The sequence below is a fragment of the Janthinobacterium sp. SUN211 genome (assembly GCF_030587315.1).
GTDB classification, from domain to species: Bacteria; Pseudomonadota; Gammaproteobacteria; order Burkholderiales; family Burkholderiaceae_D; genus Janthinobacterium; species Janthinobacterium kumbetense.
Genome location: NZ_JAPWIC010000009.1, coordinates 170,122 through 227,792 on the forward strand (window position 1 = coordinate 170,122; position 57,671 = coordinate 227,792).

A 57,671-nucleotide genomic window follows, 5' to 3' on the forward strand; every position below is an offset into this window, starting at 1 on the left:
GATCAATCGACGCTCAAGCCGCAAGGCAAGGCGGCGTTGGACCAGTTGCTGGGCCAGTTGAACGGCATGGACCTGGAAGTGATCGTCACGGTAGGCCATACGGATGCCGTCGGTCCGGATGCCTACAACCAGAAACTGTCGCAGCGCCGCGCCGAAGCCGTCAAGGCTTACCTGGTGGCGCAAGGCGTGGAAACGAACCGCGTCTACACGGAAGGCAAGGGAGAAACGCAGCCCGTGGCCGACAACACGAGCGCCGCCGGGCGCGCCAAGAACCGCCGCGTGACGGTGGAAGTGGTGGGCACGCGAAAAGTTTCACGCTAGGTTTCACGCACATGTAAAAAAACCGGCTTGCGCCGGTTTTTTTTCGCCTGCCGCTTTACGCCGGCTTGCGGTGATGCTTGCTCAGATGCCGGTCCAGGCTGTTGGCGAACTGTTGCCGGTCCGACTGGCTGAAGGCGGCCGGACCGCCCGTGTCGACGCCGCCGCTGCGCAATTCTTCCATGAAGGCGCGCATTGTCAGTTGCTGGGCGATATTATCCTTCGTGTAAAACTCGCCACGCGGGTTCAGCGCAAAGCCGCCCTTGGCCAGCACGTCGGCAGCCAGCGGGATATCGCCCGTGATGACCAGGTCGCCCGGATTGAGCAGGCGCACGATTTCCTGGTCCGCCACGTCGGCGCCGGACGGCACTTGCACGGTGCGGATGAAACGCGAAGGCGGCACGCGCAAGCCCTGGTTGGCCACCAGGGTGAGCGGCAACTCCAGGCGGTCGGCGACTCTGTACAAAATTTCCTTGATGACGACGGGACAGGCGTCGGCGTCGATCCAGATCTGCATGCCCGGCGCAGTCTGTTGGCTGCCTTCCGCCATCACAATTCCCACGCTTCGCCGCCGGGACCCATGCGCGGCGCGCTGACGCCGAAGTGCAGGTACGCGGCCGGCGTGGCGACACGGCCACGGGGCGTGCGCTGCAGGAAACCTTGCTGTATCAGGTACGGTTCCAGCACGTCTTCGATGGTATCGGCCGCTTCACCGATGGCTGCCGCCAGGTTGCCGATGCCGACGGGGCCGCCGCCGAACTTGAACAGCACGGCTTCGAGCAGCTTGCGGTCCATCACGTCGAAACCGGCGGAATCGACGTCGAGCATGGCCAGTGCGCGGTCGGCCACCACCTTGGTGATCTCGCCATTGCTTTTGACTTCCGCGAAATCGCGCACGCGGCGCAGCAGGCGGTTGGCGATGCGGGGCGTGCCGCGCGCGCGCTGGGCGATTTCATGCGCGCCTTCCGGATCGATGGGCGCCTTCAGCAAGGCGGCGCTGCGCGTGACGATCTTCGTCAATTCGCCCGTGTTGTAGAACTCCAGGCGGGCAACGATGCCGAAGCGGTCGCGCAGCGGATTGGTCAGCATGCCGGCGCGCGTGGTGGCGCCCACTAATGTAAACGGCTGCAGATCGAGTTTCACGGAACGGGCGGCCGGGCCTTCGCCGATCATGATATCGATTTGATAATCCTCAAGCGCCGGATACAAAATCTCTTCCACGACAGGCGACAGGCGGTGGATTTCATCGATGAACAGGACGTCGTTCGCTTCCAGGTTCGTCAAAATCGCTGCCAGGTCGCCCGGACGCTCCAGCACGGGGCCGGAGGTCTGGCGCAGATTGACGCCCATTTCGCGCGCGATGATGTGCGCCAGGGTCGTCTTGCCCAGGCCAGGCGGGCCGAACAATAAAGTGTGGTCGAGCGCTTCCTTGCGCTGGCGTGCGGCCGTAATAAAAATTTCCAGCTGGTCGCGGATCTTTTCCTGCCCCACATATTCATCGAGTTGCTTCGGGCGCAAGGCCCGTTCGATCGCCTCTTCGTTGTGCGAAATGGGCGCCGCATCGATGATGCGCTGTTCCGTGAAGCTGTCGGTCTGGATGCTCATGCCCTATCAGCCTTTCGACAGCGCTTTCAGCGCCAGTTTGATGCCATCCGACACGCCGCTGCCTGCCGGCACGTTCTTCACGGCCGCCAGCGCTTCCTTGTCCGAATAGCCGAGCGCCACCAGTGCGTTCAAAATGTCCGATTGGGCGTCCGGCGCCGCATGTGCGCCCAGCGGGCCAAGATCCGCACCGATCTTGCCCTTCAATTCCAGCAGCAGCCGTTCCGCCGTCTTCTTGCCGATGCCCGGCACTTTCACGAGGCGGCCGGAATCCTGCAGGGTGATCGCCTGCGCCAGGTCGGCAATCGTCATGCCGGACAGAATCGACAGGGCCATGCGCGCGCCCACGCCCGTGATCTTGATCAACTGACGGAATACGGCACGCTCGGCCGCATTGCCGAAACCAAATAGCAAATGCGCATCTTCGCGGATGGCCTGGTGCGTGAACAGCACGACTTTTTCACCCACGTGGGGCAAGTTGTAAAAAGTGCTCATCGGCACATCGACTTCATAGCCGACGCCCTGGCAATCGACCAGCAATTGTGGCGGATTCTTTTCAAGCAAAATACCGGAGAGACGGCCTATCATCGCGTGTTCCTAATGTTGTGTATATATATGAGGGCCATGCAGCTATCCCACTAAACGGCCGCGCTTCATGCGCAGCCCCTGCAGCTGGGGCGCCAGCGCGCCGATCATGGCCAGCGCATCGATGCTGTTGGCGTGGCAAATGGCCACGCCCAGGGCATCGGCCGCATCCGTGCCCGGCAAGCCCGGCAGTGACAACAAGCGGGAAACCATGTCCTGCACCTGCTCCTTGGCCGCCTTGCCGTGGCCCGTGACGGCCTGCTTCACTTGCAGCGCCGTGTATTCGGCCACCGACAGGTCGGCGTTGACGAGCGCGCAGATAGCCGCGCCACGCGCCTGGCCCAGCAGCAGGGTCGATTGGGGATTGACGTTGACAAACACTTTTTCGATGGCCGCGCAATCGGGCTGATAGGTGCCGACGATTTCGCCCACGCCTTGCAGGATGACCTTCAGGCGCGGCGGCAATTCCCCTTCGGAACCCGTCTTGACGGTACCCGAAGCGATATAGCGCAGCTTGTTGCCGTGTTTTTCAATGACCCCAAAGCCGGTCGTACGCAGGCCAGGATCGATGCCAAGAATAATCATCGCCAGATTCTATAATGAATACGGCAGGCACCGGTGAATAACCGGTGCCTGCCGCTGAGTTACTGCCAGCCGGGGTATTGAATCCCGGCCTGTTCCAGATCAATGACGGAAGTGACGGGTTCCGGTATACAACATGACAACGCCGCGCTCGTCCGCCGCATCGATCACTTCCTGGTCGCGCATGGAGCCGCCCGGGTGGATGACGCAGGTCGCGCCCGCGTCGACGACGACGTCGAGGCCGTCGCGGAACGGGAAGAAGGCGTCCGACGCCACCACGGAGCCGGTCAGGCTCAGGCCGGCGTTTTGCGCCTTGATAGACGCGATGCGGGCCGAGTCGATACGGCTCATCTGGCCTGCGCCCACGCCCAGGGTCATGTTATTGCCGCAGAAGACGATGGCGTTCGACTTGACGAATTTCGCCACTTTCCAGGCGAACATCAGGTCAGCCAGTTGCTGCGGCGTCGGCTGCAGCTTGCTGACCACGCGCAAGTCGCCGATACCGACGTTTTTCGCGTCCGGCGATTGCACCAGCAAGCCGCCACCGACGCGCTTGAAGTCCATGGCGTGCACGCCGCCGCCCAGCGGGATTTCCAGCATGCGCACGTTTTGCTTGCTCGACAGAATCTGTTTCGCTTCGGCGGAGAACGATGGAGCGATCAGCACTTCGACGAACAGCTTGGCGATTTCGCCGGCGGTGGCGCCGTCGAGTTCGGTATTAAACGCGATGATGCCGCCGAATGCCGAGGTCGGGTCCGTCTGCAGGGCGCGCGCATACGCTTCCGCCGCATTCTTGCCCAGCGCTACGCCGCATGGGTTCGCGTGCTTGACGATGACGCAAGCGGCGCTTTGCTCGAAGCCGCCCATGCTCTTCACGCATTCCCAGGCCGCATCCGCATCGGCGATGTTGTTGTACGACAATTCCTTGCCTTGCAGCTGGCGGTAGTTGGCCAGCGCACCCTCGGTGGCGACCAGGTCGCGGTAGAAGGCGGCGCTCTGGTGCGGGTTTTCACCGTAGCGCATGTCTTGCACTTTCTCAAATGCAACGTTGAGGATTTGCGGGTAAGCGCCGCGCTCGGCGTGCACTTTCGTCGGGCCCAGGCTGGTCAGGTAGTTGGTGATGGCGCCATCGTATTGCGCCGTGTGCGCAAAGACTTTCTTCGCCAGCATGAATTTGGTGTCGTAGCTCACGTCGCCGGCCTTGCCGTCGGCCGAGCGCATTTCCGCCAGCACGGCGTCGTAATCGCTCGGGTCGCAGATGACGACCACGTCCTTGTGGTTCTTGGCCGCCGAACGCAGCATGGTCGGGCCGCCGATATCGATGTTTTCGATCGCGTCTTCCAGGGTGCAATCGGCCTTGGCGACCGTGCCCTGGAACGGGTACAGGTTGACCACCACCATGTCGATGGTCGGCATGTCGTGCTCGACCAGTTTCGACATGTGCTCAGGGAAATCGCGGCGCGCCAGGATACCGCCGTGCACTTTCGGGTGCAGGGTCTTCACACGACCATCGAGCATCTCCGGGAAACCCGTGTAATCGGCAACTTCCGTGACGGGAACACCGTTGTCTGCCAGCAATTTTGCGGTACCGCCTGTGGACAGGAGGTTGACGCCGAGGGCGGACAGGGCGCGGGCGAATTCGAGAACGCCGGTCTTGTCGGAAACGGAGAGGAGAGCTTGTTTGATCATGGCTGTGGCTAGGTGGTTAAGTGTTCTTGGCGAATGGCGCCGCTCAGTCGTCTGGCTGAGGCGGCGGCGGATTCAAATCTTGGCGTCACTTGCATGCCGGCATTACAGCAAACCGTGCTCCTGCAATTTCTTGCGCAGGGTATTGCGGTTGATGCCCAGCATCTGCGCGGCGTGCGACTGGTTGCCATCGGCGCGTGTCATCACGACTTCCAGGATGGGCTTTTCCACGGTCAGCACGACCATGTCATAGATATTCGATGCTTGCTGTTCGCCCAGGTCATTGAAGTAATCTTCTAGACTTTTCTGTACGACTTCCTGAATGCTTTCTTTGCTCATTTGTATGCTTCAACCGGCTGAACACCTGGCTATCCGGTGCCGCGTCGCTCATGCGGTCCGCGTGCTGCCCTCTTGCCTCGGTGTTGTAATTAATATTGCATGACGCTCTGTATATAGGCGCTCGCCCTTGTACTGCTGGTCACTGATTTATGCTGCTTGTTGCTATCTGCTCATGCTGCCGTGGCCGCAGGTTCGATCACATCGATCAGGCCACTTTCACTGGATTCGGAGAGGCGGTATTGTAACCGTTCGCCAAATTTCCATTGCGACTCAAAAAATTGATCGACGGCCAGCAACTGCGCTTCCGTCGACTCCAGCAAGTTCATTTGCTGTCGGAACGCTTCGCCGCCTTCCAGATCCTTGACGTACCAGCCGATGTGCTTGCGCGCCGTGCGCACGCCGAGAAATTCCCCATAAAACGCGTAATGGGCGCGCAAATGCTCATCCATCAGGGTGCGGACTTCATCCACGTAAGGCGCCGGCAACAAGGTGCCGGTGCGCAAAAAGTGGTCGATCTCGCGGCAAATCCACGGCCGGCCCTGCGCCGCGCGGCCGATCATGACGGCATCGGCGCCAGTTTGATCCAGCACAAAGCGGGCCTTCTCAGGACTGGTAATGTCGCCGTTGGCCACCACGGGAATGCCCACCGATGCTTTCACGGCGGCAATGGTTTCATATTCGGCATCGCCCTTGTAGCCATCGGCGCGGGTGCGGCCGTGCAGGGTCAGCATCTGGATGCCGGCTTGCTCGGCGATGCGGGCGATTTTCAGGGCATTCTTGTTTTCGCGGTTCCAGCCCGTGCGAAATTTCAGGGTGACTGGCACGTCGACGGCGTTGACGACGGCGTGCAAGATCCTTTCGACCAGGCTTTCGTCTTGCAGCAAGGCCGAACCGCACCAGCTGTTGCACACCTTTTTGACGGGGCAACCCATGTTGATGTCGATGATCTGCGCGCCCCGGTCCACGTTGAACTTGGCGCAGTCGGCCAGGTCTTGCGGATCGGCGCCGGCGATCTGCACGGCCTTCGGCTCCATTTCGCCCGCATGGTCCGTGCGGCGCGAGCTTTTTTCCGTCGCCCACAGGCGCGGATTCGACGCCGCCATCTCCGACACGGCATAACCGGCGCCCAACTGCTTGCACAACTGGCGGAAAGGCCGATCCGTCACGCCCGCCATGGGAGCGACGAAAACGTTGTTGCGCAGAATGTGAGGGCCGATTTGCACTGAAGAACCTGGAATGGACGGAGGAACCTGCTATTTTAACCGATTCCCTGCCTAATTAATAAGCACTATTTTTTTGCTCAGTGCGTCAGAGTGAGGAGGGGCCGCTTAGCCCAGTTCGTCCATCGCGGGCGCGCTCAGATGTTCGATATTTCCCCAGTGCACCAAATGCAGCTTGCCGTCGGCGTAAGAGAAACGGTTGACGCTGGCATTTTTAACCTGGAAGTCGCGCGGACTGTCGAGCGTCATGCCGACCGCCTCGCGGTAGGCGCACTCGAGCACGCCGCCGTGGGCCACGATGGCGATCGTCTGGCCGTCATATTGCCGGGCCCAGCGGGCGATGGCGCCATTTGCGCGCGCATAGAACTGGCGGAAGCTTTCGGCCTGGCGCTCGCCCGACGGCATCACGGCGTCGATCTGGCGCGATTGCCACTGCGCATACTCGTGCGGATAGCGCGCGGCGATGTCCGCATACAGCAAGCCTTCGAAGGCGCCGTAGCAGCGCTCGCGCAGCAAGGGATCCGTTTGCACGGGTAAATCTTTCACGTCGGCCACGGCTTGCGCCGTCTGCTGCGCGCGTTGCAAGTCGCTGGCGATGATGGCGGCCAGCGGTTCGTCCGCCAGCGCCTGCCCCAGCGCCCCCGCTTGCGCCAGGCCCGCCTCGTTCAGGGCGATGTCGATATGGCCTTGCAGGCGGCGGCCCGCATTCCAGGCCGTTTCGCCATGGCGTATCAGTAAAATCGTGGTGCTCATGCGTTATTTCTTCAGGGTAAGTGCCAATTCGGGGTTGAGCGAATAGGCAACGACGAGCTGGGCTTCGTCGAGGATGTGGCCGTACAGGGCGGCGTGGGCTTGCTGCCCCGTAAAACGCTCGGGCAAGGTCAGCTGCGGCACGTCGAGGGCATACAGGCGGAAAATGTAGTGGTGGATGCGCTCGTCATTCCACGGCGGGCACGGGCCATCGTAGCCGTAATAGTCGCCGGCCATGTCCGGGTCGGCGGCAAACCAGCCCGTGTAGTCGTTCAGGCCCTGGCGCAGCCCAATACCGGCAGGCTTGCCGCGCGGCGTGATGCCGCTGGAAAATTCTCCGGCGGCAATAACCCGCATGGCAGGCGGCAAGTCGAGCAAGCTCCAGTGATAAAAGTCGCCGCGCGGCGCCGTCAGCGGCAGGGCCTGGCCTTCAACATTGACCAGGCTGGCGTCTTGCGGCGCATCGGGGTCGATGCAGAACAGGGCCAGCGACTCGGTGCCGTTCGGCACCTCGTCCCAGGCCAGATGGGGATTGCGGTTGCCGGCGAGGCGCACGCGGCTGGCCGGATCGATCTCGGCAAAGGCATGATCGGCCGGCATCAGGCCGCCATCACGAAACGTCTCGCTCCACAATTTCATCGCTTGCTCCTCTTTTAGTTATTGTTTGGCGTTCACTTGCAGCCAGAAGGTCACCGGGCCGTCATTCGTCAGCGACACTTGCATGTCGGCGCCAAACTGTCCCGTTTGCACGGTCGCATGGCGGCTGCGCGCCTGGTCCACGAAATACGTGAACAGGCGCAAGCCGTCCTGCGGCGCGGCCGCCGGCGTAAACGACGGGCGCGTGCCGGACTTGGTGTCGGCCGCCAAGGTGAACTGCGGCACCAGCAGCAAGCCGCCGGCCACGTCCGTCACGCTGCGGTTCATCTTGCCCGCGTCGTCGGCAAACACGCGATAGCCGAGCAACTTGGCCAGCAGGGCGTCCGCTTCCTTTTCCGTATCGCCCCGCTCCGCGCACACCAGCACCATCAGGCCGGCGTCGATGGCGCCGATGGTGGCGCCGGCAACGTCGACCTTTGCCTGCGTGACGCGCTGCAGCAGCGCGATCATGCCGTCAAGGTGACGCGCGCAAAGCTGCGCTTGCCAACTTGCAACACGAACTGACCGGCTTCCACTTGCAAGCCCTTGTCGCTGATGACGGTGCCGTCGATGCGCACGCCGCCCTGGTCGATCTTGCGCATGGCTTCCGACGCCGATGGGCACAGGCCCGCCTGTTTCAGCAGTTGCGAAATGCCCAGCGGCGCGCCGGCCAAGGTCACTTCCGGGATAACGTCGGGGATGCCGCCCTTCGAGCGGTTGACGAAGTCGGCCAGCGCATCTTCCGCCGCCTGCTGCGAGTGGAAGCGGGCGACGATTTCTTGCGCCAGCGCAACCTTGGCATCGCGCGGATTGCGGCCTTCCTCGACTTCGCGCTTCAGCTGCGCCAGTTCGGCGATCGAGCGCCACGACAGCAGCTCGTAGTAGCGCCACATCATGACGTCGGAAATGCTCATCAGCTTGGCGAACATGGTATTGCCCGGTTCCGTGATGCCGATGTAGTTATTCTTCGACTTGGACATTTTTTCCACGCCGTCCAAACCTTCCAGCAGAGGCATGGTCAAAATACACTGCTGCTCCTGTCCGTACTGCTTTTGCAGTTCGCGGCCCACCAGCAGGTTGAACTTCTGGTCCGTGCCGCCCAATTCCAGGTCCGATTTCAGGGCCACCGAGTCGTAGCCCTGCATCAGCGGGTACAGGAATTCGTGTACGGAAATAGGAATGCCGCCCTGGAAGCGCTTGGTGAAGTCGTCGCGCTCGATCATGCGCGCCACCGTGTAGTGGGAAGCGAGCTGGATGATGCCGCGCGCGCCCAGCGGATCGCACCACTCGGAGTTATAGCGGATTTCGGTCTTGCTGGCGTCCAACACTAAAGATGCTTGCGCGAAATACGTCATCGCGTTAATCTCGATCTGTTCCTTGGTCAGGGGCGGACGCGTGACGTTGCGGCCCGACGGGTCGCCGATCATGGATGTGAAGTCGCCGATGAGGAAAATGACTTGATGCCCGAGGTTTTGCAGCTGGCGCATCTTGTTCAGCACGACAGTATGGCCCAGATGCAAGTCGGGTGCGGTCGGGTCCAGGCCCAGTTTGATGCGCAGTGGAACACCGGTTTTCTCGGAGCGTGCTAATTTTTGCGCAAATTCGCTTTCGATCAAGAGTTCGTCGACGCCACGCTTGGTAATCGCGAGGGCTTCTTGTACTCTGTCCGACAGCGGAAGCGCGGTCTGAGCGGCGTTAGCCTTTGTAGGCGATGCGGTGGTGTTGATTTCCATAAAATTTGACTGTAGATCTCAAAATGGTAGTAGGTTTGCGGAGTTTGCTATAATGCTCGATCCCATCAATCTTGCCGTATGAAAACGAACCAAAATAACAATAACAAAGAGCACTAGTTCACGAATCGTTCAAGGGCAAATTTTAACTGATTGCATGAACCCTATACATAAAATCACAGGCTCACGCTTGTACACACAGCTGACGACGACACGCAAGGCACGCATTATCGGTGCCTCCGCAGTGCTGCTCGCCGTGGCCGCCTTCGGCGCGGTCGCTGTGTCGCCCATGGCGCCCGACGCATCCGATCTGCCGGTGACGTCCATCGCCCAAAACCTGGAAATGCCTGATCTCGCCTCGCAAATTTCCGCGATGGAACAGGTAGACCAGAATTTCACCCACGAAGAAAAAGTCCGCGCCGGCGATACCCTCGCCACCCTGCTGACCCGTCTCGGCGTGGATGATCCGGTGGCCGCCAATTTCATCAAAACCGACAAGATCGCGCGCGGCGTGATGTTGCTGAAATCGGGCAAGCGCGTACAAGCGCAAACGTCCGAAAACGGCGACCTCAACTGGATGCGCGCCACCCTCGTCGACGGCACGGACAAATCGGTCAAGAACATCCTGATCACCCGCAAGGGCGACAAGTTCGTGGCCACGGAAGTGGCAGCCCAGCTGGAACGCCGCGTTGAAATGCACGCGCGCAAGATTACCTCCACCCTGTTCGCCGCCACCGACTCCAGCCTGGACGGCACCCGCCTGCCAGACTCGATTTCCGCGCAAATCGTGGAAATGTTCTCCACCAATATCGACTTCCGCTCCGACCTGAAACGCGGCGACTCGTTTAATGTTGTCTACGAAACATTCTGGCAAGATGGCGAATTCGTCCGAGCGGGCCGCATCCTGGCCGGTGAATTCACCAACCGCGGCACGACTTACCAGTCCGTTTGGTTCGAAGACCCCGCCAGCAAGCAAGGCGGCGGTTACTACAGTTTCGACGGCAAGTCCCTCAAAAAAGCCTTCCTGAAATCCCCCCTCGAATTCTCCCGCATCTCGTCCGGCTTCTCCATGCGCGTGCACCCGATTTCCGGCAACTGGAAAGCGCACAAGGGCATCGATTTCGCTGCAGCAACGGGCACGCCTATCCGCGCTTCGGGCGACGGCGTGGTCGATTCCGTTGGCAGCCAAAACGGCTACGGCAATGTTGTTGTTCTGAAACATTGGGCCAACTACACGACCGCCTATGCGCACATGAGCCGCTTCGCTTCGGGCCTGAAAAAAGGTCAAAAAGTGAGCCAGGGCGATGTGATCGGCTACGTCGGCACCACCGGCTGGTCCACGGGCGCCCATTTGCACTATGAATTCCGCGTTGGCGGCGTGGCGCAAGACCCAAGCAAGCTGAATGTGCAAGCCCAGGCACCATTGACGGCCGCCGAGCTGAGCCGCTTCCGCATGGTGTCAGCTGACATGATGCACCGCTTCACCCTGCTGCGTCCGAACGACACGGCCCTGGCGTCGCGTTAAGCAACACTGCCTTCGGGCAATATACAAAGGCACCGCCCATGCAGATGGCCGGTGCCTTTGTTTTTTCCCGCACGCTTTTGTTTTTCCTGCGCGCTTTTGCGTGCGGCACAAATGCGGCACAATGCACCTCACCACTTACGTATTCAAGGAAAACCCCATGCTGTATATCGGTTTAATGTCGGGTACCAGCCTCGATGGCGTCGACGGCGCGCTGGTCGACTTTTCCGACGAGGGCACGCGCAGCCTGGGCGATGCGTACATTCCCTTTCCCGCCAGCCTGCGCGCCGACCTGATGGCCTTGCAAAGTGCCGGCCAGAATGAAATCGAACGCGAAGCGCTGGCGGCCAATCAACTCGTGCGCCACTACGCCGATTGCGTCGCAATGCTTTTAAGCAACGCGGGCATCGTCGCGGATGCCATCGCCGCCATCGGCGCGCATGGCCAGACCATCCGCCACCGCCCCGAGCTGGGTTTTACGCGCCAGTTGAACAATCCGGCCCTGCTGGCCGAATTGACGGGCATCGACGTCATCGCGGACTTGCGCAGCCGCGACGTGGCGGCCGGCGGCCAGGGTGCGCCGCTGGTGCCGGCCTTTCACCAGGCCATCTTCAATCTGCCGGGCCACACGCGCGTGCTGGCCAATATCGGCGGCATCAGCAATATCAGCGTGCTGCATGCGGATGGCACGGTGACGGGCTACGACACGGGTCCCGGCAATGCGCTGATGGATGGCTGGGTCTTACGGCACCTGGGCCAGCCCTACGACGCCAACGGCGCCTGGGCCGCCACGGGCCAGGTCATCCCCGCCCTGCTGGCGGATTTGCTCGATGAGCCCTATTTTGACTTGCCGGCGCCGAAAAGCACGGGCCGCGACCTGTTCCATGCCGACTGGCTCAGCGCCAAGCTGACCGATTACCCCACCGCCCTGCCCGCCGACGTGCAGGCGACGCTGACCCAGCTGACGGCCGCCAGCCTGGCGCGCGCCATCCTACGCGACGGGGCGCAGGCGGAAACCGTGTATGTGTGCGGCGGCGGGGCGCAGAACGCCAGCCTGATGGCGGCGCTGGCCGCCGAATTGCCGGGCATGGCGGTGGAGTCCACGCAAGCATTGGGCGTGGCGCCCAGCCAGGTCGAGGCGCTGGCCTTTGCGTGGCTGGCCTGGCGCTTTACGCAGCGCAAGCCGGGCAACTTGCCGGCCGTAACGGGTGCGCAGGGCTTGCGGGTACTGGGCGCGCTATACCCGCGTTGATACCGCATTGATCAAGAACAAGTGTTTCAGAAACACAAATAGCGGATCGATGATCCGCTATTTTTACGCTGCGCCTGTAAACCGGCGCGCCTGAAAAACGTTCAGGGCAAGGCGCATTGCCGAAGACAGTACAAATAGTACGGCGAGGCAATGCAACGCCGCCATGGGCGTTTTCTCGGGTGTGCTTATACCGAGAAAGACGAACCGCAACCGCAGGTGGACGTCGCGGTAGGGTTTTTAATCACGAACTGCGCGCCTTCCAGGTCATCCTTGTAGTCGATTTCCGCACCGACCAGGTACTGGTAGCTCATGGAATCGATCAACAGCTGGACGCCGTTCTTGACCATGGTGGTGTCATCTTCGTTGACGATTTCGTCGAAGGTGAAGCCGTACTGGAAGCCGGAACAGCCGCCACCCTGCACGAACACGCGCAATTTCAGGTCGGGATTGCCTTCTTCCTCGATCAGCTGCGCGACTTTTTCGGCGGCGCTATCGGTAAAGATGATAGGCGAAGGGATCACATCTTGCATTTCAGCGACTGCATTCATTTCAGACTCCTCAGAAAACATAGCCTCATTATAGACTGTTGGCGCAAGTCACGCTGCGGCCGCCGCTGGCGCGGCTGGCGGGTGTTGTTCCTGCTCACATTTCCGACACGGCCAGGTGCAGCACGGGGTCGGCGCTGTCGTGGCGGCTGAGCTTGCCCTGGACTTGCGCGCCGCTGTGCATTTCCAGCACTTTGTAATAGACCTCTCCTACAATGCGGGCTTTTGGCTGGATTTCAAGCATTTCGGACACATACACGGGGCCGTTGATCTCGCCGCTGACGACCAGACTCGAGCAGCGCACCTCGCCATCGATGCGGCCCGCCTCGCCCAGCACCACATAGGTGGGGTCGCCCGGCTCGCCCGTGACGTTGCCGCGCACATGGCCGTCGATGCGCAAACCGCCGCAAAACAGCAAGTCGCCCTCGATCCGCGTGGAAGCGCCGATCAGGGTATCGATGGGGTTTTTCGCGTTGCGCTCGAACATGAACGTCATCCTGTCGGGGTACGTGGCAGTCCAATTTATCACAGGTCCGGCAAAAAGGCGCCGGACCTGCGCAAACGCCTGTGCCTATATTTAAGGCATCACGGCGATGTGTTGCAAACCGGCCGTTTCTTTCAGGCCAAACATCAAGTTCATGCATTGCACGGCCTGGCCCGCTGCGCCCTTGACCAGGTTGTCCTGCACCACCAGCACGACGACGGTATTGCCGCCTTCGGGACGGTGCAAGGCCAGACGCAGCATGTTCGAGCCGCGCGTGGAGCGGGTTTCCGGGTGCGAGCCGAACGGCATCACGTCGACGAAAGGCTCATCCTTGTATTGCTCTTCGAACAAGGATTGCAATTCCTCATTGCTGACATCCTTGTTCAGCTGCGCGTACAGGGTCGAATGCATGCCGCGGATCATCGGTACCAGGTGCGGCGTGAAGGTCAGCGCCACTTTCTCATCCGTGAAACGCTGCAATTGCGCCGTCGTTTCCGGCAGGTGGCGGTGGCCGGCCACGCCGTAGGCCTTGAAGCTGTCGCTTGCCTCCGAGAACAGGATGCCGATTTCCGCCTTGCGGCCGGCGCCGGACACGCCCGACTTGCAGTCGGCGATCAAGCCGCCCGCGTTGACCAGGCCCGCCTTGAGCAGCGGGTAAAAGCCCAGCTGCATGGTGGTCGGATAGCAACCGGGGTTGGCGATCAGCTTCGCTTGCTTGATGTCTTCGCGGTTCAGTTCCGGCAAGCCGTACACGGCCTGTTCGATCAGTTCAGGCGCCGTGTGGGGAATCTTGTACCATTGCTCGAACTTGGCCTGGTCTTTCAGGCGGAAGTCGGCGGCCAGGTCGATGACTTTCACGCCGGCGGCCAGCAGGGCTGGAGCTTGCGCCATCGCAACACCGTGCGGGGTGGCAAAGAAGACCACGTCGCATTGCTCCAGATTGGCTTTGTCGGGCGAGGAAAACGCCAGTTTCACGTGGCCACGCAGGGAAGGATACATGTCAGCAACGGGCAAGCCATCTTCCTTGCGCGAAGTAATCGCCGTCAACTCGACATCTGGATGGGTAGCGAGCAAACGCAGCAATTCCACGCCCGTGTATCCAGTGCCGCCGACGATGCCAACTTTGATCATGTTCTTTCCTTGTGTATATATTGCATAGAGATGGAGGGGAGACAGTCCCCACGGGATTTCCGCGTATTTTACAGCGCAACGCCGAGTCACGCTGAAATGCAAAAAAGCCGCGAGACCGAAGTCCAGCGGCTTTTCGACCAGCACCCCGGAAGGTGCTGTAGCGTAGAAATTAACGCTTCGAGAATTGCTTTGCGCGACGTGCTTTGCGCAGACCAACTTTTTTACGCTCGACTTCACGTGCATCGCGGGTCACGAAGCCGGCTTTCGCCAGTTCCGGTTTCAACGCTGCATCGTAGTCGATCAGAGCGCGGGTGATGCCGTGACGAACTGCACCAGCCTGGCCCGACTCACCGCCGCCATGGACGTTGACTTTGATGTCGAAACGCTCGACATTGCCGGTCAGTTCCAGTGGTTGACGGATGACCATCAGACCCGTTTCGCGCGAAAAGTATTCGTTTGCTGGTTTGCCGTTAACAACGATCAAGCCTGTGCCAACTTTGATAAAAACCCGAGCCACTGCACTTTTGCGACGGCCGGTTCCATAATTGTAATTACCGATCATGTCAGTTCCTTAGAGAACAAGTGCTTTAGGTTGCTGAGCAGCGTGCGGATGGGAACCTTCCGCGTACACTTTCAGCTTCTTGATCATTGCGTAGCCGAGTGGGCCTTTAGGCAGCATGCCTTTGACCGCTTTCTCAAGCGCGCGACCTGGAAAACGCTGTTGCATTTTCTGGAAGTTGGTTTCGTAGATGCCGCCTGGATAGCCAGAGTGACGGTAGTAAATTTTCTCAGTAGCTTTGGTACCGGTCACACGCAGTTTGCCTGCGTTGATGACGACGATGAAGTCGCCGGTATCGACGTGAGGAGTAAATTCTGGTTTGTGTTTGCCGCGCAGTCGGAGTGCCACTTCGCTGGCAACACGTCCGAGGACTTTGTCCGTCGCGTCAACCACGAACCAATCGCGCTGGACTTCATGTCCTTTAGCGGAAAATGTTTTCATGTTGACTTCCTAATAGATTACACGCTCAAATGGTGGTTCCGCCGATGCTGCTATGCGGACTCTGCCTTATTTACTTTTCCTGAGCGAACGGAAAGCCGACAAGTATAAGCGGCTTTGCCTTGCCGCGTCAAGCCGCAATCGAGGCCGGCTGCGGCCCGGCGGGCGGCACATGGATGGGCATTCCTCTATTACAATACAAAACGCTTACAATTTTCGGAGAGTACGATGGAATGCAAAGTCAGCTGGAATGGCCCGTCGGGCATGAGTTTTCGGGCAGAAACGGGTTCCGGCCACCTGGTGACCATGGATGGCGCACCCGACGGCGGCGGCCACAACCTGGCGCCGCGCCCCATGGAAATGGTCTTGCTGGGCACGGGCGGCTGCACCGCCTATGACGTGGTGCTGATCCTGAAACGGGGCCGCGAAGCCGTCAGTGGCTGCGAAGTGACCCTGAAGGCCGACCGCGCCGACACCGATCCGAAAGTGTTTACCAAGATCCACTTCCACTTCACCGTGCGCGGCAAGGCCCTGAAACCCACCGCCGTCGAACGGGCCGTGGCCTTGTCGCATGATAAATATTGCTCGGCGTCGATCATGCTGGCCAAGACGGCGGAGATTACGCATTCCTTCGAGATCATCGAAGAAAGCGCCTGACCAAACCTACTGCGCGTCGGTATAGGCGGCCTGCGATGCTCACCGTGCTCCAGCACGGTTGCGCTTCTCGACCACCTCTCCCTTCCGCTCGCTACGGTTTTGTCAGGCGTTTCACGGCTCAGGCATGCATAAAAAAGGCGCTCTTCAGAGCGCCTTTGTTTTAAATGTAATACGCGGTTTTTGTCATCACTTTGCCCATGATGCCCATCAACGCCTTCACGGGCGCCGGGGTGTCGATGGCGCCCAGTCGCTGGGCGGCGGCGCCGTGTTCCACTTCATCGATGGCCATCTGTTTCACAATGGCGCGCGACTTGGCGTCCTGCGGCGGCAATTCCTGCAAGTGGCTGGCCAGGTGCGCTTCCACCTGGCGTTCCGTTTCCACCACGAAACCCAGGCTGCGGCCGTCGCCCATGCGCGCGGCGATGGTGCCCAGCGCAAACGAACCCGCATACCACAGGGGATTGAGCAGACTCAGACGCGAGCCCAGCTCCGTCAAGCGCTGCGCCGTCCAGGCCAGATGGTCTTCCTCTTCGCGTCCCGCTTCGTCGAACTGGGCGCGGATGGCCGGGCTGTGCGCATAGCGCGCCTGCGAGTTGTACAAGGCTTGCGCGCACACTTCGCCCACATGATTGACGCGCATCAAGCCGGCGCTGTGGCGCTGTTCGGCCGGGCTCAGTTCCGCATCGGGCGCATGCGCGGCCGGCGTAGGGCGCGAGGCCGAAGCCACGCCCGCCATGACGCGCAGGGCCTTGTCGGCGCCAACAATCAAACGATCCAGGGGGTCAAAGTGGCGGTTCGCGGTCATCGTGGCTATTCATGTAAGGGAAAACATGGATTATAGGACGATCAGGGCCTGCCGTACCCACGCCGCGCGCAGGGTGAACGGGGCTTTATTGACTTGTGCGCGCTTTTTCCCGCTCGATCCAGTCCACCACGGGGCCGACGGCGTCCAGGCCGGACAGGCTTTTCGCCACGCCCAGGTTCAGTGAAATCAGGAAAGAAATGCTGTCGACGGGGATGTCCGGGCAATGTTCGGCAAACGCGGCGCGAAAACGCTCCGCTTGCAGCACGCGCAAGACTTTCTCGCCGCTCATGAATTGCAGCACGCTGGCGATGCTGTGCCCGCCACCGATCGAGTGGTAGATAAAACGGTTGTATTTCGCGTCGATCTGCTTGAAATCGAGGGTTTCCTCCGTCATCAGGCCCGCCAGGTAGTACAGCCCCAGGCTGACGCGGAAGAAACCGATGGCTTCGGCACTGGTCATGCCGGCGCGCGCCACGGCCAGTACCTTGTCCTGCATCGCCTGATCGATCGTTTGCATTGCGCTCTCCCGCGCCGTCCGCCGGCGCCCACCGGGCCAGCTTGCATGAAGATGCTGTTTTTTTCAATAGACCAAACGATATTTCCACCTTGCAAGTTACATTTTTTGCATGCTACTCTCATTCTTCACCGTTAAATGGATGAAGCACATGATTGAGGTCAAGCACCTGGCAAAACGTTTCCGCATGCCGCCCCACAAGGGCAAGGCCGTGCACGTCAGCGATCCGCGCGAACACGAGGGCTGGTTTCACGCCGTGCGCGACGTCAGTTTCAGCTGCGCCCCCGGCGAAGTGCTGGGCCTGCTGGGCCCGAATGGCGCCGGCAAGACCACCACCCTGCGCCTGCTGTCGACGGCCTTGCAGGCGGACGCGGGCAGCGCCCTCGTCAACGGCGTCGACGTGCTGCGCCAGCCGCTGGTGGCGCGCCAAAGCATCGGCTTCCTGTCCGGCTCGACAGGCTTGTATGGCCGCCTGACGGCGCGCGAGAACGTGGAATATTTCGGCCGCCTGCATGGCATGCCGGCCGACAAGCTGAAACGCCGCTGCGACGAACTGTTTTCCCTGCTGCAAATGGAAGAATACGGCGGCAAGCGGGCCGATCAATTGTCGACGGGCATGAAACAGAAGTGCGCGATCGCCCGCACCGTCGTGCACGAGCCGCAGGTGGTGATCCTCGACGAGCCGACGACGGGCCTGGACGTGATGTCGGCCAAGATCCTGCTCGACTTCATCGCCAGCTACAAGGCGCTACGCGTGCCGCTGATCTTTTCCACGCACCACCTGCACGAGGTGGAAAAGCTGTGCGACCGCGTCTGCATCATCAACCGCGGCACCACCGCCTTCAATGGCACGGTCAGCGACCTGCGCCACCTGGGCGGCAGTGCCGATCTGTACGACGCCTTTGTCAGCGTCATCAACCAGGGAGCCTGAGCCATGTGGACCATCTATGTGAAAGAGTTGCTGGAACTCACGCGCGACCGCAAGACGCTGATCTTCACCATCTTGATCCCCATCTTTGCCATGCCGCTGATCTTTGGCGGCTTCGCTTATGTTTCAAGCAATATGTTCAAGAACGCGAAGACGGCGGAAATGCGCTACGCCCTGTTCGGCAAGGACCATTCGCCGGGCTTGAGCGGGCGTTTTGCCCAGCAGCACAACCTGCGCGAAGTGCCGCTGGCCAGCGAGGGCGACATCCGCCGCGCCATCGGCGACGACACCATCAAGTTCGCCGTCGTCATTCCGCCGCATTTTGAAGCATCGCTGCAGCAACAGCAGCAAACGAAGGTAGTGCTGCACTACAACAGCGCCAGCACGGTCGACGTGACCCAGCAGCGGGTGCGCGAGATCGTCGAGGCGTACAACGCCAGCCTGCGCGAAAGCGCGCTGTCGGCCCTGAACCTGAGCCCGGCCCAACTGGCTTTTGCCCTGCACCCCATCGTGCTCGACAAACAGTCGACGGCCAACGAGCGCGAGCAGATGGGCGCCATCGTCGGCGGCATGCTGCCCTATCTGCTGCTGATGGTGTGCCTGACGGCGGCCATGTATCCGGCCATCGACCTGGGCGCCGGCGAAAAGGAGCGTGGCACCCTGGAAACCCTGCTGCTGGCGCCCGTGCCGCGCAGCGCCATCGTGCTGGCCAAGTTCCTCGTGCTGTTTACGGTGGGCATGACGTCGGCCGTGCTGATGGTGGGCAGCATGGGCGCCCTGCTGGCCATCTTCGGCAGTTCGCTGGAAGGCAACATGGCCGTGATGGTGCGCAGCATCGGCTTGCCCGACCTGGCCATGGTGACCCTGATGCTGGTGCCCACGGCCGCCATCTTTGCCTCGCTGCTGCTGTCGATCTCGATCTACGCGAAAAGCTACAAGGAAGCGGCCGGCATGATCACGCCATTGATGCTGTTCGTCATCCTGCCCACGGTAGCGGCCATGCTGCCCGGCGTCGAACTGAACTGGATGTGGGCCATGGTGCCGCTGACCAACGTGTCGCTGGCCATGAAGGAATTGGTCAAGGGCACCATGGATTACCGCATGTTCGGCGTGATCCTCGCCTCGACCACGGTAATCGCAGGCGCCCTGCTGATGCTGTGCCGCTGGTGGTTTAACCGTGAATCGGTGCTATTCCGTAATTGATAGTCACGCGGCGCGCCAGCGGGGCGAAACAGGCCCCCACGGAAGACCCACACGGGCGCGCCGTCCACCCCGCCCAATTGCACTCTGGTCACGCGAAAATGCCGTGTATCGCATGCAACTGCCCAGTACGTCTTAAATTCAATACAATGCCAGCATACAGAAGCCCTGCACCATCGGGCTGCAACGCATGAGTTAGGAGTTGTATGGAATTGCAGATTCGCAAATTGTCGAAGACCTACGCGAATGGCGTGGTGGCGCTGGATAACGTGTCGCTGACGATACCGCCCGGGATGTTTGGCTTGCTGGGCCCGAATGGCGCCGGCAAGTCGACCCTGATGCGCACCCTGGCCACCTTGCAGGAATGCGATTCCGGCTCCGTTTTCTTCGGCGACTACGACGTGCTCGACGACAAGGACGAGATCCGCCGCATGCTCGGCTACCTGCCGCAAGACTTCGGCCTGTACCCGAAAGTGACGGCCTACGAACTGCTCGACCACTTCGCCACCTTGAAAGGCCTGTCGCAGCGGGCGCGCCGGCGCGAGGTCGTCGATGGCCTGTTGCAGCAAACCAACCTGTTCGACGTGCGCCACCAGCGCCTGGGCAGCTTTTCCGGCGGCATGCGCCAGCGCTTCGGCATCGCGCAAGCCCTGCTGGGCGACCCGAAACTGATCATCGTCGACGAGCCGACGGCCGGCCTCGACCCGCAGGAAAGAGTCCGCTTCCATAACTTGCTGTCCGACATCGGCGAAGACAAGACGGTGATCCTGTCGACCCACATCGTGTCCGACGTGGCCGACCTGTGCGCCAACATGGCCATCATCAACAAGGGCCATTTGCTGCTTTGCGGCAAGACCCAGGAACTGATCGACGAAGTCAGCTGCAAGATCTGGGCGCGCTTCGTCGAGAAGAAAGAGCTGGCCAGCTTCCAGCAGCGCCACGCCGTCATTTCCACGCGCTTGCTGTCGGGCCGTACCTTGATCCACGTCTACAGCGACGACGACCCGGGCGACGGCTTCGAGGAAGCCATCGGCGACCTGGAAGACCTGTACTTCGCCACCATTGCCGGGCGCCACCGCGTCGCCCCGCAGTGCGACTGAGGGGCGCGCCATGTTTGCCATCGCCCGCTTTGAAGCGCGACAGCGGCTCAAGCTGCTGTCCACCTGGGTGTATTTCGCCATGTTCCTGGCGCTGGCCATGCTGTGGATGGCCGCCGCCGGCGGCGTCTTCAAGGAAGCGAGCATCAGTTTCGGCGGCAAGTTCCTGATCAACGCGCCCCGCTCGCTGGCGTTTACCTGCAGCCTGCTGGGCTGTTTCGGCGCCGTCGTGGTGGCCGCCATGATGGGCCGTTCGGTGCAGCAGGATTTCGAATACGGCATGCAGCATTTCTTCTTCAGCGCGCCGATCCGGAAATACCAGTACGTGTTCGGCCGCTTCCTCGGCGCCTGGCTGGTGCTGGCTGTCGTGTTTTCCAGCATCGTCATCGGTGCCTGGCTGGGCGCCTGGCTGCCCGGCATCGACCCGGAACGGCTGGGGCCGCAACGGGCGCTGGCCTACCTGATGCCGTATGTGTTTACCCTGCTGCCAAACCTGTTCATCTTTGGCGCCATCTTCTTCGTCATCGCGGCCCTGACGCGGCGCATGCTGCCCGTCTACATCAGCTCGGTGGTCATGCTGATCGGCTACCTGGTGGCCCCGTCCCTGGCGCGCGACCTCGACTACAAGACCCTGGCCGCCCTGATCGACCCCTTCGGCACCACGGCGCTGATACGCCTGACGGAATACTGGCCGAACGCGGAGCGCAACACGCGCCTGGTGACCCTGGAAGGCGTGTATTTGCTGAACCGCGCCATCTGGTCCGGCTTCGCCCTGGTGGCATTGCTGCTCGGCTACTGGCGCTTCCAGTTCCACGCCACGACGGATGCGGGCGCCGGCAAGCGCCGCAGCGAGGGCGACGTCCCGCTGCGCCTGTCGAACGCTTCGCTGTCCACGCAGGAAACACCGGACTTCGCGCAGCGCAACCTGGCCGCCCTGCTCCTCAAGATGAGCTGGCTGAATCTGCGCGAAACCATCAAGAACATCTATTTTGTCGTCATCGTGCTGGCCGGCGTGCTGACCATGTATGGCGGCGCGCTCGACATGGGTTCCATCTATGGCACGAATACGTATCCCGTGACGGAAAGGGTGCTGGACATGGTCAGCGCCTCGTTCGCCCTGTTCATGCTGATCATTACCACTTTCTATGCGGGCGAACTGGTGTGGCGCGAACGCGAGGCGGGCACGCACTTGATGCTCGACGCCCTGCCCGTGCCGAACTGGCTGCCCCTGCTGTCGAAACTGTTTGCGCTGATCGGCCTGCAGGCCTTGCTGAGCCTGGTAATCATGCTGTGCGGCATGTCGATCCAGGTCTTCAAGGGTTATTACCGCCTCGACCCCGGCCTGTACCTGGAATCGCTGTTCCTGTCGCACCTGCCGTCCTACGCGCTGATCGCCGTGCTGGCCATCTTTTTGCAGGTATTGATCAATCACAAGTATTTGGCGTATTTCGCCATGATCCTGTACCACATCGCCAGCATCAGCTTTTCCTCGCTGGGCCTGGGCGACCCGCTGCTGCTGTACGGAAACACGCCGGACTTCGTGTATTCGGCCATGAACGGCGCCGGCCACTATCTGTTGCGCGAACGCTGGTACTTGCTGTACTGGAGCGGCGCGGCCGTCATGCTGACGGTGCTGTCGCTGCTGTTCTGGCCCCGCGGCGCGCAGGACAGCTGGCGCATCCGCCTGCGCCTGGCACGCCACGGCCTGACGCAGGGCGTGCTGGCCAGCTTTGCCGGCGGCGCCCTGATCTTCGTCGGCGCCGGCGCGGTCCTGTTCTACGTCTACCACGTGGCCAACGATTACAAGTCCGAATTCGCCCGCGATGCGGACCGCGCCACAGTCGAGCGCCAGTACCGCAAGTTTGCCGCCACGCCGCAGCCGAGAATCACCGACGTGAAACTCGACGTGGCCATCTACCCGGCGCAGCGCACCCTGGCCGTCACGGGCCGCTATGTGCTGCAAAACAAGACCAGCCTGCCGATCAGCCATATTTTTGTGCAGCAAGATCCGAGCTCCACCATGCGCCTGCGTTTTGACGCACGCGTGCATCCCGGCCTCGATGACGGCAAACTGGGCTTTTACAGCTACCGCCTGGCCGCGCCGCTGGCGCCGGGCGCCACCCTGGGCCTCGATTTCGACGTCCGCTTTGCGCCGCGCGGCATCTTCGGCCTGGGGCAGGACACGCCCGTGGTGGCCAACGGCACCTTCTTCACGAATGCCGTGCTGCCCCACATCGGCTACCAGCCGCAGCAGGAATTGACGGATCCGCGCGACCGCAAGAAACACGGCTTGCCGGCGCGCGAACGGGCCTTGCCGCGCGACGATGCGCGGGGGCTGGCCGACAATTACATCAGCAACGACGCCGACCGCATCAACTTCGACGCCACCGTCAGTACCGTCGACGGCCAGACAGCCATCGCGCCGGGCATGCTGGACAACGACTGGATCGCCAAGGGCCGCCATTACTTCCATTACACGATGGAACAGCCGATCCTGAATTTCTACGCGTTCCAGTCGGCCCGCTACGCCGTCAAGCACGAGCGCTGGCAAGACGTGGCCATCGACGTGTATTACCACCCTGGCCATGAATACAACCTCGATCGCTTCGTGCGCGGCAGCAAGGAAGCGCTCGAGTACTACACGAAGAACTTCGGCCCCTACCAGCACAAGGTCCTGCGCATCGTCGAGTTCCCCCGCTACGCCACGTTTGCGCAATCGTTCCCGAACACGATACCGTACTCGGAAGGGCTGGGCTTCATCGCCAGGGTCGATGACAAGAATCCCAAGGATATCGATTATCCGTTCTACGTGACGGCGCATGAAGTGGCGCACCAGTGGTGGGCGCATCAATTGGTGGGCGGCAATACACGGGGCGCTACCGTGCTCAGCGAAACCCTGGCCGAATATTCAGCCCTGATGGTGATGAAGAAAACCGCGGGGCCGGCCAAGATGCGCCGCTTCCTGCGCTATGACCTGAATCAATACCTGATGGGACGCAGCGAAGAGCGCAAGAAGGAATTGCCGCTGGCCGAGAATGAAAACCAGCCCTACATCCACTACAACAAGGGCAGCCTGGCCATGTACTTGCTGCAAGACATCATCGGCGAAGACAAGGTCAACGGCGTGCTGCGCGAGTTGCTGAAGAGCCATGGCCAGAAAGGCCCGCCGTATGCCAGCGTGACGGCCCTGATCCAGGGCTTGCGCCAGATCACGCCGCCCGAGCAGGCTTACCTGATCGACGACCTGTTCGAGAAAATCGTGCTGTTCGACAACCGCGCCCTGTCGGCCACGGCCACGAAACGCAGCGACGGCAAGTACGCCGTCACCGTGAAAGTGCAGGCGAGCAAGTTGACGGCCGGCGAACAGGGCGAGGAGCACGACGCGCCCCTGCACGACTGGATCGAGATCGGCGTCGACGACGCGAACGGCCATCCGCTGCTGCGCGAACGCCTGCGCATGACGGCGCGCGAAGCGAGCTATACCGTCATCGTGGGCAGCCGTCCCGGCAAGGCGGGCATCGATCCGGACAACAAGCTGATCGACCGCAAGCCCGATGACAATATGGTCACCGTCGATATCGCCGAACCATGACAAAAAATGGCCACCCTGGAAAGGTGGCCATTTTTTTTATTCTCAGGCGCTCCTCAAGCCTCGGCGCAACGCGTCACCAGGCTCAGGCTGATGCCCATTTCCGTCAGGTGCTGCATGTCGGCCAGGGTCAGATCCAGCGGAGAGTCGACCGTGTCGTCGCCATTCAGCTCCAGTTGCAGCTCGGCAACGATACGCGGCATGGTGAAGCTGACGCCGCGCGAGCGGCATTCGGCCAGGTAGCTGCGTATGCGCGAGGGCAACACTTGCGATTTGGATGCCTGCGCGATCAGCACCTCGAAGCCGGAATCGAGATGCACGCGGCCCGCGCCCTTCGCCTCGCCCTTGCGCCATTGCCGTTCGGGATCCGTGGGCAAGACTTCGAGGATGGATTTGAGCGTGGGGTCGTCCCCATGCACCGACAGCTTCGCCATATTCATATTACAAGACTTTCTAGTCAGGACGCTGCCAGGGAGGCGGCGCGATCATCAGACCGACAAGTCTACGCATGGGCGGCAAATATGTCCATACGGCAATATTTGGTATCTCCCTCTAATTTGTGCTGTATCAACAACAGGCGGAACAAGCTTGTTCCGCCTGCAACACACAATTACAGCACCACACCACGCGCCTGCAAGGCGGCCCGCACGCCGGCGCCATACGCGGCATCGGCACGGTCGAAGTGGCCCAGCTGACGCTGCAGGGTTTCCGGCCGCACCTGGCTCAAGGGACCGGCCAGGTTGTCGAACAGGTTTTGCTTCGCCTGCACCGACATCAAGCGGAACAGATTGCCGGCTTGCGTGTAATCATCTTCCACGCCGCGGCCATCGTAGCGCGCCGCGCCGCCGGCCAGGTCCAGCGCCGGCTCGCCGTGGCCCAGCCCTTGCGGCTGCGTGCCTGCCGCCGCCACGTTCGCATAGTTGCGTGCCGCGCCGCCATTGTTGATCGCCATGCCGCCATCGCGCTGCTGGTTGTGGAAGGGGCAGCGGGCCGCATTCACGGGCAAGTGCTGGTGGTTCGTGCCGACCCGGTACAGCTGGGCGTCGTGGTAGGCGAACAATCGGCCTTGCAGCATCTTGTCCGGCGAGTAACCCATGCCGGGCACGGCGTTGGCCGGTGAAAAGGCCGCTTGCTCGACTTCCGCGTGGTAATTGTCCGGGTTACGGTTCAACTCGAAAATACCCACGGGCAGCAGCGGGAAGTCCGCATGCGGCCACACTTTCGTCAAATCGAACGGGTTCCAGCCCGTGCGCTGCTCCCATGCATCGAGTTGCTCCTGCGTCGCCACCTGCAGCTTGACTTCCCACTGGGGAAAATCGCCGCGTTCGATGGCGCCGAACAGGTCGCGCTGGGCGTAGTCGGGGTCGGCACCGGCCAGGCGGCCCGCTTCCGCGGCAGGCAGGTTCTTGATGCCCTGGCGCGTCTTGAAGTGCCATTTCACATACACACGCTGGCCGTCGGCATTGATCAGGCTATACGTGTGGCTACCGAAGCCATCCATGTGGCGGTAGCCGTCCGGCGTGCCCCGGTCCGAGAACAGCATGGTGACCTGGTGCAAGCTTTCCGGCGCATGGCTCCAGAAATCGAACATCATTTCCGCCGATTTCAAGTTGCTTTGCGGATCGCGCTTTTGCGTGTGGACAAAGTCGGGAAACTTGATCGGGTCCTTGATGAAGAACATGGGCGTGTTGTTGCCAACCAAGTCCCAATTGCCCTCTTCCGTATAGAAGCGCACGGCGAAACCGCGCGGGTCACGTTCCGTATCGGCGCTGCCGCGTTCGCCACCGACGGTGGAAAAGCGCGCGAAGGTGGCCGTCTGCTTGCCCACTTCACTGAACAGCTTGGCCTTGGTATGGCGCGAAATGTCGTGCGTGACGGTAAAGGTGCCATAGGCACCCGAACCTTTCGCGTGCACCACGCGCTCGGGGATGCGCTCGCGGTTGAAATGCTGGAGTTTTTCGATCAGGTGAAAGTCTTGCAGCAGCAAGGGGCCACGGGGGCCGGCGCTGAGGGAATTCTGGTTGTCGGCGACGGGGATGCCCGAGGCGGTACTGAATGGCGGCTGTTGGCTCATGGCTGCTTTTCCTTCGTTGTTGACTAATAGAACTAGTGTAACGAGGTCAACAACAAAGGAAAAGCTAATTGATTTTATCGAACCGATAGATATTTACAATGCACAACCTTGCGCATCGCACACGCCGGCCAGTTGCGCCTGCAGCTTCGCCGGCTGGCCCAGGAAGCCGCCGATATCGATCACGGACAGCTTGCCGCTGCCATCGTCGAGCACGAAGGTGGGAAAGCCCTGGCCGCCCACCTGCGCCAGCAAGGCGCGGCTGGCGTCGATATGCCGCTGCGTGGCGGCGCCCGCCTGTTGCGCATACGCGGCCTCGAAGGCGGCGCCGTCCATGCCCAGTTCTTGCGCCAGCGCCACCAGCACGGGCAGGTCGGCGATGCGCAAGCCGTCCACGTAATGGGCCCGTTGCACGCGTTGCAGCATGTCCAGGCCCTTGCCAGCCAGCGATTCGGCCGCCAGTATGGCCGTGATCGGCGGTTCGGAATCCATCATGGCCGTGGTGTCGTTCAGCAAGCCGTTGATATAGGCGTCGCCGAAGGGCTGGCCAGACAATTGCTCGATGCGCCGGTCATGCGGCAGCACATAGCCGCGCCAGGCGGGCGTGATCTGGCGGCGATTGCTGCCCGTCATCATGCCGCCGGCGTGGAAGGCCAGCGTCAGTCCGGGCACAGCGCGTGCCGCCTCGACCAGCGGCGCAGTGCCGTAGCACCAGCCGCACAGGGGATCGAAAATGTAGTGCAATGTGGGCATGGTTGACTCCTTGTTGCCGCTTACCATTTCATTTCGCCTTTGGCCACCTTCGCACTGGTCTCCAATGCGCCATCGAGGCCCAGCTTCGGATAATGCTGTTTCATCGCCTCGATCAGGGCGGCCGAATTGGCGGCCTTGGCCGTTTCCGCTTCGAACGTCACCAGGTAGTCACGCGTAAAACCGATGCTGTCCGGCGTCAGGGGCGAACCGACCTTGAAGTGGCCCGGCACGACGGTGACGGGTTTCAGGGCGGCGATGCCGTCCAGGGTCTTGAGCCAGTCCTGGCGCGATTGCAGGCTTTGCGTATCGGCCGTCCACACGTGCAAGTTGCCAAACAGCACCACGCCGCCGACGACGGCCTTGATCGATGGAATCCACACATAGGTGCGCGCTGGCGTCGGGCCGGCGATGTCCAGCGACTGGCCTTCCAGGCTGATGCGCTTGCCCTTCAGCGCGTCGGGAATGACGATGCCGTGCGGCGCATTGTCTTTCAGGATCGGGCCCCAGTAGGCGACCTTGGCGTCAGCCTTGCGGCGGATTTCCGCGACGGTTTCTGGCGTGGCAACGATTTTCGCCTGCGGGAACGCTGCCTTGATCACGTCGAGGCCAAAGTAAAAATCGGGATCGCTGTGGCTGATGTACACCGTCGTCAGTTTCTTGCCGCTGGCGCGGATCTTTTCCACCAGTTTTTGCGCTTCGGCGCGCGAGAATTGCGCATCGATCAACACGGCGTCATGCTTGCCCGCGACCAGCACGGAAGCGACGGGAAAGATGGCCGCTTCGCCCGGATTGAAGACTTCCAGGGTCAGGGGTGCGCTGGCGGCGGCCGAGGCGGCGCCGGCGGCAAACAGGGTGGAGACAAGAACGCTGCTGATGGATTTGGAGAACATGATGCGCCTTCACAAGATGATTGGGATGACTGCATCTTACGTTGCTCAAAGCGGCAGAAAAACTAGGTAAAGCGCAATAGTTTGTTGCTTATATCGATGCAATTACGCGATGACGAACACGCTACGGCGTATTTTTCCAACGACGGCGCGCGCCAAAGCCACGCCACTGCGGCGGCGTAGTGCCGTCGCAAAATGTGTCACAGCGTCATGAGGGTGTCACATTGGATTGTTATCTTGCTAGCTCTTTCAAACCTAGCCGGATGAACCACATGACACGCAGAAAAATTTCCGTCGCTGGCTGCAGCGTCGCCATCACCCTGATGCTGGCCGCCTGCGGCAGCGACGCAAAAAAAGAAGAGACAGTGGCTGAAGCGCCGCCGAAAAACGTCATCTTCTTCCTTGGCGATGGCATGGGCCTGACCACCATGACGGCCGCGCGCATCTATTCCGTGGGCGAAGAGGGTGCGCTGACCATGGACACCCTGCCGGAAACGGCCTTCGTGAAAACGTACTCGAACGACGCGCAAGTGACGGACAGCGCGCCATCGATGGCCGCCTACATGACCGGCGTCAAGATGAACAATGAAGTCATTTCCATGTCGGCCAACACGGTCGCCATCGATCCGGGCACGGATGCGAACAACAATAAGCTGGTCAACAAATGCGGCACCGGCAACGGCACGCCCGCCACCACCTTGCTGGAACTGGCCAAGGCCAAGGGCTTCGCCGCCGGCGTCGTCAGCACGGCGCGCGTGACGCACGCCACGCCGGCCGCAACCTACTCGCACATCTGCCACCGCGACCTGGAAAACGATATCGCCGCGGCCCTGGTGCCGGGCGGCACGGGCTACAACAGCGCCCTGGGCACCACCGGCCTGGAAGTGGTCCTCGGTGGCGGCGCGCAATTCTTCACGCAGTTCAAGGATGGCGGCAAGCGTTCCGACGGCCGCGACCTGATCGCCGAATTGAAAGCCAAAAGCTACACGGTCGCCAACAACGCCACCGACTTCAAGGCCGTCGATGCGGCCAAGACGGACCGTTTGTTCGGCGTATTCACGTCCAGCCACATGAGCTACGACCTGGACCGCGACGCAGCGAAGGAACCTAGCCTGGCGGAAATGACCACCAAGGCCATGGACGTGCTGGCCAAGAACAAAAAGGGTTACTTCCTGATGGTCGAAGGCGGCCGCATCGACCATGCGCTGCACGAAACGACCGCCAAGAAAGCGCTGCAAGACACCGTCGCATTCGACAACGCCATCAAGGCCGCCATCGAAAAAGCCAAGCTGACCGATCCGACCCTGGCCAATACCCTGATCGTCGTCACGGCCGACCATGACCACACGCTGGTGCTGAACGGCTACGCCAAGCGCACGGGCAAGACGGCTGCCGGCAACCCTGGCGTGCTGGGCGTGGTGAAGAACTACGTGACCGGCGCGGTCGAGAAAGACCTGGATGGCGCACCGTATTCGATCATCGGCTTCGGCAATGGCGAAAACCGCACGCAATCGAGCCGCGCCGCCATGGCCAGCCTCGATGAAACCGTCACCAGCGCCAATAATTACCACCAGGAAGCAGTGATCCGCACCGCGGTCGGCAATGAAACCCACGGCGGCACCGACGTCTTCCTGGGCGCCATCGGCAAGGGTTCGGAAACCTTCCTTGGCACCATCGAAAACACCAAAGTATTCGGCCTGGTCAAGACCGCCGGCGGTCTGTAATCCCCAAGAGACAAGAATTGGACAAGCACATGAAACTTGCATCGACACCCGCCGCACTGAAATCGGCCCTGAAACTCTCCTTGCTGACCACGCTCGTGGCCGCCAGCGTCGCCAGCGCCTACGCTGCCGACGCCAAGAACGTCATCTTCTTCCTCGGCGACGGCATGGGCCCGTCCGTCGTGACGGCAGCGCGCATCTACCAGTACCAGGAAGACGGCAACCTGACGATGGACACGCTGGAGCGCACGGCGCGCATCAAGACGTTCTCGAACGATGCGCAAACGACGGACAGCGCGCCATCGATGGCCGCCTACATGACCGGCGTCAAGATGAACAATGAAGTCATCTCGATGGCGCAGGACACCATCGCCAAGGAACCGAGCCGCGACGTCAACGGCAACCTGGGCGTGGACAACTGCCCGGCCGGCGGCAAGAGCGCGCCGACCATCCTGGAATTGGCGAAAGCCAAGGGCAAGGCCGTGGGCGCCATCACCACCACGGAACTGACGCACGCCACGCCGGCGACGACTTTCTCGCACATCTGCAACCGCAATGCGCAATACGCGATCGCCGCACAAACGGTACCGGGCGGCGCGGGCTACAACGCGGCCCTGGGCGACGGCGTCGACGTGCTGATGGGTGGCGGCCGCAACCACTTTACGCCTTGGTCGGCCAGCAACAAGTATGGCCGCGCCGATGGCCGCAACCTGTTGACGGAATTTGCCGCCAAGGGCTACACCGTGGCCGCCAACAAGGCGGAAATGGCTGCGGCGCAGAGCGGCAAGAAATTCATCGGCCTGTACAGCACCCGCAGCCACCTGGAATATGAACTGGACCGCACCGCCACGCCGCCGCTGGGCGAAGGCGCGACCCAGCCTAGCCTGTCGGAAATGACGCTGAAAGCCATCGACTTGCTGTCGAAAAATGCGAACGGCTACTTCCTGATGGTCGAAGGCGGCCGTATCGACCACGCCTTGCACGGCATCAACGCCAAGCGCGCGCTGACGGACACCATCGCCTTCGACGACGCCATCAAGGTGGCCATCGCCAAGATCAAGGAAACCGATCCGAAGCTGGAAAATACCCTGATCGTCGTCACGGCCGACCATGACCATACCCTGGCCTTCAACGGCTATGGCAAGCGCGGCAACCATATCCTCGACATCAACCGCGGCTACAAGGATAACCAGCCGAGCAAGGATATCGATGGCAATACCTACACCACCCTGGTGTTCGGCAACGGCCCGAACCGCCCTGCTCTGCGCAGCAACGTCGACAGCGCCACGGCCATGAAAGACAACTACCTGCAAGAAACAGGCGTGCGCCTGGCCAGCGAAACCCACGGCGGCGGCGACGTCAAGCTGCTCGCCACGGGCGCCGGCGCGAAGGCCTTCAAGGGCACCCTGGACAACACCAAGGTGTTTGACCTGCTGAAGGCGGCCTTCGGCTTCTGATCCACATCAACACGGTAACCCCACCGGGGCGGATGGCGTATGCCCTCCGCCCCTCTGCACGTAAAGGCAACACCATGAAATCGTCCCTGATCGCCGTCCTCCTCGCCGCCGGCTTTGCCGCCAGCGCGCAAGCCGCTCCTGCCACGCCTGCCGACCTGGACCTGGGCATCACCTATTACAGCCGCGTCCTGACGCCCGAAGGTGTGACGCGCGAAAGCCGCTACGAAGAAAAGATGCTGCGCCGCCCCGGCCACGTGTGGGTCGAGCGCGTGCTGGCGCCGTCGACCGATGCGCATGCGGGCCACAGCCACGGTGAAAACAAGAAAGTGGCATTGAAAACGTCGACCGCGGCCACGCAGCATGAGCACAAGCACTTCAATCCCGTGCTGATACCGCGCCACGTGATGCTGGAAAAGAACACCGTGCGCGTGGAATACATCGATGCGCATGACAAGATCGTCGTCGCCATCCCCAAGGCCGAGTACGAAAACGTCAATTTCGACGGTTCCTGGGAAAACAGTTTTTATCTGCTGGACCCGAAACTGGTGGCCGCCATGCCGCTGTCGAAACAGGCGTCGAACGTGACGGGCGCGCGCTGGCGCGAAGTGGAAAAGAATGGCGTGTTCCAGCGCATCCTGTGGGATGAGCAAAAACAGATTCCCCTGATCATCGAGAGCGGCGACCGCGCGAATACCTTCTATCGCCGGGTCGACGTCAAGCTGCAACCCACCGTCAGCAAGGCGCAGCCGTGGGCCAACTTGCAGAACTACGCGCAGCGCGAGTATTCCGACTACCTGGACTAAGAGCCTATCCCAGTAGGGAGCGTCTTCTGCTGGCAGCACATCAGGAGCGCGGACAAGGCGTGAGGAGGACGCGTGGCGAGCCACGCGACGACGATCAACGCAGTCCCCGCTTCTGAGGCGCGCCAGCGGGGGATGTATTCATCTACTGGGACAGGCTCTTAGCCAGCCTCGGGACGTAAAAAAAGCCAGGGAAATCCCTGGCTTTTGTTTGCCTGACCGGCGGGCGCCGGATTACTCCGCCGCTGCCGCCTTCTTCGCCGGCGCCTTCTTGGCGGCCGGCTTTTTCACGGCCGCAGCTTTCTTGGCCGGTGCTTTTTTGACGGCTGCCGCTTTCTTGACGGCCGTTTTCTTTGCTGGTGCCGCGCCTTCTTCGCCCTCGGCCTCGGCCGCTGCCGCCTTCGTCTTGGCGCCCGGCTTGGCCTTGCGCTCTTCAAACTCGAAGCTCACCTTGCCATCCTTGCCGCGCACGAGGAATGCCTTGAACGGGCGGCGGGTACGCTGCGAAACAAAGCCCGGCAACAAGTCCGTCTTGCCGTCGTTGAGCAGTTTTGCCATTTGTTCCGGCAAGATTTCCTGCTGCAAGATGATACGGCCGCTGCGGAAGTCGCACGTCTTCGGTTTCGCCACGCTGTGTTCGCACACATAGGCCAGGCCCATTTCGTACACGCCGGCGTTGCACTTGGGGCACGGTCCCACGGGCGTCTGGCCCGTGAAATCGACGCCTTCGCCATCTTCGCTCTCGTCGTTCTGGCCGAAATCGAATTCCAGCTTGAAATTCTTGATCTCTTCATCGCGCACGATGCGCAGGATGGCGGCGAACGGACGGCCCATCTTCGAGCGGAAGCCTTGCAGCGGGCCGATGGTGCGGTCCTTCAGCAATTGTTCCACTTCGGCAATTTCGAACTGGCGCGAACCCGGTGTCTTGCTCATCGAGAATTCGCACTTGGTGCAGGCGAAACGACGGTAGTTTTCCTTTACCACGCCGCTGCAATTCGGGCATGGCGTTTCCAGCGTCGCATAGTCGCCGGGAATGGTGTCATTATCGTATTCCTTGGCGCGCTTGACGATGATCTGCGTCATCTGCGCGATTTCGCGCATGAATTCTTCGCGCGAAATCTTGCCTTTTTCCATCTGCGACAGCTTGTATTCCCACTCGCCCGTCAGCTCCGGCGCCGTCAATTCATTGACGCCCAGGCCTTTGAGCAAAGTCATCAGCTGCGATGCCTTGGCCGTCGGAATCAATTCGCGGCCTTCGCGGATCAGATAGCGCTCCGTCAGCAAGCCCTCGATGGTGGCCGCGCGCGTCGCCGGGGTACCGAGACCCTTGCCGGCCATCGCATCGCGCAGCTCGTCGTCGTCGATCAGCTTGCCGGCGCCTTCCATGGCCGACAGCAAGGTCGCCTCCGTGAAGCGCGCAGGCGGCTTCGTCACCAGGCCGTTGGCGTTGACGCTTTCCGTCTGCACTTTCTCGCCCTTGGCCACTGGCACCAGGTTGCCGTTGCCATTGCTTTCCTTGTCGGCGTCCGTCGACGCTTCCTTGCCGTAGATGGCCAGCCAGCCCGGATTGGTCATGACCTTGCCTTCAGTCTTGAACTGATGGCCGGACACTTCCGTGTAGCGCGTGGTGACCTGGAATTCCGCAGGCGGGAAGAACACGGCCATGAAGCGGCGCGTGACGAGGTCGTACAGCTTCTGTTCCGGCTCGGACAGGTTCTTCGGCGCGATCGTCGTCGGGATGATCGCGAAGTGATCCGAGATCTTGGTGTTGTCGAAAATGCGCTTGTTCGGCTTGACCCAGCCCTTGTCGATGATCTGCTTGGCGAACTGGTGGTAGTTGCTGTTGTCCTTGACCGTTTCCAGCGCCTGCAGCACGGTCGGCATGTAGTCTTCCGGCAGGTGGCGCGAATCGGTACGCGGATACGTCAGTACCTTGTGCTTTTCATACAGCGCCTGGGCCAGGCCCAGGGTGTTCTTGGCCGAGAAGCCGAAACGCGAGTTCGCTTCGCGCTGCAGGCTGGTCAGGTCGAACAGGCCCGGCGCCATCGAGGTGGTCGGTTTCGATTCTTCCGTGACATTGCCTTGGCGGCCGCGGCAGGCGGTGGCGATCGAATCGGCAGCTGTCTTGCTCCACAGGCGCTCGGCGCGCTTCTCGGGGTCGTTCTCGTCCTTCTTGAACTTCGTATCGAGCCAGCGGCCTTCATAGATACCGGCCGCGCAAACGAATTCGGCGCGCACTTCCCAGAAGTCGCGCGGCACGAATTTCTTGATCTTGTCTTCGCGTTCGACCACGATGGACAGGGTCGGCGTTTGCACGCGGCCCACGGTAGTCAGATAAAAACCGCCTTCTTTCGAATTAAACGCCGTCATGGCGCGCGTGCCATTGATACCGATCAACCAATCGGCTTCCGAACGGCAGCGGGCCGCATCGGCCAGCGGCAGCATTTCTTCGTCGCTGCGCAGGTGCGAGAAACCGTCGCGGATGGCGCCCGGCGTCATCGACTGCAGCCACAGGCGCTTGACCGGTTGCTTGGCTTTCGCATTTTGCGCGATCAGGCGGAAAATCAGCTCGCCTTCGCGCCCCGCATCGCATGCGTTGATGAGGGTGGTGACGTCTTTGCGTTTGATCAGCTTGTTTAATACTTTGAGGCGCGCTTCCGTCTTGGCGATCGGGTTCAGCGCGAAATACGGTGGAATCATCGGCAAGTGCGCGAAACTCCATTTGCCGCGCTTCACGTCGAATTCTTCCGGCACGGCGATCTCCAGCAAGTGGCCGACCGCCGACGACAGGACGTATTCATCCGATTCAAAGTACTCATCGTGCTTGGTAAAGCCGCCAAGCGTCTTCGCGATATCGTTCGCGACAGAAGGCTTCTCGGCGATGATGAGGGTTTTTGTCATATTTTTTAGTCTCGAAAAATGCTCTAGGATAGTTTCAGCATGCGCATCATACAGTGCATTGCCAGGCGCCGACGCTTTTGTCTGCGCAAGGCCTTGTGACTTGTGGTCTTGTCAAGCGGCCAATGATAAGCGCCTATTGAAGAATTCGGCAAGTTATCTGCAAGCAAGAATGCGCAAGCGCAAACACAACAGGCTGGCGGGCGCGCTGGTGCAGCACATGGTAAAGGGGATGGCGCGGCGGCGGCGCCAGGGTCAGGCCGGCAGCGACAGCGGCCGCCAGCGACGTCTATATATTAGTGCAATAAGCGCGGCGGGAGGTCTTCGTCGTCGACAAACAGATCGTCGAACATCAGGGCGTCCGGTTCCTTGCCCTGGCTCCACAGCAGCATCAGCACGATGACTTTCAGCTTGCCCAGCGAAACGGGCGCCTCGTCGAGCGCCAGCGCCCGTTCGATGACGATTTCGCGCTGCAGCGGCGACAGCACCTTGGCGCTTTCCAGGAACTGGATGAAACCGACGGCGGCCGTGCCCAGCACGTCGCTTTCCTGCTGCACATAGAAGCGCGTGCCCGTGGAGCTGGCCGTCAGGGTTTGTTCGACGCCGGCCATGGCATTCAAGTCCGTCAGCCAGACGAGCGCTTCGGAAATCTCCACGTCGTCGAAACCGACGGCCGACAGTTTGCGCGCCAGGACTGCCGGCTCGGGGCAGGCATCGGGGCGATAGTAAGTCTCGTAGAGGTACACCAGGATATCGAACATGGCTCTACTCTATCAGCTAAGTTCGCTGCGACACAAGGGTGTGCGCCGACAAAGCGCCCCCGTGCGGCAAGGCCACCACACAAGTGACAAGCTGTCATTTACAGCGTTGAAACAGTCCTCCCGGCAAGCGTTCCACCCGGCCCGCCAGCTCCAGCGCCAGCAATTCCCCCATCAGCACGCCCATGGCCAGGCCGCTGCGCGTGGCCAGGGTATCGGCATCGAGGGGATCGTGACCCAGCGCGGCTAGCAGCGGCGCTTCGTCTTCCACCGCTGGCGGCACCTGGGGCACGCCGCCCAACCATTGCAACTCTTGCAGCACGTCATCGGCCGACTCGACCAGCTTGGCGCCCTGCTTGATCAATGCATGACAGCCCTTGGCCAGGGTCGCATGGATGGAACCGGGCAAGGCATACACATCGCGCCCCTGCTCGCCGGCCAGGCGCGCCGTGATCAATGAACCCGATTGCGCGGCCGCCTCGATCACCAGCACGCCGCGCGCCAGGCCGCTGATCAGGCGGTTGCGGCGCGGAAAGTTAGCTGGCATGGCGGGCAAGCCCAGCGCGTACTCGCTGACGATGCAACCCTGTTCGGCAATTCTTTGCGCTAGATCAAGGTTACGTCGCGGATACACCAGATCGGCGCCCGTGCCGATCACGGCGACGGTAGCGCCCGCGCCGCGCAAGCCGCCCTCGTGCGCGTGCGTATCGATGCCCAGCGCCAGCCCGGAAATGATGGTCAGACCCGCCATGCTCAGCGCTTGCGCGAAAGCGGCCGCATTCTGCATGCCTTGCGCGCTGGCATTGCGGCTGCCGATGATGGCCACGCCGGGACGCGACAGCAGTTCCGCCCGCCCCCGTACATATAACAACAGCGGCGGATCGGCGATTTCCAGCAGCAGGGGCGGATACGCGGCATCGGCCAGGGTCAGCACGGCGTTGCCGGGCCGCTGCAGCCACTGCAGGGTGAGTTCCAGCTGGCTGTTGGCCACGGGCTTGGGCGGCTGCACGATGGCGCGCGCCACGCTGGCCGGCACCGCTTCGCGCAAGGACTCGAAGGACGTGGCGAAGATCTCCGGCGGCAAGCCGAAGCGGGCCAGCAAGGCGCGCGCCGCCACCGGCCCCACGCCGGGCAGATGCTGCAGGCGCAGCCAGCCCGCCAATTCCGTGGCCGTGTCTGCCATCGTTGCAAATGCATGCATGACCACCTCGCTGTGTGCTGTGCCCTCCCATGCTAGCGCGATGGCGCGCACGCGATACCGACGCGCGCAAGGATGCGTGCAATGCGTGTGCAAAACGGCCCCCCATCCACAGGAGCATGGGCGTCTGTGATAAAATTTCCCTTTGCAGCAAACGATTAGCGCACTGGCAAACGCATCTGCCGCGCCGTTGTGCCATACGCGCCCAAGCATGGCGTACCCAACAGAAAATAGCCCTGCCATCGTTCGCATGGCCCAGGCATGAATAATCCGGCGCACCGGCGCCCACCTTAACCAGTCGAATCCGTATGTCCATATTAAATATCCTGCGTTACCCCGATCCTCGCCTGCACACGATCGCCAAGCCCGTCACCGAATTTGACGCGCGCCTGCAAACCCTGATCGACGACATGGCCGAAACCATGTACGACGCCCCGGGCGTCGGCCTGGCCGCGTCGCAAGTGGACGAGCATATCCAGATGATGGTGATCGACATCACCGAAGAAAAAAACCAGCTGCAAGTGTTCATCAACCCGGAAATCACCTGGGCCAGCGAGGAAAAGCAGGTCTACGACGAAGGCTGTTTGTCCGTGCCTGGCGTCTACGACGGCGTCGAGCGTCCTGCCCGCATCAAGGTGCGCGCCCTGGACCGCCACGGCAAGCAGTTCGAACTGGAAGCCGATGGCTTGCTGGCCGTCTGCATCCAGCATGAGATGGATCACTTGCTGGGCAAGGTATTCGTCGAATACCTGTCGCCGCTCAAGCGCAACCGCATCAAGACCAAGATGATCAAGGAAATCCGCGGTCTCGAACGCGAAGCGAGCCTGCGCGCACAGAATCGCCGTTTCTAAGCCGCTTTTGCAGTACTGCTGATAGACTGACCGTAACACCCTGCCAGCCTGGCGCCTCCGGCGCGGGCCTGCGCACCTCACGTCAAGGAACCATATGAAAGTGATCTTCGCAGGCACGCCTGAATTTGCCGCCACGGCCCTGAAAGACTTGCACGAAGCGGGATTCGAGATTCCGCTGGTGCTGACCCAGCCCGACCGCCCTGCCGGACGCGGCATGCAATTGCACGCCTCGGCCGTCAAGCAATATGCACTGCAGCACGGCATCGAGGTGCTGCAGCCCTTGTCGCTGCGCATGGACAGCAAGGACCCGCAGCGCGCCGCCGAAGCGAAAGCGGCGCACGAGCGCCTGCTGACCACCGACTACGATGTGATGGTGGTGGCGGCTTACGGCTTGATCTTGCCGCGCAGCACCCTCGACATCAAACCCTGCATCAATATCCACGGTTCCCTGCTGCCGCGCTGGCGCGGCGCCGCGCCCATCCACCGCGCCATCGAAGCCGGCGACGATGAAACGGGCGTGACCATCATGCAGATGGAAGAAGGCCTCGATACGGGCCCCATGCTGGCCATCGAGCGCACGCCCATCGAGGCGGGCGATTCCACCGCCAGCCTGCACGACAAGCTGGCTACCCTGGGCGGCAAGATGATCGTCGAGACCCTGCGCAAGATGCAGCTGCAAGCGCTGGAAGCCGTGCCGCAGCCGGAAGCGGGCGTCACCTATGCGGCAAAAATCGCCAAGGAAGAAGCGGCGCTCGATTTCAGCCTGCCGGCGCTGGAACTGGGCCTGAAAATCCGCGCCTTCAATCCGTTTCCCGGCGCCTGCGGCCAGGTCGATGGCACCACCATCAAGATCTGGGCCGCCGACGTGCTCGAAGCGGACAGCAAGGAAGCGCCGGGCCAGGTGCTGGCAGCCGACGCCCAGCACGGCATCGTCGTGGCCTGCGGCAATGGCTCGCTGCGCCTGACGGAACTGCAAAAACCGGGCGGCAAGCGCCTGCCTGCGGCCGAATTCATCAAGGGCTTCCCCCTCGAAGGCAAGCGCTTCGCCTGACTTCACCGGATTGCACCGCGCCATCATGCCGATGGCCATAAAAAAAGGCTTGCCGCGGCAAGCCTTTTTTGTATCCGCCCCGCTAGCTTAGCGGCGCTGCACCTTCAGCAGGCGTGCGCCCAGGGACGACGACAGGCTGACCTCGAAACGGCCGCCGGCCGGCACGGCGCTCACGTCGACATTGGCTTTGCCACCCGTCAAGTCACTGGCGACCACCGTCTTGCGGCCATCGGCAGCCACGTGCATGACGGCGGCATACGGTTCCGCCTCGGCATTCCAGACCAGCGCCAGCTGGCCGCCGCTTTGCGCCGCATCAAACGTGGCATCGTTGGCGGCAGCCTTGCTGCGGCGCGCCGGGCGTTCCAGCTTGGCCAAAGCCTTGCCATTTGCCAACACTTGCACATCGCTGATTTCGCCCGGATTGGCGAAGCTGACGCGGAAGTGGCTCATGGCGTTGCCGCCATGATCGGCCACGGAGACGCCATCGAAGGGCAAGTCGATAGTCTGTCCAGACGCCGTCAACACGCGCAAGGTATAAGCATGGCCGCTGCCGCTGGCAGCGGCGCCGATGCGCGCCGACGAGGCAACGGCCGGGCGCAGGGCCACGCCGCCAGGCGTGATGCGGCCGGAAATGGTCAGGTAGCCGTTCTGGGCCACGGCCATGCTGGCGGCCAGCACATTGCTGCCCGTAATCTGCGTGCTGCGTTTTTCCAGGAATTGCTGCACCCGCGCATAGCTGTAGTCGGAGAACCAGGCGCCGCTGCAATAGCTCATCACGTCCTTCATCGGCGTGTTGCCATAGACTGCCTTGCTCAGCTGGCCGATGCTGCCTGCATAGTTGCTGTTGTACAGCGGTTGCGGGCCCAGATTGCCATTCGCATATGGGTAGTCGACAGCAGCGCCAGCCGGACCGCCGCACGCAACGTGCTGCAGCGAGTGGTTGTGGCCCAGCTCATGCACGAGCGTAGTGAGCCATAGAGGCCATTGATTGCCGAAGGGGTCGACCGATGCAACGCTCTTGAACTGGGCATCGAGGCCGATGGCCGACGTGAAGTCGTTGCCGCTGCTGCGCTCGTTGATGTAGGCCAGGCCGGCTGCGTTGGTGACGGACATCTTCGGCACGAAACCATAATAGTAGGCGCCGCTGTCTTCCATCGCGCGCCGGTTTTCCAGCTTGCCCAGGGCATCGCTCCACCAGCTGTCGGCCGTGCTGCTGCCTGGCAGGCTCAGCGCGGCGCGCGTCGTGATGCTGATATTTTCCGTCGCATACGGATACACGCGCAGCAGCGCGGCGCGGATCACCTCGGCGTCAGGCAGTTGCGCCACGCCATCATCGGTGCTCAAGGGTACGAGCACCAGACGGATCTTGGCCAGGCTGGCCACCACGGGCGCCGCTTCCTGGCTCACTTGCACGCCGTCATTGCCGACGGCCGTTACGCGCACGCGCACGCCGGGCAAGATCCAGCCTGCAGGCAGGACGGCACTGAAATTACCGTTGAAACTGTCATCGGTCTTCGTCGTCGGCAAGAGCGCCGGTCCCGTCATCGCGATGCTGCCCAGGTTGCTGCCATTGGCGGCGGTCGCATTCAAGGTGACCGCCGGGCTGGCCTGACCCGCCTGCGCGGCCAGCACGGACACGCGCACGGCGGCCGGCTTGCCGCGCGTCAAGCGCAAGGCCGTATTGCTGGCATTCAAATTCAGTACTTGCGCGAAATCAATGCTGCCCAGGGTAAAGGCCGACACCGTACCCGCATTCACGGCGATGCGCGACGCAGCCGCCAGCATCACGTTGCCCGTGGCCGCGGCCGGCGCGGACAGCAGCAGCTGGCTGGCAGTGGCGCTGACGATGACGGCCGGCGTATTGCCCACCGACGCCGAAGTGACCTGGTCGAGATTGCTGCCCTGCACCGTCACGGACAAGCCCCCGCTGTTGACGGCCGAGGTGATCGACGTCACCGTCACGCTGGCCAGCACCGTGTACGTGTCGCCGCTGAGCACATCGTTGTAGGGACCGCGCACCGTCAGCGCGCCTGTCGCCGCGCCCGCAGGCACCAGCACCGTCACGCTGCCTGCCGTCTGGCTTTGCGGCGTTGCCGCCGCACCATTGCCAAACTGCACCGCCGTCACGGCGCCCATGCCGCCGCCCGTGATCGTCACGCTGGAACCGACGCCGCCCGTCGCCGGTGCGACGCTGCCCACGCTCAAGGGCAGGTACACATTGACGTTATAGCTGGTGGCCGCCGTGCCGCTGGCGCTGACGAGGCTCAAGGCGCCCGATACGGGCACGCCCGGCATGGTCAGGGTGATGCTGGTGTCGCTGGCGGCGCTGGTGGCAACGGTCACGCCGCCCACCTGGAAAGCCGTCACGCGGCTCAGATTCGTGCCCGTAAGCACCAGACTGCCACCGACGGCGACATTCGCCGCCGAAACGGCCGTCACGGCAGGCAGCAGCACGGGCGTACCCGACGTGGTCGCCACCACCGTGTCGCCGCCCCCACCGCCGCCACCGCCGCAGGCGGACAGGCCCAGCATGACAAACAATGCGACAAGCAGATGGTTTTTCATGGCTGGCAACCATGTTGATGCAGCGCGATGCCGGGGAGGACACGAGATAAATGTGACATATTGGTGACTTTTGGTGAGAATTTAATTTCGAAGAACCAATATTATGGTTTAGTTCGATTCCCAAAGACAACTATTAATGCTTTTGATTCAATTGGTTTTGATAATAATTAAAATATCTGCTTGGCAAACTTTACTCTGAGCATTATTCCCCTCACTCTGTGTTGGCTAAAATCAAAATTACTTTCCTTTGCAGCTATTGCCATTCAACTCATTAAAAATATGCTGATGCGGCGCAAATAATGTGGAAATTTTTCCACAGCCTAGACGCCATATTGTTCTGCCAACTTTGCTGGAAGAATTAACGTTTTGAGTAAGATTTTCAGGAATGTAATTTTCAGAAGCAGGCGTGGCGACAGGCGATGTGTTGCAAGAAGGCCTGCCGTGGGGCGAACGGCCGCTTTTGCTTAAAACCAAAGCAGCCTGATGCCGTATAATTTTAGACCCGGTGAAATCAGGCGATTGCCACCTTCTGCCTGCCCTACCCGGCCGGCAACTCTCCGTCAGCTGATCCTGCTGACCCGCATCCGCCTCGTAACGTCTTGTCGCCGCGCCGCCGCCCGTTTGCCTATTGAAAGCATGAAATGAACGATACCGTGATCCCCGCCATGTCCCCGACCGAAGCCACCTTGCGCGCCATTCTGGCGCAGCGGATCATGATTCTCGACGGCGCCATGGGCACGATCATCCAGCAATACAAGCTCGACGAAGAAGCGTACCGCGGCGGCCCCGCCGGCCGCTTCATCGATTTCGCCGCGCCGGCCGACAGTGGCGCGCGCGAACTGTTCGTCAAGGGCAATAATGAGTTGCTGACCCTGACGCAGCCGCACATCATCCAGGAAATCCACGAGCGCTACCTGGCGGCCGGCGCCGACCTGATCGAAACGAATACCTTCGGCGCCACGACCATCGCGCAAGACGATTACCACATGGCCCACCTGGCCTATGAAATGAACGTGCAGGCCGCCAGGCTGGCGCGCGCCGCCTGCGATAAATATTCCACGCCGGACAAGCCGCGCTTCGTCGCCGGCGCCCTGGGGCCCACGCCGAAGACGGCGTCGATCTCGCCGGACGTGAACGACCCGGCCGCGCGCAACGTCACCTTCGACCAACTGGTGGCCGCCTACCTGCAGCAGACGCAGGGTCTGGTGGAAGGCGGCGCCGACGTATTGCTGGTGGAAACCATCTTCGATACCTTGAACTGCAAGGCGGCCCTGTTCGCCATCGACCTGTTCTACGAGCAAAACCCGGATGTCGTGCGCCTGCCGCTGATGATTTCCGGCACCGTCACGGACGCGTCGGGACGCATCTTGTCGGGCCAGACCGTGCCCGCCTTCTGGAATTCCGTGCGCCACGCGAAACCGCTGACCATCGGCCTGAACTGCGCGCTGGGCGCTGCCCTGATGCGCCCGTACGCGGAAGAGCTGGCCAAGATCGCCGACACCTTCGTGTGCATCTACCCGAACGCGGGCTTGCCCAACCCCATGAGCGACACGGGTTTCGACGAGTTGCCAGCCGACACGTCCGCCCTGCTGCGCGAATTTGCCGATGCGGGCTTCCTGAACATGGCGGGTGGCTGCTGCGGCACCACGCCCGAGCACATCGCCGCCATTGGCGAGTTGCTGTCGAAAAACACCCCGCGCACCGTGCCGGTCCCATCGCATGACCTGCGCCTGGCGGGCCTGGAACCGTTCGTCGTCAATGACGAGTCACTGTTCGTCAACGTGGGCGAGCGCACCAACGTCACGGGCTCGAAGGCGTTCGCGCGCATGATTCTCAACGAGCAATATGACGAGGCGCTATCCGTGGCCCGCCAGCAAGTGGAAAACGGCGCGCAAGTGATCGACATCAACATGGATGAAGCGATGCTCGATTCGCTGGCGGCCATGACGCGTTTCCTGAACCTGATCGCCTCGGAACCCGATATTTCGCGCGTGCCCATCATGGTCGACTCGTCGAAATGGTCAGTCATCGAAGCGGGCCTGAAATGCGTGCAGGGCAAGGCCATCGTCAACTCGATTTCCATGAAGGAAGGCGAAGAGGAATTCCTGCGCCAGGCCAAGCTGTGCCGCCGCTACGGCGCGGCCGTCATCGTCATGGCCTTCGATGAGAAGGGCCAGGCCGACACCTTCGAGCGCAAGATCGAGATTTGCGCGCGCGCATACCATTTATTGATCGATGCGCTGGACTTCCCGCCGGAAGACATCATTTTCGATCCGAACATCTTTGCCGTCGCCACCGGCATCGAAGAGCACAATAATTACGCCGTCGACTTCATCAACGCCACGCGCTGGATCAAGGAAAACCTGCCGTACGCGAAGATCTCGGGCGGCGTGTCGAACGTGTCCTTCAGTTTCCGCGGCAACGATCCAGCCCGCGAAGCCATCCATACCGTATTCCTGTACCACGCCATCAAGGCCGGCATGACCATGGGCATCGTCAACGCCGGCATGGTGGGCGTGTACGACAACCTGGACCCGGAATTGCGCGAGCGCGTGGAAGACGTGGTGCTGAACCGCCGCGAAGACTCGACCGAGCGCATGATCGAATTTGCCGGCACCCTGAAGGCGGGCGGCAAGGCCGAGGCGCAAACCCTGGCCTGGCGCGAAGGCACGGTGCAGGAACGCCTGTCGCATGCGCTGGTGCACGGCATCACGCAATTCATCGTGGAAGACACGGAAGAAGCGCGCCAGGAACTGCTGCACAATGGCGGACGCCCCATCCACGTGATCGAGGGCCCGCTGATGGCCGGCATGGACGTGGTCGGCGACCTGTTTGGCCAGGGCAAGATGTTCCTGCCGCAAGTGGTGAAATCGGCGCGCGTGATGAAACAGGCCGTGGCCCATCTGATTCCATTTATCGAGGAAGAAAAGCTGCTGGAAGAAAAGCGCACGGGCATCGTCGCCAAGCCGAAGGGCAAGATCATCATGGCGACCGTGAAAGGCGACGTGCATGACATCGGCAAGAACATCGTCACCGTCGTTCTGCAATGCAATAACTTCGAAGTGGTGAACATGGGCGTGATGGTGCCGTGCTCGGAAATCCTCGCCCGCGCCAAGGTGGAAAACGCCGACATCATCGGCCTGTCGGGCCTGATCACGCCATCGCTGGAAGAAATGGCCTATGTCGCCAAGGAAATGCAGCGCGACGAGCACTTCCGCATGCTGAAGATTCCCCTCTTGATCGGCGGCGCCACCACCAGCCGCGCCCACACGGCCGTGAAAATCGCCCACAACTACGAAGGCCCCGTGATCTACGTGCCGGACGCCTCGCGTTCCGTGTCCGTGGCGCAATCCTTGCTGACGCCGGAACAGCGCGACAAGTACGTGGAAGACATCGAACTCGACTACGCGCGCATCCGCGAGCAGCACGCCAACAAGAAGGCGCTGCCGATTTTGCCGCTGGCGCAGGCGCGCGCCAACAAGATGGTCGTGCCCTTCGACGGCGCCTGCACGCCCGTGAAACCGAAGTTCATCGGCCGCCGCGTGTTTAAAAACGTCGACCTGGCCACCCTGGCCAACTACATCGACTGGGGCCCGTTCTTCCAGACCTGGGACCTGGCCGGCCCCTTCCCCGCCATCCTGACGGATGAAGTGGTGGGCGACGCGGCCACCAAGGTCTACGCGGAAGGCCAGGCCTTGCTGAAAAAACTCATCGACGGACGCTGGCTGACGGCCAACGGCGTCGTGTCCTTGCTGCCGGCCAACAGCGTCAATGACGACGATATCGAGGTGTACACCGACGATACGCGCAATAGCGTGGCGTTCACGTATTACGGCATGCGCCAGCAGGGCGTGAAACCCGTGGTCGACGGCGTGCAGCGTCCGAACCAGTGCCTGGCCGACTTCATCGCGCCGAAGGCATCGGGCGTGAAGGATTACATCGGCATGTTCGCCGTGACGTCCGGCCTCGGCATCGAGAAATACGAAAAACGCTTCGAGGATGCGCACGACGATTACTCGTCCATCATGCTCAAATCCCTGGCCGACCGCCTGGCCGAAGCGTTCGCCGAATACCTGCACGAGCGCGTGCGCAAGGATTTGTGGGGCTACGTGCCGGACGAACACTTGAGCAACGACGACATGATCGCCGAAAAATATGTCGGCATCCGCCCCGCGCCAGGCTACCCGGCCTGCCCCGAACATACCGTCAAGAAAGAGATGTTCGAGGTCATGCAGGCCGAGGAAATCGGCATGCAGCTGACGGAATCGTATGCCATGTTCCCCGGCGCGGCCGTGTCCGGCTTCTATTTTGCCCACCCGGAGTCGAAATACTTCGTCGTCGGCAAGATCGGCATGGACCAGGTGGAAGACATGGCCAAGCGCCGTGGCGTCAGCATCGAGGACGTGGAACGCTGGCTGGCGCCGAACCTGTCGTAATGCCATAATATAAGCACAAGGCGCGCGGAACTTATCGCGCGCCGAAGCGCACTAACGCAGTATGCCGGCCGGCATGCTGCATGCCCGCTCCGGCCCGTTCCCAACCGGCAAGGAGGATATATGGCAACCAATTTCAAACTGAAACGCTGGCAGGATCAGGTGATCCTGTTGCTGGGCCTGTGGCTCGTCGTCTCGCCCTGGGCGTTTTCCTATCCCGAAGGCTCGCCGCAGATGATCAACGCCTTTGTCTCGGGCCTCGTGATCGCCATCCTGGCCGCCTTCGACCTGTACAAGACGTATTTCTGGGCCGTCGTCGTCAACCTGCTGGTGGGCGTCTGGGTCGCCGCCTCGCCGTGGATACTGCGGCTGGCCGAACAGCGCGTCGTCCTGTGGAACGAGCTCGTCGTCGGTATCGCCGTCGTCGTCCTGGCCCTGTGGGAACTGCGCACCGACCCCGAACTGCACAAGCACTGGCCCGGCGCCGCGGCGTAGTGCAGCTACCGGCGTAAAAAAACCCCGCCGGGCACTGCCGGGCGGGGTTCTTGATATGGCTAGCTATGCCAATTACAGGGCGTATCTGACAACGTTATCGCTCCATTCGTAGGCGGCCATTTCCAGCTCCACCAGGTCGTCCGGCGACATGGCCAGGTCGCGCAAGGTTGGCACGATCTCGCCTTCCATGTCTTCGATGCGCTCGATGCACTCGGCCAGGCGCAGCAGGTCGCCGTAGAAGCCTTCGCGCGACAGCAGCGCTTCGGCCACTTCGTCGATCACTTCGATCTGGCCGAGGATTTCCGACATCGGCACGCCGAACAGGGTATCCATCAGCGACATGATGCCGACCGTAAAGGCGATATCGGCCGAATGGGCGTGGTTCGGGCGCAGTTTGTGTGCGAGCAATTCCAGCAGGCGGCCGCGCGTGGTGGCCAGCATCAGCAGCGGCGTCATGCTATGGCCGCGCTTGCTTGGTTCCGCATACAGCATGATCTGCAGCCAGCGCTGCAATTGGCGGCGGCCCAGCACGGTCACGGCCTGGCTCAGCGAATCGATGCGCTGGCGCGCGCCCACGGCCGGTGTATTCACCAGGCGCAGCAGGTTCAGGGCCAGCGACACGTCGCGCTTGATGGCGCGCTCGATGTCCATATTGTCGGCGTCCGACGTCACCAGGGTCATCAGTTCCATGACGGCCAGTTGCGACGGCGACAGTTTCTTGCCCGTCATGATGGCGGGCTTGGCAAAGTAATAACCCTGGAAGTAATCGAAGCCCAGGTCCAGGCCCGACTTGAATTCTTCGCGCGTCTCGACCTTTTCCGCCACCAGTTTCTTGTTTTCCTGCTTGAAACGGGGCGCCAGGGCTGCCAGCACTTTCGGGTCGACCGTACTCATGTCCATCTTGACGTATTGCACCAGCGGCAGCAGTTCCTGCACTTGCGCCGTGTCGGACACGACGTTTTCCAGCGCGAAAGTGAAGCCGTGGCCCACCAGCTCGCTGATACGCGCGCGCACTTCCGGCGTGACGGGCATCGATTCGACGATTTCCAGCACCACTTTTTCACGCGGCAGGAACACGAAGATGTCGCTCATGATCACGTCGGCATCGACGTTGACGAAACCGAGCGCGTCGCCGATGACCTTTTCCATGCCCAGCTGGGAAGCGTGGGCGATGACGGAGGCCGTGGCGGACAGATCGCTGGTAATGTTGGCGGGACCGACCGGAGCGTTGCGGAATAGCAACTCATAGCCAAACAGGGCTTGATTGCGGTCAAGGATAGGTTGTCGCCCCAGATAGAACTCGCGCACGCGCAAGGGTTTCGGGGTGATGTCGTTGCTGGAAATATCGATCATTAACTCTTCATCAATCACGTCGAGTGACACCGGCCGCGCCGCGCCCGCATCAAGGTTCACTATTGACAATACTTTAGCTGAATTCCGCCCGCGCTGTGGGTATTTTGGCAGCAATCCAGTTTATTGTCGTCAACAAATTAGGCGACTGGCGTGTCTTGCACCATCCCGTCGACAAATAATTTCAATTCGCCCGGCGCAAACGCCGTCCATTGCTCATTTGTCGTCAGCGGCTGGGTAACAATCACGGCCACGCGGTCCTGGGGTGTCGTCACCTGGGAAAAGTCCACACTCAGGTCTTCATCGGAGAGTTTAGCAGTTGGAAACGGATGTTGTCGCACCAGATAGTGCAAGCTGGTAGAGCAATGGGCAAACAGCGCCTCGCCGCTCGACAGCATCATGTTGAACGTGCCGTGGGCCGCGATGCTGGGCAGCAACTCCGCCAGGGCCGCATGCAGTTGCGGCAATGCCGGCGGGGCATCGCCAAAGCGCGCGTGCAGTTCCTGCAGCAGGTAGCAGAAAGCCCGTTCGCTGTCCGTGCAGCCGACGGGGCGGTAACTGCCCGTCAGCACGGGGTTGAAATCCTTCAAATCGCCATTGTGGGCAAAGACCCAGTAACGGCCCCACAGTTCGCGCACGAAGGGGTGGCAATTTTCCAGCGCCACCTGGCCTTGCGTCGCCTTGCGGATATGCGCGATGACATTGCGCGACTTGATCGGGTAGCGTTTGATCAGTTCGGCCACGGGCGAGGCGATGGCCGCCTGGTGGTCGACGAAATGGCGCACGCCGGCGCCTTCGAAAAAGGCGATGCCCCAGCCGTCATGGTGGGTATCGGTATGGCCGCCGCGCATGGCGAAGCCGGTAAAACTAAAGACAATGTCCGTGGGGACATTGCAATTCATTCCGAGAAGTTGGCACATGGTCTGTTTGCAGCTGGATAACACAACCACCATACCATACCCAGAACCCTAACATAACCTACTGCGCGGCGCGATTTGCAGCCTCCGATGCTCACTGTGCATTCGCACAGCTCCGCTTCTCGGCCGCAACTCACTGCCGCTCGCTACGGTTCTGTTAAGGTTCTTTCTAATTAGTGCAACAGTACGGGCTGGCTCATGAGGGAATCATAGCTGCCCAAAAATTCATCGATCTCTTCCATGCTGGGTTCGCTGGCGATCAGCTCCGTGACGTCGCGGCGGAAGTGTTGCGCAAGGATGCCGGCGATAAACGTTTCCCGCTTGCCCCCCTTGTCGACGATTTCATAGCCGCCAAAGCGCAGTGCTTCGAGGTCGCCGTCGACGCCGAATTCCACGACGCTGTATTGTTCGCTGTTATAGATCAGGTTCATTTTGCATCCTTCGCTCAAGCAGGAGAAGCTCCTGCGGTGTCAGAACAGAGGTGGGGTTCACACGGCGCCATTTCAAGCGGCCATGCCACCCTGCGGGCTACAGAGTTGTAACGAGATGCAAACTACGACTGCGGTAAGGCGATCAAGAAATCGTCAGGAAACCACCATGTCTGCTTGCAGCGCCAGCAGGGCATCGTAGGGACTGGCGGTGAGCCAGGTGCGCAATTGGTCGATGTGCGTGGCGTCGGCCAGGCTGATGAACAAGTGTGCGGGTGGATGGCGCAGCAGACGATTCAATGTTACACGCAATACGAGATTGCCGCTGCAGCACAGGCAACCTGGCGCGATGCGCAACAGTTGCAATGGAAATAATAGAGAAGGAGAAACTTGCCCGGCCAGGTCGGCCAGGATGGCGTTGCCGTCAGCCAATCCTTCGAGGATCACGGCGGCCGGCTGGCCTGGCGGCAAGGCTTGCGCGATGGCCGCTTCACGCCCGGCGGCGCGTCCACCGCTGACCAGAGTCAGCGGCGTCGGACGCCGCACGGTTGCCGTCACAGGCTTTTCTTGGCCAGCTTGCCCGGTTCGACACCCAGCTGTTTCAGCTTGCGGTACAAATGGGTGCGCTCGAGGCCCGTTTTTTCCGCCACGCGGGTCATGCTGCCGCCTTCGCGTCCCAGGTGATGTTCGAAATACATGCGCTCGAACGCGTCGCGTGCCTCGCGCAGCGGCAAGTCGAACGACAGGTTGTAGCCATGGCCTTCGGCCACCGCCGGTACGGCGATGCCTGGGCGCACCATCAGCTGTTGCGGCGCGCTGCCGCCAAAGCTCGGTACGGGATGGCTGCTTTCCTCGGCCACCACGGGCGCCACGGGACGCGGCGCCACGCTCGGCGCGCGCACGGTTTCCTGTGCCCGCGTCAAGCCTTGCTGGACTGCCTTCAGCAGTTTTTGCAGGGCAATCGGTTTCTCCAGGAAGTTCATGGCGCCGATGCGCGTCGCCTCGACCGCCGTATCGATGGTGGCGTGGCCCGACATCATGATCACCGGCATGGTCAGCAAGCCGTCGCGCTGCCATTCCTTGAGCAGGGTGACGCCATCGGTGTCGGGCATCCAGATATCCAGCAATACCAGATCCGGCGCACCGGCGGCACGCGCTTCGCGCGCCTGCTGCGCATTTTCGGCCAGCTGGATAGCATGTCCTTCGTCGCCCAAAATTTCCGAGAGCAACTCACGGATACCCATTTCATCATCCACTACGAGTATGTTTGCCATTCGTGTCTTGCCTTCCTCATTTCGCCGGCCGTCGCGCACAAGATGCACACGGCGGACAACTATGATTTTATTAGTGTTTTAAATACTAAACCAGACCCTCACGCCAGGAATTCCTGGGCAGGAGTGTCGGGAGCTAACTTTAACAGCAAAATGACCACCGAAGCGCCATTGCCGTCGACCCGGTTCTCGATATCGATGCGTCCGCCGTGTTCATCGATAATTTTCTTGACCATCGCCAGGCCCAATCCCGTGCCGCGCGCCTTCGAGGTCACATAGGGCTCGAAGGCCCGCGCCAGGATTTTTGGCGCGAAACCAGGGCCATTGTCGCTGATGGCCAGCCGCACGGCGATATTCACGCCACCGTCCGCACTGCGATAATGAATTGCTTCCGTCCTTACGTCAATCCGCGGATGCGGCGAGTCCGGCGGCAGGTCGGCCATGGCGTCCTGCGCGTTCTGCAGCAAGTTGTGTATCACCTGGCGCAACTGGGTCGGATCGCCCATCACCATCGGCAAATTCGGCGCCAGCAGCGGGTGGATGATGTCGCCATCGTCGCCGCGCAGGTACAGGTTCAGTATCTCTTCGATCAGCTCGTTCAAGCGCAGCGGCGTGAGCACGGCCGGCGGCGTGCGCGCATAGTCGCGGAAGTCGTCGACCATGCGCTTCATCGCATCGACCTGCTTGACGATGGTGGTGGTGGCGCGGCTGAGCAGGTCGGCATCAGGCTGCTCCAGCTTGCCTTCGAGCTTCATCTGCAGGCGCTCGGCCGACAGCTGGATGGGCGTGAGCGGATTCTTGATTTCATGCGCCAGGCGGCGCGCCACCTCGCCCCAGGCGATCGAGCGCTGCGCGGAAATCACGTCGGAAATATCGTCGAAGACGACGATGTAGCCGCTGCCGGACTCCAGCGGCAGGCGCGAACCGCGCGCCAGCAAGGTGATGTCATGCTCGTCGGCACTGCTGCCCAGGCGGCGCGGAATCTCGATCTGCCGCTGCCAGTGCAGCCGCTGCTGGTTGCGGCCCGACGCCGATTGCGCGCTTTGCGCCGTGAAGGCGCTGATGATGGCGCCGCCGAACTCTTCCATTCCAGCAATATTCGCCAGCGGCTGGCCCACCATGCTCATGCCCGAATGCTGCAGGATGCGCTCGACCGACTCATTGCAAGTCACCAATTTAAAGTCGCCGTCGAGCACCATCACGCCGGCCGACATGTTCGCCAGCACCGATTCCAGGTGGGCCTTGGCGTTTTGCAAGGCGGCGCGGTTGCTTTCCACGGCCGTGCGCGCATCGAGCAACTGGCGCGTCATGATGTTGAACGACTGCGTCAGGGTGCCCAGTTCATCCTTGGTGGCGACGATGGGGCGCGGCGACAGGTCGCCCTCGGCCACGGCGCGCGTGCCTTCGGCCAACAGCAGCAGGGGCTGGGCCAAATTACCGGCGATCAGGAAAGCGCTGCCGATGGCGCCAAAAATGGCCAGCAGCAAGGTCAGGGTGAGGATTTCCATGTACATCTTGCGCAGTCCCACGCGCGCGACGAAACGTTCCTTGTATTCGCTGTAGGCGGCGCGCAGCACTTCGCCATTCGTCGCCAGCTTGGGCGGCACCGATTGCAGCAGTTGCAAATAGCGGGGCGAGACGGAAGGCCCCGGCACGGCCACCAGCACGCGCAGGCGCAGGCTGGCCGCCGTTTCCAGCGACGCTGGCAAGCCCGAGCGGAAACCGCCACCGCCCGATTCCGTGCCATCGTCGTGCAACTCCAGTCCGCCCTCGGCGGAGGCATAGCCGGCCGGCAAGGCTGCCTGCACCAGCATGGGTGGCGTCGGCAAGTCGGCCGCGCTGTGCGGCCCGGCGCTGGCCAGCAGCACGCCGTCGCCGCTGACGAGCATGACATTTTGCATGCCCTCTTCGCGTAGCAGGCTGGTCAGCACGGCCGGACCGGCCACCGGGTCGGCGCCCAGTTCTTCGACGGCCTTGTGGCCCCGGTGGTCAAGCTCGACCAGGGCCGCATCGAGGCCGGCACGGCCCAACTCAATCCCCGATTCCAGCGCCGCTTCGATCTTGACGTTGAACCAGGATTCGATGGAGTGGGAGACGAATTGCACGGAGACAAGGAAAATCACCAGGCCCGGCAGGATGCCGACGGCGGCGAACAGCATCACCAGGCGCGTCATCAGCTTGGAGCCGAACTTGCCGCTCTTGTAGCGCGCGTACAGGCGCGCCAGGGAAATGCCCACCAGCGCCAGCAGGGACACGGCGACGGCCGCGTTCAGGCCCAGCAGCCAGGTGTAATAGCGGTCGAAAAAGCCGGAATTGTCGGAAGCCGACGCCAGCAGGAACAGCAGGATACTGACAATGCCGCCGCCCACCACCAGCAAATAGCGCAATGCTTGACTCACTACTCCGCCGTATACAAGAAGGTTTTTTTATTCGAAGCCAGGCGCCAGTCGCTGTTATTGAAGGCATTGACCTGTATCGGCTTGGGCAGGTAGTCGCGGTCCATGCCCATGCGCAAGGTGACGTTGTACGTCTGCCCCACTTTCAGCTCGCCGCGCCGCGCCACCAGCCAGCGGCTGGGACGGCGGATCAGGAACAGCGCATCGTCGAGGGTGGGAAAGCTTTGCTGCAAGCCGCCGCCCGACACATGATACTGGCGCGTCAGCACGTTATAGGACAGCTTGCTGGTCTGGCGCGCCACGATGGCTTTTTCATCGAACCAGTACCAGCGGGGCCGGGTCAGTTCGATTTCTGTCGTGAAATACAGCGGCACGCCATGCTGTACTGCATCATCGAGGTCGTGATTGAGCTCGAAGGAATACGTGGCGGCCAGCTTGTAGCCCTCTTCGCCCGACTCGATATAGGCACGGGTAATCTCGACCATGTCGGCGGCATGCGCGCGTGGCATGGTACATGCCAGCATCAGCAGCAGGGCCAGGAGTCGGAAGAGTCGTGTTGTCACAAGTGTGCCGGTAGTGTCCGTAAGATAAGGTTCGACGAATCGCTCAAGCCGCATTTTTTTGGAATAGCGCATAGAACAAACCGTCGTGGTCCTGCTCCGCGCTGCCAGTCGGCAACAGCTGGCCAGGCGCTGTCAATCGGATCGCATTATTGCGTACCGCAAATGCCGCCGCCTGTGCCTCGGATTCTTGCGGCCACAATGAACATGTCACGAACAGCAATTTACCATCGGGGCGCAGCATCTGCCACAGGTTGTCCAGAATTTTGGAGGAAAGTGTTGCAAGTTGGAACGCATCACCCTTGCGGCGCAACCAGCGAATGTCGGGATGGCGGCGCACGATGCCCGAGGCCGTGCACGGCACGTCGGCCAGGATGCGGTCGTACTGCTGGCCGTCCCACCACGCGTTCGATTGCGCATCCTGCGCCTTCAGGGTGGCATCCAGGCCGAGGCGCTCGAGGTTTTCCGCGATGCGCGGCAGGCGCTTGGCGTCCGCATCGATGGCCGTCACTTGCACGTCGGCCAGTTCCAGGATGTGGCACGTCTTGCCGCCCGGCGCGGCGCAGGCGTCCAGCACGCGCATGCCATCTTGCAAGTCCAGCAGCGGCGCGGCCAATTGCGCACCAGCATCTTGCACGGAAACGACGCCCTGCTCGAAGCCGGGGATCAGCGCCACGCCGATCGGCTTGTCCAGCCGCACGGCGAACGGTCCCACCTGGCGCGCGGCAATGCCCGCCTCGGCCAGCACGGCCAGATACGCTTCGACCGTGCTCTTGCGGCGATTCACGCGCAAGGTCAAGGGCGGCACGGCATTGCCGGCCGTCAGAATGGCTTGCCAGTCGCGCGGGTAAGCCAGGCGCAGCGAGTCGATCCACCACTGCGGATAATTCCATTGTGCCAACGGTTGCTGCAGGGCCGCTTCCAGCAAGGATTTGCGCTCGCGCAAGAAACGGCGCAAGACGGCATTCACCATACCCTTGGCATGCGCCAGATCAGGGTGCGAAGTGGCCACTGTGACAGCCTGGTCGACAACGGTAAATTCTTCGTACGGCTGCTCGCCCGGCTCGGCCGACATCAGCGACAGCGCGCAGCACAGCAGGGCGGCCAGCATCGGCGGCTCGGGCGCCTTCGACGTCATCAGGCCGACCAGGGTTTCGCTGCGGCCCAACTGGCGCATGGTACGGTAGGAGATATCCTGGATGGCGCCGCGCGCCTGCGGGCTGGCGTTCGATTGCGTAAACACCTTGGCCAGCGCCTGCGGCAGGGCCGTGCCCGTGCGCACTTGCGCCACGGCATTGGCCGCGCCCAGCAGGCAAAACGCCAGCGAGTCGGCGCGCAAATCGGGTTGGAAGCCTGGCTGCAAGACCGGTTTCAGGTCGGGATGGTAGCTGGGACGCAATTTCGGTGCGGCAGGAGCCTGGCCTGGCGCCGGCTTGGTTTTCAATTTCAGCGTGGGGCGCTTGTTCATAGTTATCCGGTGTGGCTGCGCGCGGCGGGCTGCATGGTGGCAAAGTCGCGGCCGCGCGTCATCAATAAAGGGTCGATTGTAGCGTTTGTGGCGCCCTCTGGCCCAAGCGATTGCAGCGATACATGTAAATTGCGGCAAAAAACTGCATATATACAAGCAGAATGCGCCATGCTGATGTTTTCATGCACCAACATAGGCATGCTGTCCTGATAATATCGTGAAAAGCGCCGGCACGGGCACACTGCCGGCTGGCGTATTGTTCCCGGCAGCAAACCAGTATAATTAACGCAGTCTGGGCGGCTTGGGTACTGGCCGTCCGTTTTGCTTTTTGATTCATTCTATTCATTCTTAACGCGGTTCCACCGCCATCCTGCTCATGCTCGCCCAACAGAAACAAGAAATCATCGCCCTGTTCCAGGCCGCCCTCGCTCCCGTCCTGGCCGGCACCTCGCTTGCGCCTAGCGTAGTGCTCGAGCGACCACGCGATGCATCGCATGGCGACGTCGCCTGCAATATCGCCATGCAACTGGCCAAGCAGCTGAAACAGAATCCCCGCGAACTGGCGCAAACCATCGTGACGGCCGTGCTGGCCAATCCGGCCGGCAAGGGCCTGGTCGAGGCAGTGGAAATCGCCGGTCCCGGCTTCATCAACGTGCGCGTCTCCGCCGCCGCCAAGCAAGCCGTGGTGAAAACCATCTTGAGCGAGGCCGACAGCTATGGCCGCAGCACGGCAGGCGCCGGCAAGCAAGTCATCCTGGAATTCGTCTCGGCCAACCCGACCGGTCCGCTGCACGTGGGCCACGGCCGCCAGGCAGCCCTGGGCGACGCCCTGTCCTCGCTGTTCGACGCGCAAGGCTACAAAGTGACGCGCGAGTTCTACTACAACGACGCGGGCGTGCAGATCCAGACCCTGGCCAATTCCGTGCAGGCGCGCGCGCGCGGCTTCAAGCCGGGCGACGCCGAATGGCCCGAGTCGGCCTACAACGGCGACTACATCGCCGATATCGCCAACGACTTCAAGGCAGGCAAGACGGTCTCGGCCAGCGACGGCCAGCCTGCCACGGCCAACGGTAACGTGGAAGACATCGATTCGATCCGCCCGTTCGCCGTCACCTACCTGCGCAACGAGCAGGACATCGACTTGCAGGCGTTTGGCGTGAAGTTCGACAATTACTACCTGGAATCGTCGCTGTACGCGGACGGCAAGGTCAACAGCGCGGTGGAAACCCTGATCAAGGCGGGCCACACGTATGAGCAGGATGGCGCGCTGTGGCTGCGCACCACCGACTTCGGCGACGACAAGGACCGCGTCATGCGCAAGACGGACGGCACCTACACGTATTTCGTGCCGGACGTCGCGTATCACCTGGTGAAATGGCAGCGCGGCTTCGTGCAAGCCATCAATATCCAGGGCAGCGACCACCACGGCACCATCGCGCGCGTGCGCGCCGGCCTGCAGGCGGTCGACATGGGCATCCCGCAAGGCTACCCCGACTACGTGCTGCACAAGATGGTCACCGTCATGAAGGATGGCGAAGAAGTCAAGATTTCGAAGCGCGCCGGCTCCTACGTGACCGTGCGCGACCTGATCGAATGGTCGGGCGGCGGCGACATCGCCAAGGGCCGCGACGCCGTGCGCTTCTTCCTGATCTCGCGCAAGGCCGACACGGAATTCGTCTTCGACGTCGACGTGGCGCTGAAAACCACCGATGAAAACCCGGTCTATTACGTGCAATACGCGCATGCGCGCATCTGCCGCATCCTGGAAAACTGGGGCGGCGATGCAAGCACGGTCGCCAGCGTCGACCTTTCCCCGCTGACGGCGCCGACCGAAGCGACCCTGCTGGCGACCCTGGCCGCCTACCCTGAAATGCTGGCGCGCGCGCAAGCCGAACTGGGACCGCACCAAGTCGCCTTCTACCTGCGCGACCTGGCCGCCAACCTGCACAGCTTCTACTTCGCCGAAAAAGTGCTGGTCGAGGACGAAGCCGTAAAGTTGGCCCGCCTGGCCCTCGTCATCGCCGCGCGCCAGGTACTGCGCAACGGCCTGGCACTGATCGGCGTGTCCGCGCCAAACAAAATGTAATCGCGAAGGTCAAACCGTCAATGAATCACGCTTCCCGCTTCTCTTCGTCCCGGCGCCAGCAGGGCAATACCCTGGTCGGCATCATCATCGGCCTGGTCATCGGCCTGGGCATCGCCGTGGTGGTCGCCCTGGTGATCACCAAGGGCGCCTCGCCCTTCACCGACAAGTCGGGCAAGGCCGGCAAATCGGCCGAGCCGACGGCCGGCCAGATCGCCGACCCGAACAAGCCGATGTACGGCAACAAGGAAGCGGCCAAGGAAGCGGCGCGCGACTTCTCCAAGGAGCCGCGCGAGATCGTCACGCCGACGCAGCCTGCCGCACCGGCACCCGCGCCCGCCACCGCGCAGCAGCCGAAGGCGCCGCCGCCGGACGCGCTGCAGGAATTGATCGGTACATTGAAGGACAAGCCGGCGCCGAAAACGCCGGCGGCAGCACCAGCGGCGCCCGCGCCGCAAGCCAAGGCCGACGCGAAAGAGGCCAAGGCCGATGCAGCCAGCGACAAATGGATTTATTATCTGCAGGCCGGCGCCTTCCATGACATGTCGGACGCCGAAAGCACGCGCGGCAAACTGGCGCTGCTCGGCTTCGAAGCGGCCATCAGCGACCGCAGCACCGATGCCGGCGTGCTGCACCGCGTACGGGTCGGGCCGTTCAACCAGCTCGAGGCGATGAACCGCGCACGCACCAAACTGTCTGAAAACGGCATCGATGTCGCCGTCGTCCGCAACCAAAAATAAGGAACCAGCATGCGTTTTCTGAAGAACATCCTGATCGCCGCCGCCCTGTTCACCGCCGCCATGGGGGCGTCGGCCTCGCCGGCCGAGCCGAAGAGCGGCGTCGAGTACGAAACCCTGCCCGTGCCGCAGGCGACGGAATCGGGCAAGAAAATCGAAGTGACGGAATTCTTCGCCTATTACTGCCCCCATTGCAATGTGCTCGAACCGCAGCTGGCGGCCTGGGTCAAGAAACAGGGCGACAACATCGTCTTCAAGCGCGTGCACGTGTCGCGCGATGACAGCGTGGCGCCGCAGCAGCGCTTGTTCTTCACCCTGCAAGCCATGGGCCTGGTCGACAAGCTGCACACCGGC

52 protein-coding genes (2 of these 52 only partly in view) are annotated in these 57,671 nt (G+C 61.7%); 18 read left to right on the forward strand and 34 right to left on the reverse strand.

Features of this window, described 5'->3' with window-relative positions:
• Nucleotides 1-321: the 3' end of an OmpA family protein gene (locus O3301_RS24970; RefSeq protein WP_305057789.1), read on the forward strand. It extends 822 nt beyond the left edge of the window; the window shows 321 of its 1,143 coding nt (coding positions 823-1,143); the start codon falls outside the window, past its left edge; the stop codon is at nt 319-321.
• A 55-nt stretch (nt 322-376) separates the two neighbouring features.
• On the opposite strand, the gene O3301_RS24975 is transcribed toward O3301_RS24970, so the two are convergent.
• The 11 genes from O3301_RS24975 to tyrS form a co-directional block, all read right to left on the reverse strand.
• Nucleotides 377-835: a YaiI/YqxD family protein gene (locus O3301_RS24975; RefSeq protein WP_305057823.1), complete on the reverse strand. Its 459-nt coding sequence runs from the start codon at nt 833-835 to the stop codon at nt 377-379.
• A gap of 32 nt (nt 836-867) precedes the next feature.
• Complete coding sequence (gene ruvB / locus O3301_RS24980; protein ID WP_034749202.1) at nt 868-1,923, reverse strand: Holliday junction branch migration DNA helicase RuvB; 1,056 nt, start codon at nt 1,921-1,923, stop codon at nt 868-870.
• Nucleotides 1,924-1,929: 6 nt separating this feature from the next.
• The gene (gene ruvA, locus O3301_RS24985; RefSeq protein ID WP_034784779.1) at nt 1,930-2,508 is read right to left on the reverse strand and encodes a Holliday junction branch migration protein RuvA; all 579 of its coding nucleotides are present in this window, start codon (nt 2,506-2,508) and stop codon (nt 1,930-1,932) included.
• 42 nt (nt 2,509-2,550) lie between these two features.
• The gene (gene ruvC, locus O3301_RS24990; RefSeq protein ID WP_305057790.1) at nt 2,551-3,090 is read right to left on the reverse strand and encodes a crossover junction endodeoxyribonuclease RuvC; all 540 of its coding nucleotides are present in this window, start codon (nt 3,088-3,090) and stop codon (nt 2,551-2,553) included.
• 99 nt (nt 3,091-3,189) lie between these two features.
• On the reverse strand, nt 3,190-4,776 hold the full coding sequence (gene purH, locus O3301_RS24995) for a bifunctional phosphoribosylaminoimidazolecarboxamide formyltransferase/IMP cyclohydrolase (RefSeq protein ID WP_289906787.1): 1,587 nt from the start codon (nt 4,774-4,776) through the stop codon (nt 3,190-3,192).
• A gap of 102 nt (nt 4,777-4,878) precedes the next feature.
• A complete protein-coding gene (locus O3301_RS25000) occupies nt 4,879-5,112 on the reverse strand; it encodes a helix-turn-helix domain-containing protein (RefSeq protein ID WP_008445162.1) in 234 nt (77 codons plus the stop codon).
• A 170-nt stretch (nt 5,113-5,282) separates the two neighbouring features.
• On the reverse strand, nt 5,283-6,335 hold the full coding sequence (gene dusB, locus O3301_RS25005) for a tRNA dihydrouridine synthase DusB (RefSeq protein ID WP_305057791.1): 1,053 nt from the start codon (nt 6,333-6,335) through the stop codon (nt 5,283-5,285).
• A gap of 105 nt (nt 6,336-6,440) precedes the next feature.
• Nucleotides 6,441-7,085 carry a histidine phosphatase family protein gene (locus tag O3301_RS25010; protein WP_289913589.1) on the reverse strand — a complete coding sequence of 215 codons (645 nt, stop codon included), beginning with the start codon at nt 7,083-7,085 and terminating at the stop codon, nt 6,441-6,443.
• 3 nt (nt 7,086-7,088) lie between these two features.
• Nucleotides 7,089-7,721, reverse strand: coding sequence for a YbhB/YbcL family Raf kinase inhibitor-like protein (locus O3301_RS25015; protein WP_289919687.1), 633 nt, complete (start codon nt 7,719-7,721; stop codon nt 7,089-7,091).
• A gap of 18 nt (nt 7,722-7,739) precedes the next feature.
• Nucleotides 7,740-8,189, reverse strand: a complete 450-nt coding sequence (gene dtd / locus O3301_RS25020) for a D-aminoacyl-tRNA deacylase (protein WP_305057792.1) — start codon at nt 8,187-8,189, stop codon at nt 7,740-7,742.
• Nucleotides 8,186-9,451 carry a tyrosine--tRNA ligase gene (gene tyrS / locus O3301_RS25025; RefSeq protein WP_289913587.1) on the reverse strand — a complete coding sequence of 422 codons (1,266 nt, stop codon included), beginning with the start codon at nt 9,449-9,451 and terminating at the stop codon, nt 8,186-8,188. The genes dtd and tyrS overlap by 4 nt, the downstream gene beginning before the upstream one ends.
• Nucleotides 9,452-9,605: 154 nt before the next feature.
• Between tyrS and O3301_RS25030 the strand changes: the two genes are divergently transcribed.
• Together O3301_RS25030 and O3301_RS25035 are read left to right on the forward strand one after the other, a co-directional pair.
• Nucleotides 9,606-10,973 carry a M23 family metallopeptidase gene (locus tag O3301_RS25030; protein ID WP_099403330.1) on the forward strand — a complete coding sequence of 456 codons (1,368 nt, stop codon included), beginning with the start codon at nt 9,606-9,608 and terminating at the stop codon, nt 10,971-10,973.
• Between the two features lie 121 nt (nt 10,974-11,094).
• A complete protein-coding gene (locus O3301_RS25035) occupies nt 11,095-12,222 on the forward strand; it encodes an anhydro-N-acetylmuramic acid kinase (protein WP_305057793.1) in 1,128 nt (375 codons plus the stop codon).
• Between the two features lie 185 nt (nt 12,223-12,407).
• On the opposite strand, the gene erpA is transcribed toward O3301_RS25035, so the two are convergent.
• The 5 genes from erpA to rplM form a co-directional block, all read right to left on the reverse strand.
• Complete coding sequence (gene erpA / locus O3301_RS25040) at nt 12,408-12,770, reverse strand: iron-sulfur cluster insertion protein ErpA (RefSeq protein WP_029496047.1); 363 nt, start codon at nt 12,768-12,770, stop codon at nt 12,408-12,410.
• 94 nt (nt 12,771-12,864) lie between these two features.
• Nucleotides 12,865-13,254 (reverse strand): polymer-forming cytoskeletal protein, encoded by a 390-nt coding sequence (locus tag O3301_RS25045; protein ID WP_077408960.1) that lies wholly within the window; start codon nt 13,252-13,254, stop codon nt 12,865-12,867.
• A 90-nt stretch (nt 13,255-13,344) separates the two neighbouring features.
• A complete protein-coding gene (argC, locus tag O3301_RS25050; RefSeq protein ID WP_251350997.1) occupies nt 13,345-14,382 on the reverse strand; it encodes an N-acetyl-gamma-glutamyl-phosphate reductase in 1,038 nt (345 codons plus the stop codon).
• Nucleotides 14,383-14,551: 169 nt separating this feature from the next.
• Complete coding sequence (rpsI, locus tag O3301_RS25055; RefSeq protein ID WP_010393285.1) at nt 14,552-14,944, reverse strand: 30S ribosomal protein S9; 393 nt, start codon at nt 14,942-14,944, stop codon at nt 14,552-14,554.
• A gap of 9 nt (nt 14,945-14,953) precedes the next feature.
• A complete protein-coding gene (gene rplM, locus O3301_RS25060) occupies nt 14,954-15,382 on the reverse strand; it encodes a 50S ribosomal protein L13 (RefSeq protein WP_010393282.1) in 429 nt (142 codons plus the stop codon).
• A gap of 225 nt (nt 15,383-15,607) precedes the next feature.
• Here rplM and O3301_RS25065 point away from each other — a divergent pair, with 225 nt between their 5' ends.
• Entirely contained in the window at nt 15,608-16,036 is a 429-nt protein-coding gene (locus tag O3301_RS25065; protein WP_070278278.1) for an OsmC family protein, read from the forward strand.
• 160 nt (nt 16,037-16,196) lie between these two features.
• On the opposite strand, the gene coq7 is transcribed toward O3301_RS25065, so the two are convergent.
• A complete protein-coding gene (gene coq7 / locus O3301_RS25070) occupies nt 16,197-16,841 on the reverse strand; it encodes a 2-polyprenyl-3-methyl-6-methoxy-1,4-benzoquinone monooxygenase (RefSeq protein WP_035824568.1) in 645 nt (214 codons plus the stop codon).
• A gap of 85 nt (nt 16,842-16,926) precedes the next feature.
• Nucleotides 16,927-17,358: a hypothetical protein gene (locus O3301_RS25075; protein ID WP_077399521.1), complete on the reverse strand. Its 432-nt coding sequence runs from the start codon at nt 17,356-17,358 to the stop codon at nt 16,927-16,929.
• Between the two features lie 148 nt (nt 17,359-17,506).
• Between O3301_RS25075 and O3301_RS25080 the strand changes: the two genes are divergently transcribed.
• The 4 genes from O3301_RS25080 to O3301_RS25095 all read left to right on the forward strand — a co-directional run bounded on the left by O3301_RS25080 (nt 17,507) and on the right by O3301_RS25095 (nt 24,172).
• On the forward strand, nt 17,507-18,286 hold the full coding sequence (locus O3301_RS25080) for an ATP-binding cassette domain-containing protein (protein ID WP_289906782.1): 780 nt from the start codon (nt 17,507-17,509) through the stop codon (nt 18,284-18,286).
• A 3-nt stretch (nt 18,287-18,289) separates the two neighbouring features.
• Complete coding sequence (locus O3301_RS25085; RefSeq protein ID WP_077399518.1) at nt 18,290-19,486, forward strand: ABC transporter permease; 1,197 nt, start codon at nt 18,290-18,292, stop codon at nt 19,484-19,486.
• Between the two features lie 203 nt (nt 19,487-19,689).
• Entirely contained in the window at nt 19,690-20,583 is an 894-nt protein-coding gene (locus O3301_RS25090; RefSeq protein ID WP_077399515.1) for an ABC transporter ATP-binding protein, read from the forward strand.
• Between the two features lie 10 nt (nt 20,584-20,593).
• Nucleotides 20,594-24,172: a M1 family aminopeptidase gene (locus tag O3301_RS25095; RefSeq protein WP_305057794.1), complete on the forward strand. Its 3,579-nt coding sequence runs from the start codon at nt 20,594-20,596 to the stop codon at nt 24,170-24,172.
• Nucleotides 24,173-24,225: 53 nt separating this feature from the next.
• Here the strand turns inward: O3301_RS25095 and O3301_RS25100 are convergent, their stop codons facing one another.
• The 4 genes from O3301_RS25100 to O3301_RS25115 form a co-directional block, all read right to left on the reverse strand.
• A complete protein-coding gene (locus O3301_RS25100; RefSeq protein WP_251350992.1) occupies nt 24,226-24,609 on the reverse strand; it encodes a hypothetical protein in 384 nt (127 codons plus the stop codon).
• A 170-nt stretch (nt 24,610-24,779) separates the two neighbouring features.
• Nucleotides 24,780-26,243 carry a catalase gene (locus O3301_RS25105; RefSeq protein WP_251350991.1) on the reverse strand — a complete coding sequence of 488 codons (1,464 nt, stop codon included), beginning with the start codon at nt 26,241-26,243 and terminating at the stop codon, nt 24,780-24,782.
• Nucleotides 26,244-26,336: 93 nt separating this feature from the next.
• On the reverse strand, nt 26,337-26,993 hold the full coding sequence (locus tag O3301_RS25110) for a DsbA family protein (protein WP_305057795.1): 657 nt from the start codon (nt 26,991-26,993) through the stop codon (nt 26,337-26,339).
• Nucleotides 26,994-27,013: 20 nt separating this feature from the next.
• Nucleotides 27,014-27,883: an MBL fold metallo-hydrolase gene (locus tag O3301_RS25115; protein WP_077399502.1), complete on the reverse strand. Its 870-nt coding sequence runs from the start codon at nt 27,881-27,883 to the stop codon at nt 27,014-27,016.
• 269 nt (nt 27,884-28,152) lie between these two features.
• Here O3301_RS25115 and O3301_RS25120 point away from each other — a divergent pair, with 269 nt between their 5' ends.
• The 3 genes from O3301_RS25120 (at nt 28,153) to O3301_RS25130 (ending at nt 31,861) form a co-directional block, all read left to right on the forward strand.
• Nucleotides 28,153-29,604 carry an alkaline phosphatase gene (locus O3301_RS25120; RefSeq protein ID WP_369812240.1) on the forward strand — a complete coding sequence of 484 codons (1,452 nt, stop codon included), beginning with the start codon at nt 28,153-28,155 and terminating at the stop codon, nt 29,602-29,604.
• Nucleotides 29,605-29,633: 29 nt separating this feature from the next.
• On the forward strand, nt 29,634-31,058 hold the full coding sequence (locus tag O3301_RS25125; RefSeq protein ID WP_305057796.1) for an alkaline phosphatase: 1,425 nt from the start codon (nt 29,634-29,636) through the stop codon (nt 31,056-31,058).
• A gap of 74 nt (nt 31,059-31,132) precedes the next feature.
• Complete coding sequence (locus O3301_RS25130) at nt 31,133-31,861, forward strand: hypothetical protein (protein WP_251350988.1); 729 nt, start codon at nt 31,133-31,135, stop codon at nt 31,859-31,861.
• A 231-nt stretch (nt 31,862-32,092) separates the two neighbouring features.
• On the opposite strand, the gene O3301_RS25135 is transcribed toward O3301_RS25130, so the two are convergent.
• From O3301_RS25135 to dprA, 3 genes are all read right to left on the reverse strand, one after another.
• Nucleotides 32,093-34,759 (reverse strand): DNA topoisomerase III, encoded by a 2,667-nt coding sequence (locus O3301_RS25135; protein WP_077399489.1) that lies wholly within the window; start codon nt 34,757-34,759, stop codon nt 32,093-32,095.
• Nucleotides 34,760-35,052: 293 nt separating this feature from the next.
• Nucleotides 35,053-35,517, reverse strand: coding sequence for a DUF494 family protein (locus O3301_RS25140; protein ID WP_099665525.1), 465 nt, complete (start codon nt 35,515-35,517; stop codon nt 35,053-35,055).
• Nucleotides 35,518-35,611: 94 nt separating this feature from the next.
• Nucleotides 35,612-36,715 carry a DNA-processing protein DprA gene (dprA, locus tag O3301_RS25145; protein WP_305057797.1) on the reverse strand — a complete coding sequence of 368 codons (1,104 nt, stop codon included), beginning with the start codon at nt 36,713-36,715 and terminating at the stop codon, nt 35,612-35,614.
• 305 nt (nt 36,716-37,020) lie between these two features.
• Here dprA and def point away from each other — a divergent pair, with 305 nt between their 5' ends.
• Complete coding sequence (def, locus tag O3301_RS25150; RefSeq protein WP_034784735.1) at nt 37,021-37,563, forward strand: peptide deformylase; 543 nt, start codon at nt 37,021-37,023, stop codon at nt 37,561-37,563.
• Nucleotides 37,564-37,657: 94 nt separating this feature from the next.
• A complete protein-coding gene (gene fmt / locus O3301_RS25155; RefSeq protein ID WP_305057798.1) occupies nt 37,658-38,614 on the forward strand; it encodes a methionyl-tRNA formyltransferase in 957 nt (318 codons plus the stop codon).
• An 87-nt stretch (nt 38,615-38,701) separates the two neighbouring features.
• Here the strand turns inward: fmt and O3301_RS25160 are convergent, their stop codons facing one another.
• Nucleotides 38,702-41,179, reverse strand: coding sequence for an IPT/TIG domain-containing protein (locus O3301_RS25160; protein ID WP_305057799.1), 2,478 nt, complete (start codon nt 41,177-41,179; stop codon nt 38,702-38,704).
• A 641-nt stretch (nt 41,180-41,820) separates the two neighbouring features.
• Between O3301_RS25160 and metH the strand changes: the two genes are divergently transcribed.
• The gene (metH, locus tag O3301_RS25165) at nt 41,821-45,615 is read left to right on the forward strand and encodes a methionine synthase (RefSeq protein ID WP_305057800.1); all 3,795 of its coding nucleotides are present in this window, start codon (nt 41,821-41,823) and stop codon (nt 45,613-45,615) included.
• A 120-nt stretch (nt 45,616-45,735) separates the two neighbouring features.
• A complete protein-coding gene (locus O3301_RS25170) occupies nt 45,736-46,107 on the forward strand; it encodes an SPW repeat protein (RefSeq protein ID WP_099665530.1) in 372 nt (123 codons plus the stop codon).
• Between the two features lie 72 nt (nt 46,108-46,179).
• Here the strand turns inward: O3301_RS25170 and O3301_RS25175 are convergent, their stop codons facing one another.
• The 8 genes from O3301_RS25175 to rsmB form a co-directional block, all read right to left on the reverse strand.
• Complete coding sequence (locus O3301_RS25175) at nt 46,180-47,460, reverse strand: EAL and HDOD domain-containing protein (protein WP_077399474.1); 1,281 nt, start codon at nt 47,458-47,460, stop codon at nt 46,180-46,182.
• A gap of 137 nt (nt 47,461-47,597) precedes the next feature.
• A complete protein-coding gene (locus tag O3301_RS25180) occupies nt 47,598-48,377 on the reverse strand; it encodes a class II glutamine amidotransferase (protein WP_099668254.1) in 780 nt (259 codons plus the stop codon).
• Nucleotides 48,378-48,547: 170 nt separating this feature from the next.
• The gene (locus O3301_RS25185) at nt 48,548-48,805 is read right to left on the reverse strand and encodes a DUF3567 domain-containing protein (RefSeq protein ID WP_077399469.1); all 258 of its coding nucleotides are present in this window, start codon (nt 48,803-48,805) and stop codon (nt 48,548-48,550) included.
• A gap of 153 nt (nt 48,806-48,958) precedes the next feature.
• On the reverse strand, nt 48,959-49,360 hold the full coding sequence (locus O3301_RS25190; protein WP_305057801.1) for a GTPase: 402 nt from the start codon (nt 49,358-49,360) through the stop codon (nt 48,959-48,961).
• Nucleotides 49,357-50,076: a response regulator gene (locus tag O3301_RS25195; RefSeq protein WP_034784724.1), complete on the reverse strand. Its 720-nt coding sequence runs from the start codon at nt 50,074-50,076 to the stop codon at nt 49,357-49,359. The genes O3301_RS25190 and O3301_RS25195 overlap by 4 nt, the downstream gene beginning before the upstream one ends.
• A 98-nt stretch (nt 50,077-50,174) precedes the next feature.
• Complete coding sequence (locus tag O3301_RS25200; RefSeq protein ID WP_099665532.1) at nt 50,175-52,472, reverse strand: PAS domain-containing sensor histidine kinase; 2,298 nt, start codon at nt 52,470-52,472, stop codon at nt 50,175-50,177.
• Nucleotides 52,472-52,978, reverse strand: coding sequence for a DUF4390 domain-containing protein (locus O3301_RS25205; RefSeq protein ID WP_251350982.1), 507 nt, complete (start codon nt 52,976-52,978; stop codon nt 52,472-52,474). The genes O3301_RS25200 and O3301_RS25205 overlap by 1 nt, the downstream gene beginning before the upstream one ends.
• Nucleotides 52,979-53,075: 97 nt before the next feature.
• Nucleotides 53,076-54,497 (reverse strand): 16S rRNA (cytosine(967)-C(5))-methyltransferase RsmB, encoded by a 1,422-nt coding sequence (gene rsmB, locus O3301_RS25210; protein WP_289906769.1) that lies wholly within the window; start codon nt 54,495-54,497, stop codon nt 53,076-53,078.
• Nucleotides 54,498-54,873: 376 nt separating this feature from the next.
• Between rsmB and argS the strand changes: the two genes are divergently transcribed.
• The 3 genes in view from argS to O3301_RS25225 are tightly spaced (at most 20 nt apart) and all read left to right on the forward strand, a layout consistent with a single transcriptional unit that may run on beyond the window.
• Nucleotides 54,874-56,583: an arginine--tRNA ligase gene (argS, locus tag O3301_RS25215; RefSeq protein ID WP_289919722.1), complete on the forward strand. Its 1,710-nt coding sequence runs from the start codon at nt 54,874-54,876 to the stop codon at nt 56,581-56,583.
• A gap of 20 nt (nt 56,584-56,603) precedes the next feature.
• Nucleotides 56,604-57,320 carry an SPOR domain-containing protein gene (locus O3301_RS25220; protein WP_289906768.1) on the forward strand — a complete coding sequence of 239 codons (717 nt, stop codon included), beginning with the start codon at nt 56,604-56,606 and terminating at the stop codon, nt 57,318-57,320.
• A 9-nt stretch (nt 57,321-57,329) separates the two neighbouring features.
• Nucleotides 57,330-57,671 carry the 5' portion of a thiol:disulfide interchange protein DsbA/DsbL gene (locus tag O3301_RS25225; RefSeq protein ID WP_305057802.1) on the forward strand. It continues 330 nt past the right edge of the window, so only the first 342 of its 672 coding nucleotides appear in the window; the start codon lies at nt 57,330-57,332; its stop codon lies off the right edge, out of view.

Coding starts and splice junctions, on each gene's coding strand:
- O3301_RS25085 (WP_077399518.1), top strand. CDS start 18,290: ATGTGGACCATCTATGTGAAAGAGTTGCTGGAACTCACGCGCGACCGC.
- O3301_RS25075 (WP_077399521.1), bottom strand. CDS start 17,358: ATGCAAACGATCGATCAGGCGATGCAGGACAAGGTACTGGCCGTGGCG.
- argC (WP_251350997.1), bottom strand. CDS start 14,382: ATGATCAAAGTTGGCATCGTCGGCGGCACTGGATACACGGGCGTGGAA.
- fmt (WP_305057798.1), top strand. CDS start 37,658: ATGAAAGTGATCTTCGCAGGCACGCCTGAATTTGCCGCCACGGCCCTG.
- O3301_RS25110 (WP_305057795.1), bottom strand. CDS start 26,993: ATGCCCACATTGCACTACATTTTCGATCCCCTGTGCGGCTGGTGCTAC.
- O3301_RS25125 (WP_305057796.1), top strand. CDS start 29,634: ATGAAACTTGCATCGACACCCGCCGCACTGAAATCGGCCCTGAAACTC.
- O3301_RS25100 (WP_251350992.1), bottom strand. CDS start 24,609: ATGAATATGGCGAAGCTGTCGGTGCATGGGGACGACCCCACGCTCAAA.
- O3301_RS25170 (WP_099665530.1), top strand. CDS start 45,736: ATGGCAACCAATTTCAAACTGAAACGCTGGCAGGATCAGGTGATCCTG.
- O3301_RS25030 (WP_099403330.1), top strand. CDS start 9,606: ATGAACCCTATACATAAAATCACAGGCTCACGCTTGTACACACAGCTG.
- O3301_RS25080 (WP_289906782.1), top strand. CDS start 17,507: ATGATTGAGGTCAAGCACCTGGCAAAACGTTTCCGCATGCCGCCCCAC.
- O3301_RS25045 (WP_077408960.1), bottom strand. CDS start 13,254: ATGTTCGAGCGCAACGCGAAAAACCCCATCGATACCCTGATCGGCGCT.
- O3301_RS25205 (WP_251350982.1), bottom strand. CDS start 52,978: ATGCCACGCGCGCATGCCGCCGACATGGTCGAGATTACCCGTGCCTAT.
- O3301_RS25180 (WP_099668254.1), bottom strand. CDS start 48,377: ATGTGCCAACTTCTCGGAATGAATTGCAATGTCCCCACGGACATTGTC.
- O3301_RS25015 (WP_289919687.1), bottom strand. CDS start 7,721: ATGAAATTGTGGAGCGAGACGTTTCGTGATGGCGGCCTGATGCCGGCC.
- O3301_RS25185 (WP_077399469.1), bottom strand. CDS start 48,805: ATGAACCTGATCTATAACAGCGAACAATACAGCGTCGTGGAATTCGGC.
- O3301_RS25090 (WP_077399515.1), top strand. CDS start 19,690: ATGGAATTGCAGATTCGCAAATTGTCGAAGACCTACGCGAATGGCGTG.
- O3301_RS25135 (WP_077399489.1), bottom strand. CDS start 34,759: ATGACAAAAACCCTCATCATCGCCGAGAAGCCTTCTGTCGCGAACGAT.
- ruvC (WP_305057790.1), bottom strand. CDS start 3,090: ATGATTATTCTTGGCATCGATCCTGGCCTGCGTACGACCGGCTTTGGG.
- O3301_RS24975 (WP_305057823.1), bottom strand. CDS start 835: ATGCAGATCTGGATCGACGCCGACGCCTGTCCCGTCGTCATCAAGGAA.
- dtd (WP_305057792.1), bottom strand. CDS start 8,189: ATGATCGCGCTGCTGCAGCGCGTCACGCAGGCAAAGGTCGACGTTGCC.
- O3301_RS25130 (WP_251350988.1), top strand. CDS start 31,133: ATGAAATCGTCCCTGATCGCCGTCCTCCTCGCCGCCGGCTTTGCCGCC.
- rpsI (WP_010393285.1), bottom strand. CDS start 14,944: ATGATCGGTAATTACAATTATGGAACCGGCCGTCGCAAAAGTGCAGTG.
- tyrS (WP_289913587.1), bottom strand. CDS start 9,451: ATGGAAATCAACACCACCGCATCGCCTACAAAGGCTAACGCCGCTCAG.
- O3301_RS25120 (WP_369812240.1), top strand. CDS start 28,153: ATGACACGCAGAAAAATTTCCGTCGCTGGCTGCAGCGTCGCCATCACC.
- ruvB (WP_034749202.1), bottom strand. CDS start 1,923: ATGAGCATCCAGACCGACAGCTTCACGGAACAGCGCATCATCGATGCG.
- O3301_RS25220 (WP_289906768.1), top strand. CDS start 56,604: ATGAATCACGCTTCCCGCTTCTCTTCGTCCCGGCGCCAGCAGGGCAAT.
- O3301_RS25095 (WP_305057794.1), top strand. CDS start 20,594: ATGTTTGCCATCGCCCGCTTTGAAGCGCGACAGCGGCTCAAGCTGCTG.
- rsmB (WP_289906769.1), bottom strand. CDS start 54,497: ATGAACAAGCGCCCCACGCTGAAATTGAAAACCAAGCCGGCGCCAGGC.
- O3301_RS25065 (WP_070278278.1), top strand. CDS start 15,608: ATGGAATGCAAAGTCAGCTGGAATGGCCCGTCGGGCATGAGTTTTCGG.
- O3301_RS25010 (WP_289913589.1), bottom strand. CDS start 7,085: ATGAGCACCACGATTTTACTGATACGCCATGGCGAAACGGCCTGGAAT.
- O3301_RS25140 (WP_099665525.1), bottom strand. CDS start 35,517: ATGTTCGATATCCTGGTGTACCTCTACGAGACTTACTATCGCCCCGAT.
- ruvA (WP_034784779.1), bottom strand. CDS start 2,508: ATGATAGGCCGTCTCTCCGGTATTTTGCTTGAAAAGAATCCGCCACAA.
- purH (WP_289906787.1), bottom strand. CDS start 4,776: ATGATCAAACAAGCTCTCCTCTCCGTTTCCGACAAGACCGGCGTTCTC.
- O3301_RS25175 (WP_077399474.1), bottom strand. CDS start 47,460: ATGATCGATATTTCCAGCAACGACATCACCCCGAAACCCTTGCGCGTG.
- def (WP_034784735.1), top strand. CDS start 37,021: ATGTCCATATTAAATATCCTGCGTTACCCCGATCCTCGCCTGCACACG.
- argS (WP_289919722.1), top strand. CDS start 54,874: ATGCTCGCCCAACAGAAACAAGAAATCATCGCCCTGTTCCAGGCCGCC.
- O3301_RS25000 (WP_008445162.1), bottom strand. CDS start 5,112: ATGAGCAAAGAAAGCATTCAGGAAGTCGTACAGAAAAGTCTAGAAGAT.
- O3301_RS25115 (WP_077399502.1), bottom strand. CDS start 27,883: ATGTTCTCCAAATCCATCAGCAGCGTTCTTGTCTCCACCCTGTTTGCC.
- O3301_RS25195 (WP_034784724.1), bottom strand. CDS start 50,076: ATGGCAAACATACTCGTAGTGGATGATGAAATGGGTATCCGTGAGTTG.
- O3301_RS25035 (WP_305057793.1), top strand. CDS start 11,095: ATGCACCTCACCACTTACGTATTCAAGGAAAACCCCATGCTGTATATC.
- coq7 (WP_035824568.1), bottom strand. CDS start 16,841: ATGACCGCGAACCGCCACTTTGACCCCCTGGATCGTTTGATTGTTGGC.
- O3301_RS25160 (WP_305057799.1), bottom strand. CDS start 41,179: ATGAAAAACCATCTGCTTGTCGCATTGTTTGTCATGCTGGGCCTGTCC.
- dprA (WP_305057797.1), bottom strand. CDS start 36,715: ATGCATGCATTTGCAACGATGGCAGACACGGCCACGGAATTGGCGGGC.
- O3301_RS25105 (WP_251350991.1), bottom strand. CDS start 26,243: ATGAGCCAACAGCCGCCATTCAGTACCGCCTCGGGCATCCCCGTCGCC.
- metH (WP_305057800.1), top strand. CDS start 41,821: ATGAACGATACCGTGATCCCCGCCATGTCCCCGACCGAAGCCACCTTG.
- rplM (WP_010393282.1), bottom strand. CDS start 15,382: ATGAAAACATTTTCCGCTAAAGGACATGAAGTCCAGCGCGATTGGTTC.
- erpA (WP_029496047.1), bottom strand. CDS start 12,770: ATGAATGCAGTCGCTGAAATGCAAGATGTGATCCCTTCGCCTATCATC.